Source organism: Janthinobacterium lividum (assembly GCF_011601275.1).
In the GTDB taxonomy this organism is placed as follows: Bacteria; Pseudomonadota; Gammaproteobacteria; order Burkholderiales; family Burkholderiaceae_D; genus Janthinobacterium; species Janthinobacterium lividum_E.
Map to the genome: position 1 here is coordinate 56369 of NZ_JAAOLY010000004.1, position 56620 is coordinate 112988.

Sequence of the window (56620 nt, forward strand, 5' to 3'; positions counted from 1 at the left end):
TGGCCACGGCCACGTCGAGCAGGCTGTTCAGGTAGACGAGGGGCTTGCCCTTGGCTACGCCGCCAAACGTGTGCTCGAATGGGGCCGTGACCTTGGCTACTTGCTTGCCCTTGTGCAGGATGCGCACTTGCAGTGGATCGTGCAGTTTTACCTGCAATTCATCGAGCAGGGATTTCGGGATATTCGTCCACACATTGCCGTATTTCACGTCCAGCACGGGCACGATGCCGCGGATGGTATTGCCGTCGCGTACAGGTTTCTGATACGCGATTTTCACCACAGATTCGCTCGGCAATTGCGGGCCCACCTGTTCATAGCTGATGGCGCCCGACGCCAGGCGCGCACCGACATAGGCGTACACGTCGCGGCCATGGAAAGTGTACGACTCGGCGGAGCCTGCCAGGCGGTTGACTTTTTCATCGATTTCGCGCAGTTCGGCTACGCCGTCGCGCTCGGCGATCAGGGTAAATAGGCCATTGTCCGGTCCCACGAAGTAGCGTCCGCCCTTGGTTTTCAGCACCACCGACTTGCGGTTGGTCCCCACGCCCGGGTCGATGACGGACACAAAGACTGTGCCTTGCGGCCAGTAATTGGCCGTCTGGTACAAACGGTAGGCGCCCAGCCAGATATCGTAGTCGGGAATCTGGTGCGTCAGGTCCGAAATGGTCAGCTGGGGATCGACGCCATAGGCCACGCCATGCATGGCGGACACGGCGCCATCGGCCGTGCCGAAGTCCGTCATCAGCACCAGCGGCGCGGCAGCCTGGGCGGCGGACAGCATGAGGGCGCTCAGGCAGGCGCTGGCGACGAGGTGGGAGATTTTCTTCATGATCATGGGTTCTTTCCGTGGCGTTAGAAGGTGTAGTTCAGCTTGGCGTAAAAGTACGCGCCGTTGACGCCGATGGGGTTGATGAAATTGTAGGGCAGGGCGCCGCCATACGTGGCGTTATTCGTTTCCCGCACGCGCTGCGGATAGCGGTCGAGGATGTTGTTGCCGCCCACGCTCAAGGTCAGTTGCTTGTTCAGCTTTAACTGGCCTTCCAGGTCCAGCGACCAGACGGCGCCGAAGCGCTGCGCGGGGATGCCGTCGATCAGGGGCGCATCGCTGTCGTACGAAAAATCCTTCAGCTCGCCAAAGCGCGTGGCGCGCGCCTGCACGCCCCAGCCGGCCGCCTGCCAGTCGGCGCCGAGTATCAATTTGCTGTTGGGGGACGCATGTTTGATGCGGAACAAACTCGTCTCCGTCAGCAGGGTCAGACTCGGATCGATATTGGCCAGCGCAGTGGAAGTTTGATGCACCTTGTCGAGGCTGGTTTTGTTCAGGTTTAGCGCCGCGTTCAGGTTCAGCTTGCCTGACGTGAACGCCAGGTCATGGTTCAGCACCACATCCAGGCCGCAGGTAGTGGTGTCGAGCAAATTGGCCAGGTAGGCCACGGACTGGATGTCGCCACGGCCATTCGCGGCCAGGTAGGCCGTGACGGCGTCGCTTTGCAAGTCGCTCGAGCGCGTGATGCGGTCGCGGATGCGGATCACGTAGGCGTCCACCGTCACGCTGGTGGCGGCGGCCGCTTTCCAGGCCAGGCCCAGTGACACGTTGGTCGATTTTTCAGGTTTGAGCTGTTGCGCGCCGAAACTGCGCGCCAGCGGATCGCTGGCCGGCAGCAGGGCCGCCGTTTGCAGGGCCGTGCCATCGGCGTTGAAGTTCAGTGTGGCGAAGCGGAAACCCGTCTGCACGAGAGCCGGCGCGCGGAAGCTGTTTGACAGCGAGCCGCGCACAAGGAAATTGTCCGTCAGTTTATAGCGCGTGGACAGCTTGCCCGTGCTGGCGCTGCCGAAATCGCTGTAATCGGAATAGCGGGCGGCGACGCCCACCAGCAGGCGCGGCGTGAGGTCGCTTTCCACGTCCGCATACACAGAGCGGATTTGCCGGCTGCCGTCGTAGGCGTCCGATGGACGCAAGCCCGGTCCCGCCTGCGCGCCCGGTGGCGCGTCCGTGAAGCTGCCGGCCGCATACGAAGCGGGGTCGCCGGCCGAGCTGGTGTAGGTTTCGCGCATCCATTCGGCGCCCACGGCCACGCTCAAGGGGGCGGGCAGGCCGATGTGCAGGCTGCGTGTGGCATCGAGGTTCAAGGCGTTCTGGCGGAAGTCGAAGCCGGCCAAGTCGAAACGCGTGGGGCTGGCCGCGCCCAGCGAGGCGTTGACGGAGCGGCTCACGCCGTAGTCGAAGCGGTCGCTGCCGTGGCGCGCGCTGGCGTCCCAGTTCCACTCGCCCAGACTGCCGCGCACGCCGGCCACGATGCTGAGGTCGCGCTTGTCGCCGTTGGTGACGGGGCGGTAGCCGTTCGGATATAGGGCCAGGACGTTCGACGGGTCGCCCGGATAGCGGAAGTAGGCGCTGCCGTCCGACTTGCGCTCGTTCAAGGTGGCAAATGAGTACAGGTCGAGGCCGTTGGCCAGGGTGAGCTGGGTGTTGTAGAACAAATAGTTGTTGCGCTGGCGCGAGTCGCCGGACTTGAACACGACCTTGCCGTCGAGCGCCTGGTCGGCCGACGTGAAGTTGTAGGACGTCCAGCCCGCGTCGCTGGGGCCGGCACGTTCCGTGGGCGAGCGGCGCCGTGTTTCCGCGCCGAAGCGGAAGAATCCCGCCTCACCCAGCGGCACGCCATAGTCGGCGTTGACGATGACGGTCTGGCCATCCGTCAGGGTCTGGTCGGTCGGGTCGAAATGCGTGTGGTTGGCGCCATAGCTGACGGACGCGGCGCCGCCCGTGCGGGCCTTTTTCAGCACGATGTTGATGACACCCGCCACGGCGTCGCTGCCGTACTGGGCGCCGGCGCCGTCGCGCAGGATTTCGATGTGGTCGATGGCGTTGGGCGGAATGGCGTTGATGTCGACCGGCACGGTGCCGGCAAAGCTGCTTTCCGTGTCGAGCACGGCGCTCGTGTGGCGGCGCTTGCCGTTGATCAGCACCAGCACCTGGTCGGGCGCCAGTCCCCGCAACTGGATGCCGCGCACGGAGTCCGACGCGCCGCTCGACTCGATACGTGGGAAGTTGATCGAGGGCGACAGGTTTTGCAGGGCCGCGCCCACGTCGCCCGTCGACAGCGCATTGCTCACTTCGCGCGCGCCGAAGCGGTCGATGGGCACACTGCTGTCGAACACCGTGCGGTTGCGCGCGCGCGAACCGACGACGGTGACCTGGTCGATGCTGGCGCTGGCCGTTTCAGTGGCGTTGCCCGCCACGTCTTGCGCCCAGATGGATGGTGCGCCCAGCATGGCGCAGGCCAGCACGATGGCGCGCAGCGGCGTGGCGGGAAGGGATGGCGTGGCGGTTGAATGGCGCGGATACAAGGCGGTGTCCTTTGGGCTCGATTAGTGTTCGTATGGAAACAGTTGCAATGAGCTTAAGGGAGGCGCCCGCCAGCGCTAACGATTCTTTCTGGATATGCTTATGCTGTTGTTTTTATGCCGCCAGATTGCGCAGCAGCGCGGGAATCTCGGCCGGGATTTCGCGCGCCAGGTAGCCGAGGATGCCGAAGCGCAGAGCAAGCTGTTCGCCTGCCAGCGCATGCAGGGCGATGCCCCAGGCGCACGCCTGCTGCAACGGCGCGCCGCGCGCCGCCAGGCCCGTGATGATGCCGGCCAGGGTATCGCCGGAACCGGATATGGCCAGGCCGATATTGCCGCCTGCGTGCGTCCAGCTGGTGCCATCGGGCATGGCGATGACGGTCAGCGCGCCTTTCAGGGCGACGATGGCATTCCAGCGCCGCGCCGCGTCCATGGCGCAGGCATGCGGGTCGGCCAGCACGGCGTCCTTCGACAGGCCCATCAACTGGGCCAGCTCGCCCGCATGCGGCGTCAGCAGCACGGGCTGGTCGAAGCGGAAGTGCGCGGGCTTGCGCACCACTTGCATGGCGCAGGCGTCGAGGATCAAGCGGCTGTCGGCAAACAGGGGCAGCAAATGGCGCATCAGTTCGCAGCTGGCGGCCGTGTCGCACATGCCTGGCCCGACGAGCACGGCGTCCACCTTGCCGGCCAGCGGCGCCAGCTGGTGTTGCGCTTCGTGCCGGAAGCCGCCTTGCGCCGTTTCGTCCAGGCCGATGACCCGCGCTTCGGGCATGGCGATGGCTACTTGCGCCGCCACCGACGCGCCCGTCGCCAGGGTCAGCTTGCCCGCGCCCGCGCGCAGGGCGGCCGTGGCGGCCAGCAGGATCGCACCCGGCATTTCCGCCGAGCCGGCGACGATCAGCAAATGGCCGCGCACTTCCTTGTCGCCATCGGGCTGCGGCATGGGCAACGGCCAGGAACGCAGCAGGGTAGGGGTGATGTCGGTGGTGTCCATGCATGGCCTCCGAAAAAACTAGGATTTGGGCGCGGCCGGCATGTCGGGCTGGGCCGTGACAGGTGTGCCCGATTCGACCAAAGGCGCGACGAAGTTGCACAGGTCCAGCTGCAGCTTGCCGTGCTTGCCCAGGGCGGGATTGAAGGCGTACGAGGTGACGCCGCAGTTGGGCACGTCGGCCGCCTTGTCGATGGCCAGGATGGCTTGCTCGTCGCAGCGCTCGAGCAGGTAGCGGAAGCAATTGACGATGACCTGGTGGCCGACGATCAGCACCCGTTCTCCCCGGTATTCGCGGGTGATGGTATCGAGCACGCTGCGCAGGCGCAGGATCACGTCGCACCAGCTTTCACCGCCCGGCGGGCGGAAGTAAAACTTGCCCACGTGCTGGCGCTGCTCATGCAGTTCAGGGTATTTGCTGGCGATGCCGTGCACAGTCAGGCGGTCGAGGATGCCGAATTCCTTTTCGCGCAGGCGCTCGTCGGCCACCACGGAGTTCAAGCTGTCCTCATCGATGCGCGCCAGCACGGCTTGCGCCGTCTGCTGCGCCCGTACGTAAGGCGAGTACAGCACGACGGTCGGTCGTTGTTCAGCGGGGAGGGTGGCGAACCAGTCGCCCAGGGCTTGCGCCTGGCGGGTACCAAGCTCGGAGAGGGGGACGTCGACATCGCGCTCGGCGATGGCGATCAACAGCTGCTTTTCCGCTTCGGCGGCATCGCGCGCCACGTTGCCGGCACTTTGGCCGTGACGCACGATCCAGATTTGCTGCGGCCATTTCTGTTCCATCGCCTCGCGCCTTTCTCTGTATTTATGAGGAATAAATATAGACGAAAGCGGCAAGGCGCGGCGCGCAGCTCGATAGGCTCTTAAGCGGCGTGTTCGGCCTCGTCCAGGTCGGGGGCGTCGTCGCTGTTGTAGACGGCCAGGTCGGTCTGTCCCATGACCCGGCTGGTGACGGTGCCGGCCGTGATCGAGCCGCTCACGTTCAATGCTGTACGGCCCATGTCGATCAGCGGTTCGACGGAGATCAGCAAGCCGGCCAGCGCGACGGGCAAGTCCATCGCCGACAGCACGATCAGGGCGGCAAACGTGGCGCCGCCGCCCACGCCGGCTACGCCGACGGAACCGATGGTGATGATGGCCAGCAAGGGCAGCAGGAAGCTGATGGTGAAGGGATCGACGCCGACGGTCGGGGCGATCATGACGGCCAGCATGGCCGGATAGATGCCGGCGCAACCGTTCTGGCCGATGGTCGAGCCGAACGACGCGGCGAAGTTGGCGATGCCTTCCGGCGTGCCCAGGCGCTGGGTTTGCGTCTGCACGCTCATCGGGATCGAACCGGCGCTGGTGCGCGAGGTGAAGGCGAAGGCCAGTACGGGGAAGACTTTTTTCACGAAGCGCAGCGGGTTCAGCCCCACGCCGGCGATGATGGCCAAATGCACGAGGAACATCAATATCAGCGCGCTGTACGAGGCGACGACAAAGTTGATCAATTTCAAGATGTCTGTGTAGCTGGACGAGGCCACCACTTCAAACATCAGCGCGAACACGCCGTACGGCGTCAGGCGCAGCACCAGGGTGACCATGCGCATGACGATGGCGTGCGCCACTTTCATGAAGTGCTCGAAGGAGGTGAAGATTTCCGGCTTTTTCGTCGCGATGCCCGTGGCCGAGATGCCGATGAAGATCGAGAACACGACCACGGCGATGGTCGACGTCTTGCGCGCGCCCGTCATGTCGAGGAAGGGATTGGTCGGCACGAAGCTGACCAGCAGTTTCGGCAGGGACAGGGCTTTCGCCGTTTCCAGCGAGCCTTGCAGCTGTACGCCGCGCGCCACTTCGGCGGCGCTCGAGGTCAGGCCCACGGCCGTCAGGCCGAACAGCTTGGCCATCAAAATGCCCAGCGCGGCGGCGACCGTCGTGGTGATGAGCAGGGTACCGATGGTCAGCGCGCTGATCTTGCCCAGCGAGCTCGCGTCCTTGAGTTTCAGGATGGCGGAGATGATGGAGACCATGATCAGCGGCATGATGATCATTTGCAGCAGTTTGACGTAGCCGCTGCCGACGATGTCGATGTATTCATTGGTGCCCGCGATGATGGGCGAGCCGGCTCCATACAGCGCTTGCGCCGCCGCGCCCAGCAGCACGCCCAGGCCCAGGCCCGTGAAGACGCGCACGGTAAACGTCGCGTGCTTGCGTTGCTGATGGAACATGAAAGCGAAGACGAGCAACGCAACGAGCAGGTTCAGGATGATGTTAATTGCCATGAGGGGCCTTATCTTGGTTTTATTCGAGACTGCAGAGAGCACTTTACTACAAGTCATTGCTACCCCAGCCTGGGGCGAAAGGGCAAGCACTGTACAGTACTATGGGGGCGTTTTGCGCCATACCGCTGCGAATATTACGCTATATAAATATGCTCCACAGGCATAAGCCTTCCGTATGATTGTGAAAAGGTAGATTTCATGCCAGCATGGCACGTTTGGTGGTTTGCTCATCTGGCGCGTTATTTTTTAAGGAAAAAGATGAATGCTTTAACGGAAGTGCAGGTACTCGATGCGGAAGAGCGCTTGCGCCTGGCCATGATGGCCTCCGACGTGGCCGAGTTGAATGTCTTGCTGGCCGACGAGTTGCTGTTTACGAATCACCTGGGGCATCTGCTGAGCAAGCACGCGGACCTGGCCGCGCACGAGCAGCGCCTGCTGGCCATCACGGACCTGCGCGCGTCCGAGCGCCATGTGCGTATCAACGGCAACGTGGCCGTCGTCTCCGTGCGCATGCAGCTGACGGGCAGCTATCACGATGTGGAAACGCATGGCGACTTTCGTTTTACGCGCGTCTGGGCGCAGGATGCGGCCGGTGCGCTGCAAGTGATCGCCGCCCATTCCGGCGTCGTGGCTTGAGGAGTCTCAGTGGATCATCGTTCCAAAGGGCAGCTGTTTGAAGCTGTCATCGCCGCCGGCCCGGCCACCCTGGCCATCACGGCTGGCTATCCCGTGCTGCTGTACAACCTGGTGCGCACTTGGGCCGACGCTCCCGGCGCCAACGCCCTGGCCGCACTGCTGCTGACGGGCGGCGTGTGGGCCTTGCTGGAATTCTGGCGCATTGCGCTGGCGACCGTGGCGCGCAAGGCATACGCGTTCAACTGGCGCTTCTGGCTGGCCATCGCCAGCTTTCTTGCCTGCTTCGTGCGCTTCGTGCCGGACATGCCGGCCGGACTGATGCTGCTGTTGCTGGTGCTGCCGGCGCTGGCGTGGACGCATTTCATCTTGCTGCAGATTAAGCGCCCGCCCAACTTGTAAATTTTATTCTTCCTCTTCGGCTTCCACTTTCAGCCAGGCTATCCGCCCATTGCCCGCTTCATGCAGATGGGCAAGCAGGCCGGTGGCCGCCGCTTCCGCCAGGCTGAAGTCGAACAGCACGTGCTCGGCGTGTTCCACGTTCAGCAAGGTGGCGCAGGCGCCATCGAGTTCGCGGCGCAGCATGCCTTCCATTGCATACGGCACCTTGCAGCGCAGGGTTCGCTGGCGCACGATAGCCGTCTTTTCCGCCTGCAGCAACGCCTGCGCCACGCTGTCCGTGTAGGCGCGCACCAGGCCGCCCGCACCCAGCTTGATTCCGCCAAAGTAACGCACGACGGTCGCCAGCACGCCTTCCAGGTCCTGGTGGCGCAACACGTCGAGCATGGGGCGTCCGGCCGTGCCGCTCGGTTCGCCATCATCGACGGCCGCTGATTGCCCGCCCGCCAGCAGCGCCCAGCACACATGGCAGGCGCCCGGATGCTGTGCCTTCAAATCATTGACCACCTGCTGCGCGCTGGCGCGGTCCGTCATCGGCTGCACGCAACCGATGAAACGGCTTTTCTTGATGATCAATTCGCTGTGGACGGGGGCGGCAATGGTAAACGGCATGGCGGGTGCGAAGGCGGGCAAAGCAGCATGATAGAGGAAATGCGCGCCCGAGACGAGTCAGCCCCCCCCCTCATGCGGCGGCGCTGCCCACCAGTTCGCGCAGCGCCGCGTCGCGCACTTGCACAATGTCGAACAGCCCCAGCGCGTGCAGGGCGGGCAGGGCGTCGACAATGTCGCGCTCGGCAATGCTCCGTTCGGCGCTGCTGCGGGACTCGTCCAGCCATACCTTGGCATTGGACAGGAAGGCACCCACCGTTCCCTTGCGCACGGTGACGCCATTGAACTGGCCCTGGTTTTGTTGATCCGGCAGTACGTCTTCCGCGCGCATGGTGAACTCCTGAAAGGTGGAAAGACTTCACTGTATGATGACCGGATTGTCTTGCCTGCGCTGTTTATGTCATTCGATACGCCAAATCCGCCAATCTTGCCGCCATCGCCGTCTTCGCCAACGCCGCTGCGCGCCATGCGCATTGCCCAGCCGCAGGAACGGGTGACGGCGGCGCACCACCACGCCAGCGGCCAGTTGTTCGGCGCCGCGCGTGGCTTGCTCTCCGTTGCCGCCGACAGCGGACAGTGGGTAGTGCCGGCCAGCCACTGCGTGTGGATGCCGCCCCATCACGTCCATGGGCTGCGTTCGCATGGTCCGTTTGCGGGCTGGAGCGTGTATGTGGACGAGGCCAGTTGCGTCGGCTTGCCCGCCGCGCCCTGCGTGATGCGCGTCTCGGGCTTGCTGCGCGAGGCGGTGGGCCGCGCCAGCACTTGGGACGAGGGCGCGCTGGACGCGCGGCAAGTCCGGGTGGCGGGCGTGATCCTCGACGAGATCGCCGCCTCGCCGCACGAATCCTTCGGTTTGCCCCTGCCCACGGACCCGCGCCTGCTGCGCGTGGCGCGCGCCGTGCTTGACGACCTGGCCGATGAGCGGAGCGTGGAAGCGCTGGCCGCCTGGGCCGGCGTGTCGCCGCGCACCCTGGCCCGCCGTTTCACGCTCGAGACGGGCTTTAGCCCGTCCGCCTGGCGCCAGCGCGCCCGCATCCTGCGCGCCCTGGAACTATTGGCCGCCGGCCAGCCCGTCACGACGATTGCACTGGACCTGGGCTACGAGACCGTCAGCGCCTTCATCGCCATGTTCAAGCGGGTGATGGGCGTGACGCCGGGCAGGTATGGCGAGGCGATGGCATAACTGGCCCGGAAAACAAAAAAGCCAACCGCGAACGGTTGGCTTCTTCATAGTATTTGGTAGGCCGTGCGGGATTCGAACCTGCGACCAACGGATTAAAAGTCCGCTGCTCTACCAGCTGAGCTAACGACCCAAAACTTTTTACAACTGAACTACGGTAACGCTGTGCCGTATCAACATGCTTGCCATGATGACGACTGAATCTTGGTAGGCCGTGCGGGATTCGAACCTGCGACCAACGGATTAAAAGTCCGCTGCTCTACCAGCTGAGCTAACGACCCAAGGGCGGCTATTATGACGGCCAAAGCCGGTTTTGGGAAGGGTAGGGATGGAAAAAAGCCTTGCGCTGTGCCCAGATACGGCCTAATATAGGTAGGTAGCCTACCTATTCATATCCTTTCATGCCCGTTACTGAAGAACTTCCCATCCCCGAACGCGCGCTGGCGCTGTCCGATGAATTGCGCACGGCGTTCAAGCGCCTGCTGCGCTCCATGCAGCGCGAAGGGGGCGAGCTGGAAGGCAGCGTATCGATGATGCAATACATGCTGCTGGCCCTGATTCACGAACAGCCCGGTATCGGGGTGGCCGCGCTGGCGCGGCTGCAGAACGTACGTGGGCCGACCGTCAGCGCCCAGGTCAAGTCGCTGGAAGAAGCTGGGCTGGTCGAGCGCGGCGCGCCCGATCCGCAAGACCGGCGCCGCTCGGGGCTGCAGGTGTCCGCGCAAGGCCTGGCGATACTTGAAACCCTGCGTGCGCGCCGCCGCGATGCGCTGGCGCAGCGCATTGCCCGTCTGACGCCGCAGCAGATCGATGCGCTCGAAGCGGCCATACAGCCGCTGCTTGAGATCGGACAAACATGAGCGGCCACGATCACGCCGCAGGCGCAGAAAAAGACGCTGTAAAACCCGTCACCGAGCGCGAAGTGCGCGCCATCTACCTGGGCTTGATGGCCGTGCTGGGCCTCGGTGCGCTGGACCAGAGCATCGTTGCCACGGCCTTGCCGCGCATCGTCGACGACCTGGGCGGCATGGCGCATCTGTCGTGGGTGGTGACGGCGTATGTGCTGGCCTCGACGGCCACCATGCCCTTGTACGGCAAGCTGGCGGACCAGTATGGCCGCCGCCCCATGATCTTCACGGCCCTGCTGACCTTTTTGCTCGGGTCCGTGCTGTGCGGGCTGGCGCAGAACATGACGGAGCTGATCATTTTCCGCGCCATCCAGGGTCTCGGTGCGGGCGGCTTCATGCCGCTGGCGCAAATCATCATCGGCGACATCGTGCCGCCGGCCGAACGGGGCAAGCGCCAAGGCATGGTGCCCATCGTGTTCGCCGTCACCAGCGTGCTCGGTCCCGTGCTGGGCGGCGTCATCACGGATGCCTTGTCGTGGCACTGGATTTTCTATGTCAACCTGCCCATCGGCGCGGCTGCCTTTGTCATCATCGCGCGCGCCATGCGTAAACCGGCGCGCATGCATGCGCACAAGATCGACTATCTGGGCTCGGCCTTGCTGACGGGCGCCATCACGGCGGCCCTGCTGGTGCTGGCGCTGGGCGGCACCGAGTGGCCGTGGGATGCGCTGGCCATCAAGGTGTGCGGCGGCATTGCCGTGCTGCTGGGTATCTGGCTGGCCGTGCACGTGGGCAAGGTGGATGAACCCGTGCTGCCGCCCGACCTGTTCGAGAACCGCACTTTCAATATTGCCAGCCTGGTGATGGCCGTGACCTTCATGGGCCTGATGGGCGCCAGCGTCTTCTTTCCCCTGTTCTTCCAGCTGGTGATGGGCACCAGTCCGGCCGAATCGGGCGTGATGACAGTGGCCATGATGGTGGGACTGGTGGCGTCATCGATGTTCAACGGACGCGTGCTGTCCCGCTCGGGCAAGTACAAGATGGTGCAGGTGGCGGGGCTGGCGGTGGCGGTCGTGGCGTTTGCCGTGCTGGCCTGGGCCATGGCAACGTCGCAGGGCTACTGGATCATCGAGCCGGCCATCTTCCTGCTCGGCACGGGATTAGGGTTGGTGATGCCGAACATGACGATCGCCGTGCAGAATGCCTTGCCGCTGGCGCGCCGCGGCGTGGGCACGGCCATGCTGGCGTTTTTCCGCTCGCTGGGCGGCTTGCTGGGCGTGACGGCGTCTGGCGCCATTCTTGCGCACCAGCTGCACAAGCATGGCGTGGAAGCCGTCTCGGCGCTGGGCGCGCATGCGGCCGTGCAGACGGTGGAAGTGTACCGCCACGCGATCGCCAGCGTGTTTGGCGCCGGCGCCGTGCTGCTGCTATTGGGACTGGTCGCCTTGCTGTTCCTGCCGGAACTGCCCCTGGAGGGGCATCCGGCAGCGGTGAAGGCGAAGGACGATCAGTAGCGTTCGAGCCAGTGCGCGTACGGCGCCGGCAGTGTCCACGAGGCGCGCTCCACGCCGAGTTCCTTGGCAGCAAAATAGGCCCAGTGCGGATTGGCCAGGTGCGCCTTGCCGACCATCACCACGTCGAGCTGTTCGTCCTTGACGACTCGCTCTGCGATGGCTGGCGTGCCGAAGCCCCAGGCGGACGAGACAGGCACGCCCGCCTCCGTGCGCACGCGTTCGGCAATCGGGCCCATGAAGGCGGGGCCCCAGGGAATCGACACGTCGGGAATCGTGAAGCCCATGCTGACGCTAAGCATATCCATGCCGGCATCCTTGAACTGGCGCACGAGGCCGATGGATTCAAGCAGGGTTTGCTCGTCGCGGCCGTCGAATTCCAGCACGCCAAAGCGGATGGTCAGCGGCAAGTGCTCGGGCCACACTGCACGCACGGCTTTCAATGTTTCCAGCAGGAAGCGGCTGCGGTTTTCCAGGCTGCCGCCATAGATGTCGTTGCGCTGGTTTGAGTGGGCGGAAAAGAAGCTTTGCGACAGGTAGCCGTGGGCGAAGTGCAGTTCCAGCCACTCGAAGCCCACTTCACGGGCGCGCACGGCCGCGTCGACGAAGTTCTGTTGCACGCGGGCGATATCGTCGAGGTCCATGGCGCGCGGCACTTTCGGCAGGCCGCCGCCAAAGGCGATGGCCGATGGCGCGATGGTTTGCCAGCCGCGCGCGTCGCCCTCGACGATATGGTTGTCGCCTTCCCACGGGCGGTTGGCGCTGGCCTTGCGGCCCGCGTGGGCGATCTGGATGCCGGGCACGGAACCGGCCGCCTTGATGGCTTTCACCACAGGCACGAAGGCTTGCGCCAGGTCATCGTTCCAGATGCCCGTGCAGCCGGGCGTGATGCGGCCTTCCGGCGCCACGGCCGTCGCTTCGACGATCACCAGGCCGGCGCCACCACGGGCCATGCCCGCGTAGTGCGACAGATGCCAGTCGTTGGCCACGCCATCGACGGCCATGTACTGGCACATGGGCGGCACGGCGATGCGGTTGCGCAGGGTGATGTCTTTGAGGGTATAGGGCTGGAAGAGGGCGGACATGGTGGCCTTTGTGTTTGTTGGTGGTGTAGGGAAATGCTGATTCTGTAGTTCGTAAATATTCGAAGAATGGAATTAGTATAGCGCATGCTGTATGATTCTGCTCATGCGTCCACACAAACATCCTCCCGCCAGCGAATTCGTACTTGAACGCGTTCTGTACGCCTTGAGCGATTCCATACGCCTCGACATCGTGCGCCACCTGGCCAGGGTCGAGGCGGCCGCTTGCGGCGACCTGGACGGCGGACGGCCGAAGTCGACCGTTTCCCACCATTTCAAGGTCTTGCGCGAAGCGGGCCTCGTCTACACGGAAAACGCGGGCACGACGCACATGAACACCTTGCGCCGCGCCGATGTCGAGAGCCGCTTTCCCGGCTTGCTCGACGCCATCCTCGCGCAGCAGCCGCAAGCGAATCAGCCCTGAGCCAGTCCTGAATCTGCCGTAGAATGCCTGCAAGATTGCCGAATTTGCAGCATGGGCGGGCAGTCCTGACCTGAAGGGCTGACGACGCATGAAAATTTTCGCACGGTATCGCTGGTGCTGCGCCACCGCTTTCGTAGTGCTCACTGGCTGCTGGCCTTACACGGAGCCGGCCACGGGCGAATATGCCGCCTTGCTCCGGCGCGGCGAAAAGGTGACCAGGGCCGATACCTACGGGCGGTTTGCCGCCTTGTCGGTCGAGTACCGCCAGGGCGGCGGCTCCCTGATGTCCACCGAGAATCACTCCATGCGGCTGATACATAAGGACAAAATCGTCGTCAAGGCTACCGAAGGCATCGAACGCTGGACCGATTTCGCCCAGCCCGTGTATTTCGTCAAGCGGCAGGAAGACGACGGCATGCTGGCGCTGGTCCACGAGCAGGCGGGCAAGGCCGTGGTCGAGAAGATTACGGCGTCGGAATACGGCTACCGTGGTAACGAGACGTACATGCATGGCTTCCCCCTGTCTCCCGGCGTGCGCTATTTTCCCGTCGACCAGCGCCCCGGTTTCCTGTTGCGTGGCTTGCCGCTGAAAACCACCGTGCTGCCTAGTCCGCCAGAGGGTAGCGTCGATCTGCACGCCCAAGTCCTGGCGGCCATCTCTCCCGATGGGACATCATTTGCGTTTGTCGACAGCGAGTATGCGCCGTCCGTGGTGCTGGTTGTCGATGCGGACGGCAAGCGGCGCGACCCGATCCCGCTGCCGAGAATTTACCTGGCCGATGCGCCCACCTACCAATTCAATCCTTACGAGCGGCTATGGGCCTGGTCGCGCACGGCGCTGGCATGGCACAAGAACGGTGCGGGCAGCTGGGAGGTCAGGCCGGACGGTGTCGCGCCGGGGGCTGCCGGCGCGCACAATGTGGTCGAGCAATTGTTTATCAGCGATCAAACGGGCTACCGCACCTGTTTTGCCGCCGCGAATGCCGCTTGTCTGCCCGGCTGGCGCGGGGCGGACGCCGCCGAGCAGCGCAAGACTTTTGTATGGGGCGGCGACGCGCCGCCGTTTGCCTACGTGCCGGTAGCCCCTGCGGCCGCTTTTGGCGCCAGGGTCGGCTTGCTGTTGTTGTCCGGGGGATGCTGCCGTGTGCCGTCTTACCATCTGTATCTGGATGGCGCGCCGGCGGCGGTGGCCGCGCAATTGTCCGCGCGCTTGCGCGAGAGCAAGACGCCGTTCGTGCGCGTCGACGAGTGTCCGCGCCGCACTGGCAATGACGGCAAGTGCGAGGCGCAACTGGCGCAGCGGCTCAAGCGGCCGGAATCGCTGGGGCGCGAACTGGAGCAGTTGCTCGATACCTGGGACGAGCACGATGGCGTGCTGTTCGTCATGCCGTCCATGGCGGTCGCGGTGCGCGCGAACGAGCAGGGCGGCAGCGTGATCCAGACCCTGTTGCGTGCCGATTTGTCGCGCAGGGATTGATCTCGGTCGTCTGCCGCGCGTCACCGAAGTGCCAGGCTCGGCTATCATGTCGGCCTTTCGGTAAATCCTCGGCCGCGCGCCTGTTGCGCGCATGGCTGGCGAGACTACCTGGCACGGCAAGGATAGGGCATGACGGCAGCAGCAGTGGTATCACAGGCGGACCTGGCACATCGTCCGCAGTTTGGCTGGATCAATGGTTTGAAGGCGGGTGCGGCGCAGCTGATCGTGTTGCACCATCTGGCGTTTTACGGCCCCATGTCCGACTACGTGCAGCCCCTGTGGCCCGAGTTGCTGGGCTGGCTGGGCGGCAGCGCGCGCATTGCCGTGCAAGTATTCCTCGTCATCGGCGGCTTTCTCGTCGCCAAATCCCTCTCGCCCGCCGGCCACCCTGGCATCGCTACCCCGCTGCAGGCCATCTGGCGCCGCTATGCCAAGCTGGCGCCACCTTTCCTGGCCGCCACCTTGCTCGCGGCCATTATCGCGCCCGTGGCCGGCATCTGGATGCAACACGATTCCATGTCGGCCGCCGTCACCCTGGGCCAGTTGAGCGCCCACGCCTTGCTGCTGCACGGCGTGCTGGGTTATGAGTCGCTGTCTGCCGGCGCCTGGTACGTGGCCATCGATTTCCAGCTGTACCTGCTGACGGTATCGCTGCTGTGGCTGGGCGGGCGCCTGGCGGGCCAGCGGCGCCGGCAATGGCTGATGCCGCTGGCCGTCACCGTGGGCATCACCTTTTCCCTGCTGTATTTCAATCTCGATGCGGGCTGGGACAACTGGGCGCCGTATTTCTTCGGCAGCTATGGCCTGGGGCTCATGGCCTGGTGGGCCAGCGATCCGGCCCGCAAACCCGGTGCCATGACGATGCTCATGGCCATGGCCGCCGTGCCCGTCCTGCTGGCCCTGGCCGTCGACTACCGTAGCCGCATTGCGCTGGCCCTGATCGTTGCCTGCGCGCTGTTCCTGTTTGGCCGCGCCCGCACGCCGTCCCGGGGCCGCGCCTGGAGCGTCGTCAATGCCCTGGGGCGCATCTCGTATGCCGTCTTCCTCGTGCACTTTCCCGTCAGCCTGCTGGTGAATGCCTTATTTATTACTTATGTTCCATTGGCGCCGCAGTGGCAGGCGCTGGGCATGCTGACAGCCTGGGGCGCCAGCCTGGCGGCCGGTGCTGCGTTTTACCGCTGGGTGGAAGTGCCGCTGGGGCGGGTGGTGGGTAGCGTGGTGGCGCATCTGGCCGGACGGCCGGTGCTGGCGTCGCGTTAGGATCGAAGGCCTGGCGTGCCGATGGTACGCGCCTTCCGGGGATAACGCTGAGCGTTTCTATTGTGCAAAACAAAAAAGCCAACCGCGAACGGTTGGCTTCTCTGAAGTATTTGGTAGGCCGTGCGGGATTCGAACCTGCGACCAACGGATTAAAAGTCCGCTGCTCTACCAGCTGAGCTAACGACCCAAAAACTTTTTACAACAACTTCGGTAACACTGTGCCGTAAAAAAATGCTTGCTATAACAACTCGCAAGCAGATCAGTACTGCGTATTCGTGGTAGGCCGTGCGGGATTCGAACCTGCGACCAACGGATTAAAAGTCCGCTGCTCTACCAGCTGAGCTAACGACCCGAAGAAGAAAGATTATAGGGGGTGCCCGGGATTCTGTCAAACCTAACGGGCAACTTTTTCCCCGCTTTTACTTTTTGCCGCCCCGTTCCTTGGCAGCCTGGGCCGCACTGGAGTCCGGGTAGCGCGAGATCAGAGCGTTCAGCGTCTTGGTCGCGTTCGGCTTGTCTTTCAGCTCCGTATAGCAGCTGGCGATGTTGAGCATGGCGTCGGCCGCCTTCGGGCTGTCCGGGTAGTTTTTCAGCACTGCCTGCTGGGCCGTGATGGCGCTCTTGCAGTCGCGCTGGGCGTAATAGGCGTTGCCCAGCCAGTATTGCGCGTTGGCAGCGTAGGCCGATTCCGGATAGCGCTTGACGAAGCCGTCCAGGGCCGTGACGGCGCCCTTGTAGTCGCCCGACTTGAACAGGCCGAACGCGGATTCGTACGCGCTTTGCTCGGATACGCCCACGGCCGCTTCCTGGCCGTCGATGGTGACTTGGCGCGGCTCGAGCTTGCGCAGGCGCGCGTCGATGTCGGTATAGAAATCCTTCTGGCGCTTTTGCACGTTTGCCAGGTCGTTGCCCAGTACTTCGATCTGGCCGCGCAGGCGGGCGATCTCTTGCATGGTCTGGTCGTGCTGGTTGATCAGGCTCAGGGTGCTGGTCTTGTCCGCCTTGGTGTCGACGCGGCTGTTCAGGTCGCGCGCCATGGCGTCGACCTTGGCGCGCAGCTCGAGGATAGCCTTGCGCGCTTCGTCGTCATCGAACAGGGCGGCGTTGGCGTGCAGGGGCAGGTAGGCAAACGCGGCCATCAAGGCGGCGGCGACGCCGGCTTTCGAGAATGTCATCATGGGTCGGGCTTTCTAAGGTTACGCAAACATGCAAACGGGGCGCCGGGCGGTGAATCACCGCGCTGCGCCCCATTATTATGCCTATGACTGGCCAGTTAGGTAAGCGCCAATGCTGCCGCGCTCACCTGTCAACATCAATAAACGATGTCAGCGCGGCGGTTTTCTGCCCATGCTGCTTCGTTGCTGCCTTGTGCCTTAGGCTTTTCTTTGCCCAGCGACACGGCTTCCATTTGGCCTTCTGGCACGCCCAGGGCTGCCATCGACTTGCGCACGGCTTCAGCACGTTTCTGACCCAGGGCCAGATTGTACTCAGCGCCACCGCGTTCATCGGTGTTACCTTGGATCAGGATCTTGCGGCTAGGCGTTTTCACCAGGTAGCCAGCGTGGTTTTGCACGACTGGGGTGTCCGCTTCGCGCACGACGTATTTGTCGAAGTCGAAGTAGATGCTGCGGTTGGCCAGCACGCCTTTTGGATCGTCCAGTGGATCGACCGATGCGGTCGTTACTGGCTGAACTTGACGGGTGTCAACTGGAGCTGCGACTTTTTCAGGAGCGCGCTCAACCACTGGGGTCTCGGCTACTTTGACTGGGGTGCTGCAGGCGGACAGCAGAGCTGCGGTAGCGGCGATGAAAGCCAAACTTTTAAAGTTACTCATTTTTATTCTCCGGGTCATGGTTAAAGGTGAAACTGTACAGCATTTACTTCATAAAAGGACCCCATGTGGGCTCCTTGATATTGCCAGCTTGCGTAGTCAAACGCTGTTTGACGCGGCCATCCACCGATACCACTGCCAGCGACTTGCGTCGTCCGGATTCGGTCGCGTACATGATATATTTCCCGTTGGGCGAAAAGCTCGGTGATTCGTCGTTGGCGGTGTCCGACAGGCGCAGTTCCTGGCCACTAGCCAGGTCGAGCGCGTAGAGCTGGAAATTGCCGTCGCGACGGGAAATATAAGCAAGTGTCTTCCCGTCGGACGAGATCCGCGGGCTGATGTTGTAGGAGCCGCCAAACGTCACGCGCTTGGCTTCGCCGCCGCTGACCGACATGCGGTAGATTTGTGGTCCGCCGCTGCGATCGCTGGTGAAGTAGATGCTTTGGCCATCGGCCGAGAATTGGGGTTCCGTATCGATGCCGCTGCTGGTGCTGACGCGGCGCAAGCCGCTGCCGTCGGCATTGACGGTATAGACCTGGGTATGGCCATCGCGCGACAGGGCCACGGCCAGGCGCGAGCCGTCCGGGCTCCAGCTCGGCGCCGAATTGCTGCCTTTTTCATTCGATACGATGGTGCGCTGGCGCGTCACGAGGTTTTGCACGTAGACGATGGGCTTTTTCTTTTCAAACGACACATACGCGACCTTGGTGCCGTCCGGCGACCACGACGGCGAAATGATCGGCTCGTTCGAGCGCAGGGCGACCTGGATGCCTTCGCCATCGGCGTCGGCCACTTCCAGCCGGTATTCGCGGCCCGATTGCGTGACGTAGGCGATGCGCGTGGCGAACGCGCCCTTGACGCCCGTCAGCTTTTCATAGATGTCGTCGGCGATCTTGTGCGCCAGCAGGCGGTTGAACTGCGGCGCGGCCGCATTGTTCATGCTGGAAATCTGCGCGCCCTTGATGGTGTCGAACAGCTTGTAGCGCACGTCCAGGCGGCCATCGGCCATGCTTTGCACGGTGCCGGCCGCCAGCGCGTCGGCGCCGCGCGACTTCCACTGTTCATAGCTGACGGGTGCCGTTTCCGCTACGGGCGCATCGGCGTCGATCAGCTTGAACACGCCGCTGCGCGCCAGGTCGGCCTTGATAATGCCGGACAGCGATTGCGGCGCCGCCGATTCATTGACGAAGCTGGCGACAGCCACCGGGATCTGGTTGCTGCCGATCCCCGTAATCTCCACGCGCAGCTGCGCCTGGGCGCTGGACGCTCCCAGCACCAGGCTGGCGCAGAGCACGACATAGCTCATTTTTTTCATGGTCATCATTTAGGCAAATCCTTCATCTCGAATATGAGTTCAATCTCGCGTTCCACGGTGCCGTCTTTTTTCTTCGGCAGTGGCGACGATTTATTAATGGCGTTTTCCACCGAGCTGTCATACGCCGGCAGGCCGCTACTTTTAATCTTTCGGACCGAAATAATTTCCCCAGTTGGCAGTTGCTCGATCTTGAACACGGCGCGCGGGTTGCCCGGCACATCCGTGCTACCGCTGTACGCGATATTGCTCTTGATCTTGCTCGTCAGGGCAGCGACATAGCCGCTGTCCTTGCGTGGCGCGGTCGCTTTCGCGGCCGTTCCCGTCGTGCCGGCGCCCGCCGCACCCGTGATGCGGCTCATTTCCGCAGCGCGCGCCTTGTCGGCGGCTTTTTTCTCTTCCGCCGCTTTTTTCGCCTTGGCAGCCTTTTCAGCCGCCGCTTTTTTCTCGGACAGTTCTTTCTCGGCTTTTTCTTCCGCCGCTTTTTCTTTCTCTTTGGCCTGCTTGGCTTTCTCCAGCTTGTCGGCCTTTTCTTTTTCCAGCTTTTCAGCCTTGTCTTTTTCTTTCTGCTTCTGTTTTTCCAGTTCGCGCTTTTCTTCCTCGCGTTCCTTCAATTCCTGCTTGCGGCGCTCTTCCGCTGCCGCTTTCTCTTTTTCTTCCTTCAGCTTGGCCTTCTTGCGCTCAAGGGCGATTTCCGCCTCGCGCAGGTCGACCTTCGGCTCGGGCGCGGCCACCGGCGGCGGTGGCGGCGGAGCCGGCTGTTCCACTTGCGGTTCCGGCGGCGGGGCCGGTGTCGGCTCCGGTTCCGTCGCCACTTCGGGCGGCGGCGCGGCCGTCTGCACTTTCATGTCCCACACTTCCGCTTCGACGGCGACAGGTTCCGTATTTTGCCAGTGTACGCCCACCCACAGGAAAAACAGCAGGCCAAGATGCATCGCCAGCGCCAGGCCCAGCGAGGGCCAGCGGCTGCGTTCGCGCGGCACGCTGTAGGGCTTGCCGAGTACATGGTCGATTTGTTTGTTCTGCAAAGTCTAGTCTATCTAAAAACGGTCAAGTCTGGAAACAGGATGCTGTGCTTATTTGGTGGCCAGGCCGACGCGGGTAATGCCCATCTTTTTCGCTTCCGAAATGAGCTGGATCACATCGTCGTACTTGCTTTCCTTGTCGCCCGCGATCATTACGGGATAGTCGGGATTGCTTTCATGTAAGCCGCGCAGCTTGCGCAGCAGGGCGTCGCGGTTCGGTTCCGTTTCCGGCGACAGCTGTTCCTTGCCGATGACGCCGATCGACAGCGAACCATTCGGTTTCAGCACGATCTGAATATAGTCATCGGGCGGTTTCGCTGTCTTTTCCGCGTTGGGCAAGTTCACCACGCTGGGATTGTTCGACGACGGCATCACCATGAAAATGATCAGCAGCACCAGCATCACGTCGATATACGGCACGACGTTGATTTCGGACTTGAACTTGCGGCCACGGCCGCCGCGCATGCCGCCGCTATTGAATGAGGAACCCATGGACGCTGCTCCCTCTTAGCGCGACTGGCGCTGCAAGATGTTGGAGAATTCTTCGACGAAGCTCTCGAAGCGGATCGCCAGGCGGTCGATGTCGTGCGAAAAACGGTTGTAGGCGACGACGGCGGGAATTGCCGCGAACAGACCGATGGCGGTGGCGATCAGCGCTTCGGCAATGCCGGGCGCGACGGCGGCCAGGGTGGCTTGCTGCACGTTGGCCAGGCCGCGGAAGGCGTTCATGATGCCCCAGACGGTACCGAGCAGGCCGATGTACGGCGAGACGGAACCGACGGAAGCGAGGAAGGCCAGGTGCGATTCGAGCACGTCCATTTCGCGCTGGAAGGCGGCGCGCATGGCGCGGCGTGCGCCGTCGAGCACGGCGCCGACGTCCAGCGCTTCGCGCGAACCGTAGGAAGCCTTGCCCTTGATGAATTCGCCCATGCCGGCGTCGAAGATGCGGGCCAGCGCGCCGCTCTGGTCGCGGTTGCCGCTGGCGTTCTGGTGCAGCGCATGCAGGTTGCCGCCGGCCCAGAAGCTGCGTTCGAATTCGATGGTTTGCTTGCGCGCCTGGCGCACGGCAAACATCTTGCGGAAAATGTAGGTCCAGCTGGTCAGGGAAATCAGCAGCAGCAGGGCCATGATCAGTTGCACGATCAGGTGGGCATTGGTGATGAGCGCGAGGAAAGAAAGATCTTGTGTAACGTTCATTGGCTGGCAGTCTGTTGGGTGAATTATCCGGGGTGGCGGGTGGGGTCAGGCGGCGCGCATGCGGGCCGCGACTGCATCAGGCACGGCGCGCGGACGCAGTGCCGAATCGACGCAGCCGATCTTGACGCGCGCCGTGTTGAGCAGGCGGTCGCCGCACCAGGCTTGTTGCAGGAAAACGATGGAGGCGCGCCCCATTTTTTCTATACTTAAGGTTAATCTTACCGTGTCATCGAGTCTGGCTGGCGCATGATAGTCGGCGTTGATGCTTTTGACAACGAACATCGCGTCATGCTGCTCCAGCAATTCCTGCTGGCCCACGTCGATGGCGCGCAGCCATTCGGTGCGCGCGCGCTCGAAGAATTTCAGGTAATTAGCGTAATAGACGATGCCGCCGGCGTCGGTGTCTTCATAGTAGACACGTACGTTCCAGGTAAAGACTGAAGGCATGTTTATTGCGCCAGTAGTGAGATTGAGCAACATTTTACGCGATTTTTCTTCTTGTGACTGTGGGCGCTTGCTGGAAAGCCATGCAAAAGCTGCATATAAGTTGCACCGCAGCATTGTAAAACGGAGGGCTGCAATGGCAAGCCCCGTAACATACGCTTACATGCATGAGCAAAGTTTACATCCAGCTTAAGATGCCGTACCGGCGCTGCCCGGGCGGCGATTATAGCGGCACGCTTGCATTCCTTGCTCAATTTGGACACTTAACTTACAATTTGCATTCCATTACGTCTCACGTGACTGGCGAAAAGTCGGGCGATCTCCACGAGTGGGGATCGGCAATCCGGCGAAAGGTGGGCACCCACCGGGAAACGTGAGATTTTTCATCAGCCGTTCGCCTGGGTAGCCACTATGGAAAAGCACGAAGAGGCTGCCTGTCCAATGTTGTTATTCACCTAACACCGGCTCCCCTCATTCGATCCAATCTGCCAGTACAAGCACCCTCATACTTGGAGTTTTTACATGTTTGCAAAAGATCATACCCTCGCCAACGTCGATCCTGAATTGTTCGCCGTCATTCAAAAAGAAAACACGCGCCAGCACGATCATATCGAACTGATCGCGTCGGAGAACTACACGTCGCCAGCCGTAATGGAAGCGCAAGGCTCGCAGCTGACGAACAAGTACGCCGAAGGCTATCCAGGCAAGCGCTACTACGGTGGCTGCGAGTACGTCGACGTGGCCGAGCAACTGGCCATCGACCGCGTGAAACAGCTGTTCGGCGCCGAATGCGCGAACGTGCAGCCGAACTCCGGCTCGCAAGCGAACCAGGGCGTGTTCTTCGCCATGCTGAAACCAGGCGACCTGATCATGGGTATGTCGCTGGCCGAAGGCGGCCACCTGACCCACGGCATGCCGCTGAACATGTCCGGCAAATGGTTTGACGTCGTCTCCTACGGTTTGACGGCGGAAGAGGACATCGACTACGAGGCAATGGAACGCCTGGCCCGCGAACGCAAGCCGAAGCTGATCATCGCCGGCGCCTCCGCGTTCTCGAAAAAGATCGATTTCGAACGCTTCGGCAAGATCGCCAAGGAAGTTGGCGCCTACTTCATGGTCGACATGGCCCACTACGCCGGTCTGATCGCCGCCGGCCTGTACCCGAACCCGGTGCCGTTCGCCGACTTCGTCACTTCGACCACGCACAAATCGTTGCGCGGCCCGCGCGGCGGCATCATCCTGATGAAGGCCGAACACGAAAAAGCCATCAATTCGGCCATCTTCCCTGGCATCCAGGGTGGCCCGCTGATGCACGTGATCGCCGGCAAGGCCGTTGCCTTCAAGGAAGCGCTGAGCCCTGAATTCGTTGAATATCAGAAGCAAGTGATCAAGAACGCGGACGTGCTGGCGAAAACCCTGATCAAGCGCGGCCTGCGCATCGTTTCCGGCGGCACCGAATCGCACGTCATGCTGGTCGACCTGCGCGCCAAGAACCTGACGGGCAAGGAAGCCGAAGCCATCCTCGGTTCCGCGCACATCACCTGTAACAAGAACGGCATCCCGAACGACCCGCAAAAACCATTCGTGACTTCGGGCATCCGCCTTGGCAGCCCGGCGATGACGACGCGCGGTTTCAAGGAAGCGCAAGCGGAAGAAGTGGGCAACCTGATCGCGGATGTGCTGGACAATCCGCATGACGCCGCCACCATCGAGCGCGTGAAGGCGGCCGTGAAAGTGCTGGCCGACGCGCACCCTGTGTACGCTGCATAATTATTTGTCCAGAATGTGTCATACAGAGTAAGATTCTGTATGACACATTCCTTCGTGCCCAAGGGCGCCCGGAGTGATTCGGGCGCCCTTTGTACAAGGACGGTGATTTCCCGTAATTATTACTATAAAGTTGTAGCCAGCCCATGAAATGTCCATTTTGCCAGCACGGCGACACCCAGGTTCTCGATACGCGCGTATCGGAGGAAGGGGATGCCATTCGGCGCCGCCGCCGCTGCGGCAAATGCGACAAGCGTTTTACGACTTACGAGCGCATTGAACTTATCATGCCGGCCGTCGTCAAAAAGAATGGCAGCCGGACGGAGTTCGCTGCGGATAAGTTGCGCGGCAGTTTGATGCTGGCCTTGCGCAAGCGTCCCGTCGCGGCCGCCTCCGTGGATACGGCCATCGCGTCCATCCAGGAAAAACTGCTGACCAGCGGCTTGCGCGAAGTCGATTCCGGCTATATCGGCGAACTCGTCATGCAGGAACTCAAGCGCCTCGACAAGATCGCCTACATCCGCTTCGCCTCCGTCTACAAGAATTTCGAAGACCTGGCCGAGTTCCAGGATGCCATCGCCGAAGTGGGGCAGGCGCGCAAGCCCTGACCTCACCTTCTTGAAGGCGGGTCTGCTTATGCGCCCCGTTTTCACCACGCCAAGGTTTGCCTGGCAAGCGGTCTGATCAATCCCAACGCTGTTCTTCTCGACTTATCGCCGTGCTGTTTGCGCCAGCGCAGACCCGGCTTTTTGTGCGCGCCTATCTTGTAGCTGGGCCGTGCGTCCGTGCGGCTCCAGTCCTGGTTTCATTCTGTCCGCAGGAGAAGCTCATGCACAGCGGCGCGCGTGGTCTCATGGATGGCAGCAGCCTCGTCGAGGTGCTCGTGTCGCTGCTGCTGTTGGCGCTGGGCCTGTTGGGCGCCAGCATCCTGCAACTGCACTCCCTGCGCGCGCGCCATGAGTCGGCGCTGTTGTCGGCGGGCGCGCAACTGGCGGCCGGCATGGCCGAGCGCATGCGCGCGAACAGCGTGCTCATGAATGGTCCCGATACGGGCAATCCCTACCTGAACGTGGAATATGCGGCGGCGGACGGCGCCGACACTGGCGGCGGCGCGCCGGACTGCTTTGGCACCAGCGCCTGCAGCGGGGCCGAACTGGCGCAATTCGATATCGCCGAGTGGAAACAGCAACTGCATGCGGCCTTGCCTGGCGCGCGCCTGCGCATCTGCCGCGACCTTGCTGTATGGGATACGGCCGCGCAAGGTTTGCACTGGACCTGCAGCGGCGGCAAGGGCGCGCCCATCGTAATCAAGCTGGGCTGGCGCGCCCGCTTGCCCGATGGCTCTCCCGCCGTGGATCCGGCAGGCGAGTCGCTGCCCAGGCTGGCATTCCAGCTGGGTGGAGGCGGCGCATGAACACTGCCTTGCACCGGCAGCGTGCCATGAGCCTGGTCGAATTGCTGGTGGCCCTGTCGCTCGGCGCGCTGCTGATGCTGGCCGCCAGTAGCGTGCTGCTGGCCGCCAGCGGCAGTTATGGCGACCAGTCCGCCAGCGCGCGCCTCGACGACAACGGCCGCTATGCACTCGACACCATCGCCCGCGCCGTGCGCCAGACCGCGTACGTGAACTGGGACAGCAGCGCCGCGCCCGTCGCCCATGCCGATGACGACAGCGCCAATGTGGCCGGGCTCGACGCGCGCAGCCTGGGCAAGAACAGCGAAGGCATCAGCGGCGCGCTGCCCGGCGCCCTGCATGGCAGCGACGTGCTGGCCCTGCGTTATTACGGCGCCGGCAAGGAAGAGGGCGGCGACGGTTCCGTGCTCAATTGCGCAGGCTTCGGCGTGGGCGCCGCGCAAACGCAGGCGCAGCGGGGCTGGAGTATTTTCTATGTGGCGCAGGGCGCCGATGGCGAGGGTGAATTGCGTTGCAAATACCGTGGCGCGAACGGATGGGGCGCGGACGCCGTCATTCGCGGCGTCGACGGTTTTCAGGTGCTGTATGGCCTCGACACGGATACGCCGTTTGACGGCGTGGCGAACCGCTACGTCAACGCCAGCGCGCTCGACGCCTACGATGCGGCGCTGGTACTGGAGGGCGTGGACGCGGCCGCGCGCCAGCGCGATCTGCACCGGCGCACGCACTGGAAACGTGTGGCCAGCGTGCGCGTGGCCCTGTTGCTGCATGGCGAGGCGGGCCAGGCGGACAAGCTGGCGGAACTGGGGCCGGCGCAGTTCGACCTGTTCGGCAAAGCGTATGCCGAGGCGCACGGCGCCGACGACACGGGTGCGCGCATCACGCGTGCGTCCTTGCCCGCCGCAACGCGTTCCAGGCTGCGGCAACTGGTGCAGACGAGCATCATGCTGCGCAACGGGCCTGCCTAGGCGGGCGGCGCGATGGCTGGCGCGGGCGTCAACTGTCGCAAACCGTGGTGTCTGCCTCGTGTACGCCATGGCGGCGCCACTCTGGTGTATGTGCTGTGCCTGCTGGTGATCATCTTGCTGCTGGGCGTATCGGCGGCGCAGATGGCCTTGCAGGGCGAAAAGGCGGCACGCGGCGAGCGTGACCGGCAGATCGCGTTTCAGGCGGCGGAGGAGGCATTGGTGGATGCGCAGAACGATATCGAAGGCTTGCCCGGCGTGCCCGGGCGCAGCAGTCTCTTCACGCCAGGCAGCGCGGCCGGGTTTGCGGACGGCTGCGGCGAAGGAGGCGCACTGGGCCTGTGCCTGCCTGCTGCCCCGGATGCGCCTGCGCTCTGGCTGAGTATGGACCTCGATGGCGCCGAAGGTGCCAGCCGTACCGTGCCATATGGCCAGTTTACGGGCGCCGTTATGCAGACGGGGCAGGGTTTCCTGCCGTCGCGCCGGCCCCGCTACCTGATCGAACTGCTGCCGTTTCACCCGCCCGGCGCGCAGGCCACGGCAGTGGCTGGCGGCCTGGCGACGGAAAGCTATATGTACCGCATCACGGCCATCGGTTTTGGCGCGCAGGAAAGCACGCAAGTCGTGCTGCAAAGTTATTACCGCAAGCAGGCGGCGGGAGCGGGGCCATGAGGGCTTTGTCGTTTGCCTGGCTGCTGCTCGGCTGGATTTTCCTGGCTTGCGGCGGCGCCATCGCTGCTCCGCTCCCGGTGGTGCTGGCGCGGGCCGACGCGGGTTTGCATGGCGCCAGGGTGCCGCCGAATCTGCTGATCAACCTGTCCCTCACGCATGCGGCCGCCGCTGCCGCGCATGGCGGCGACTATGCGCCGCAGCGCGAGTACGCAGGGTACTTTCATGCACGCATGTGCTACAGCTATCCGTATCGCAGCAAGGACGGCGTCATGCTGCCGGACTTGCGCGTAGCGACCGCTTACTTCTCCGTGCTGAAACCGGCCGATGCGCTGCACGGCTGCGGCGGCGACAGTTTCAGCGGTAACTTTCTCAACTGGGCCAGCACGAGCATGCTCGACATCGTCCGTTATGCCTTGACGGGCGGCGACCGCGTCATCGACGAGGTGCGCAAGACGGTGCTGCAGCGCGCTTATTTGCCCGATGCCGACAAGCCCATCGACTTCTTTGCCCACCCCGTCTTTTTCCCGCGCAAGGTCCTGCAGACAGGTGTGGCCGCGGCCACACCATTTGCGCTGGAGCAACTGGCCATCGTTTCCTGTCGCAACCGTCTGCTGTTCGGCGACGCCAGCCTGCTCCCGGGCGGCAGCTGCGACGCGCCCGGGGTTGCGGCCACGCACGGCGTGTTCCTCGCGCGCGTGCGCGTTTGCGACACGGAAGAAGGGCCGCTGCGCGACGACTTGTGCCTCGCGTATGGCAAGAACTACAAGCCGGTGGGCGCCGTGCAGCGCCATGGCGGCAGGGTGCGCGTGGGCGTGTTTGGCCACTTGAACGGCCAGCCCGCCAGCGCCGGCCCCGTGTATGGCGGCGTGCTGCGCGCGCCGCTGGCCCACGTGGGCAGGCAGCGCTGGTCAGTACCTGACTTTATGCCGCAAGACAATGCTGGCGAGGAATGGAGTCCCGCCACCGGTGTGTATGCGTTCCAGAGCGCAGGCCCTGGCGGCGGGGTGGCCGCTTACATCAATGGCCTGGGCCGCGGCAACGCCGGACATCCCGGCGCGTACGCCAGCGCGGCGCCATTGGCCGAATTGTTGTACGAATCGCTGCGCTATTTGCAGGGACGACAAGCGAGCGCCGTCGTGCCACCAGCTACGGCCCCGCCTGCCATCGACGATGGCTTGCCGGTCGTAAGCCCATGGAGCGACCCGCAAACGGCCAGTTGCCAGCGCCACGTCATCGTCAGCCTCGGCGATGCGGGCATGGCGGGCGACCGTTACGTGCCCGGTAATGTCCCGGCGACTCCCGCATCGAACGGCGACCGCGCCCGCGCCGCCGATGGCTTTGCGCCGCCGCCGTTTGATGCGATGGCCTGGACGCATGCGGTGGGCAGCCTGGAAAGTGGTGGGGCGCAAGGCAACCCCGCGCCACGGCCCGACCTGGCGGCACTGGAATTGCTGGCCGACGGGGCGGGCGGCGCCAGCTACCATGCGGCAGGCCTGGCCTACTGGTCGCACGTGCAGGCCTTGCGTCCTGGCGGCAAGAACGACGGCATTGCAAAAGTCGAGCACTATGCGGGCGACTTGCGCCAGGGCGACTCGGCCGCCACGCCTGTTTCTACGCCCTTGCTGTTGGCAGCCAAATATGGCGGCTTTGTCGATGCGAACGGTGACGCCAACCCATTCAAGAGCGCGACCGGCAGCGCGCTGGACGAGTGGAGCCTGGATGGCCGCTGGCCCGCCCATTACCTGCCCGGCAGCGACCCGGCCGCCCTGATCGCGGGATTGCGCGCAGCCTTTGCGGCCGCCGACAAGGCGACCTTGCCAGCGACGCTTGCCGGGCCGGCCCTGATGGCGCTGGCCAGCGGGACGGAAGAGGCATACTGGTTCCAGACGCAGATTCGCCTGGCCGATGGCGGCATGACCGTGTCGCGCGCCGCGTTTTCCGTGGGTGCCGATGGGACACTGCTTCCTGGCAAGCCATGGTGGCGCGCCGGTGGGCAGGAGACATCGGTGCCGGATGGACCGCCGCCGGCCTTGCGTCCCGTCTACACGCTCGACGCCAAGGGCGCCTTGATGCCGCTGGCCTGGACGCGGCTGGACGCAGAGCAGCGCGGCGCATTCGACGGCGGCGATGGCCGGGGGGAAGCGCGCCTGGCCTATCTGCTGGGCCAGCGCACATACGAGGTGGGCCAGCCAGGCGGTTTCCTGCGGCGCCGCTCAGGCAGCATGGGCGCGGCCGCGTATGGCGATCTCGTGTACGTGGGGGCGCCGGGGCTGGGCATGCCGGGGGCCGGCTATGGCGTGCACCGCACCGCGCTGCTGCAGCGGCGAAAAATGTTGTATCTGGGCGCTAACGATGGCTTGCTGCATGCCTTCGATGCGCGCACGGGCAGCGAATTGTTTGCCTATCTGCCGCAAGCCCTGCTGCACCTTGCGCCAGCCGCTGCGAGCACTCACTACAGCCCCGGCCCGCTGCTTGATGGCGCGGCGGCCACGGCGGAAGTACTGGCGCTGGGACATTGGAAGACGGTGCTGGTGTCGGGCATGGGCGGCGGGGCGCAAGGCGTGTTTGCGCTCGACATCACCGACCCGGCCCGCTTCGCGCAGGAGGGGGCGCTGTGGGAATTCACGGACCGCGACGACAAGCTGATGGGCAACGTGCGCGCACCGCCCGCCTTCGCTCGCATCAACATGGGCGGCAAGGAGGGCGCGCCTGCCTACCGCGATTTTGCCGTCGTCGCCAGCGGCTACAACAACCATGTCAACGACGGCAAGGACACGACGGCGCCCGCATCGGCGGCCGCCATCTTCTTGCTGGCGCTGGACAAGGTGCCCGGCATGCCTTGGGTGTTGGGAAGTAATTACTTCCGGCTCAAGGTGCCTGTGGCCAGCGGCGGCGGTGACGGTGGCCATGACAGCGATGCGGATGCCACACCCCAGGCGCTGGGCTCGCCCGCCGTGGTGCCGGGCGGCGACGGCGCGCTGGCTTTCCTGTATGCGGGCGATTTGCAGGGCAATATCTGGCGTCTCGACATGGCTGCCGGGCCGCCGTGGAAGGATGGCCAGGGGCGCAAGCTCCTCTTTGTTGCGCGCGATGCGCAGGGGCGGCGCCAGCCCGTGACGCAGCGGCTGAACGTGGCCTATGCGCCCGGCGGCGGCTATCTGCTGCTGTTTGGCACGGGCAAGCTGGTCGAAGCAGCCGATACCTGGCCTTCCGCCTTCCTGTCGCAGTCGTTTTACGCCGTGCACGACGATCTGCGGGCAAGCTCACCTACGCGCAGCCGGAGCGACCTGGAGCAGCGCAGCCTGGGCGAGACGGCAGGCGGCGTACGCGTGGACGGCGCCGAATTGCGCTACACGGGCAGCGATGCCATGCGCGGCTGGTACCTCGATTTTCTCGATACCGCGCAGACGGGCGAACGCAGCATCAACGGTGCCGTGCTGGCCGCCGGCAAAGTGCTGTTCAATACGGTCTTGCCCGGGCGCGATCCTTGCGCCAAGCCGGCCACGCGCCTGTACGTGCTCGATGTGCTGAGCGGCTTTGCCGCCGATGGCGCCGGTGTCGTGCAGGCGGGCGAGCAGACGGGACGCTTGTTCGATGGCATGGCGCGCGCACCGCCGCTGGCGCTGGAACTGAACAGCACGGTGGGCGCCGCGACGGCGGCGGGGCGGGCCGAGGAACGCAAGGAACTGGCCGTGCTGCAACCTGGCTTGCCCGGCGCGGCCAGCGGGGCGGGGCTCAAGGTCGTCAGCGCACCGCTGCCGGCCCGGCGCCTCAGCTGGCGCGAAGTGGCGAACTGGCGCGAATTGCACGAGGCGGCCAAGAAAAAGTAGGCTCTGGCAAGGCACTGCAGCATATCGGCTGGCGTTTTTTGGAGAGGGGGATCGCATGGGGACGCTGGCAAGGCGGAATGGACCTTCTGCAAACGGTGGCGCTCCCGCTGCCAACCCGCAGGGCTTCAGCCTGATCGAACTGCTGTCCGCGCTGGCGATCATGAGCCTGCTGCTGGCGCTGGCCGTGCCCGCTTATCATGGTCACGTCGTGCGCGCCAAGCGGGTGCAGGGGCAGGCGGCCCTGCTGCGGCTGATGCAACAGCAGGAGCGCTATTACTCGCAGAACAATCACTATCTGGCATTTTCCTCGGCGTCGCCGGCGGAGCAGGCGCAGCAGTTTCCATGGTGGTCCGGCGACGGGGGCGCGGCCGGCAGCGCGTATGAAATCGAGGCACTGGCCTGTCCCGGCCTGGCGATCGGGCAATGCGTGCTGTTGCGCGCCCTGCCGGGCACGTCCAAGGTCGATGCGCAGTTCCAGGATGCCGACTGCGGCATGCTGTCCTTGAGCAGCACGGGCCAGCGCGGCAGCAGCGGGCCAGCCAGCCATTGCTGGCCCTAGGCCATGGCCATGCGCAAGCGTCCACCGTGGACTGTACGCACCGTCGGGCACACCATGCTCGAATTGCTGGCCGTGCTGGCGATTGCCGCGCTGCTGGCGGCCGCCGCCATGCCCAGCTTGCAGCAGGTGCTGGCGCGCCAGCAAGTGCGCGCGGCGGCCACGGACTTGTTTTCGGCCATCGAACTGACGCGGGCGCAGGCGATGGCGCGGGGGCAGCGCGTGCTGCTGATGCCGGCCGGGCCCGGTGGCACGGATTGGCGCGCAGGCTGGCTGGTATTCATCGACCGCAATGCCAACCTGGCTTTCGATGGCGATGACGAATTGCTGTTCCGCCAGGGACCGCTGCCGGAGGGTATTACGGCCCAGTTTGCGTTTTCCTCGGCCACGTCGCCGTTTTATATCGCCTACAATGGCGCAGGACGCAGTTGCAGCGCGACTAATAGTTTGGCGGCGCGCTGGGGCACCTTGTCCCTGGCTTTGGGAAAGCAGGTACGGCATATTAAAATCAATATGCTGGGCAGGGTGCGCGTGTGCGATCCGCAGCAGCAAGCGGTCAATTGCAGCGGCGTGGCCGACAGTTCGTAGCAAGACTGACCAATATATTTACCTTCAAGCAAAGAAGCCCGTGGAAATACTCAACGATATCGATGGCATGCGCCTGGCGCTGGAATGGGCGGCGCGCGGTTTGTACACGACCTCGCCCAATCCCCGCATCGGCTGCGTGATCGTCAGGGATGGCCAGGTGATCGGCGCCGGCGTGACCCAGGCGGCAGGGCAGGATCATGCGGAAGTGCAAGCGCTGGCCAATGCGGCGGCGCGCGGCAACGACGTGCGCGGCGCCACCGCCTATGTCACCTTGGAACCGTGCAACCATCACGGCCGTACCCCGCCATGCTCCGATGCGCTCGTGCGCGCGGGGCTGGGCCGCGTCGTGGCCGCCATGACGGATCCGAACCCGCTGGTGGCGGGGCAGGGTCTGGCCAAGCTGCAAGCGGCCGGCATCGCCGTCACTACGGACGTGCTGGCCGACGAAGCCTATGAAATGAACATCGGCTTCTTTTCGCGCATGCAGCGCGGCAAGCCGTGGGTGCGCATGAAAACGGCTGCCAGCCTGGACGGCATGACGGCCTTGCACAATGGCCAGAGCCAGTGGATCACGGGGCCAGAGGCGCGCGCCGATGGCCACGCCTGGCGCGCGCGCGCCTGCGCCATCCTGACGGGTATCGGCACGGTCAAGGCGGACGACCCGCAATTGAATGTGCGCGCCGTCGAGACGCCGCGCCAGCCGCGCCGCATCGTCGTCGACAGCCGGCTCGACATCAGCCCCGATGCGCGCATTTTACAGGGCGGCGGCACGTGGATCGTGGCGGCCGTCGCCAATCCGGAAAAGGAAGCACAGTTGCGGGCGCTCGGCGCGGAAGTCATCCTGCTGCCGAACGCTGCCGGCAAGGTCGACCTGGCCGCGCTGATGCTGGAACTGGGACGCCGGCAAATCAATGAAGTCCACGTCGAGGCTGGCTCCAAACTGAACGGCTCGCTGATCCGCGAAGGCTGCGTCGACGAGCTGCTGGTCTACCTGGCGCCCACCTTGCTGGGCGACGCGCAAGGCATGTTTGCCTTGCCCGCCTTGACGGATATCAAGCAGCAGCGCACTTTGCAATTTCACCAGGTTCAGCAAGTGGGCGAAGATGTGCGTATCCTTGCAAGATTCGCCCAGCGCAATTAATACTTTCACATTTTTATAGGGTTAGTTCATGTTTACAGGAATTGTTGCCTCCATCGGCAAGATTGAAACCGTGCAGCCGCTCGACGGCGGCCTCGATGCCGGCGTGCGTCTGAACATCCACGCGGGCGGTTTGCCGCTGGCCGACGTGGCCCTGGGCGATTCGATCGCCATCAATGGCGCCTGCATGACGGTGGTGGAAAAGTCGGACACAGGCTTTGCCGTCGATGTCTCGCGCGAAAGCCTCAATTGCACGGTGGGCCTCGATACCACCACGGAAGTGAACCTGGAAAAAGCCCTGACCCTGGCCGAGCGCCTGGGCGGCCACCTGGTTTCCGGCCACGTCGACGGCCTGGGCATCGTGCGCAAATTCGAAGCCGTGGGCGAATCGTGGGAACTGGTGATCGAAGCGCCGCACGAACTGGCGAAATACCTGGCCTTCAAGGGTTCCGTCGTCGTCAATGGCGTCTCTCTGACAGTCAACCGCGTGGAAGACTTGGGCGCGGGCGCCGTCAACGGCTGCCGTTTCTCGATCAACCTGATCCCGCACACGATCGCCATGACGACCTTGAAACACTTGACGGTTGATGGCAAGGTCAACCTGGAAATCGACCTGATCGCCCGCTATGTCGAGCGCATGCTGTCCTTGGACAAGGCTGCCGCTTAACACACAGCTTGAAGCAGCACGCCAGCGGCCTTGCCAAGCGTGTGTTGCTTTTCCTTCAGACGCGCATACTATGAAGCTTTCCGCAGTGGAGGCTAGCCATGGACCCGATTTCGCGCGCAACCGTGCCCAACACCATCCCGGCCACGCCCCGCGTGGGTGCGACGGCGCCGCTGGCGCCCACGCTGCCCGTGCCGCCGTCCAGCGCGGCGGCGGCCCTTGCCATCCTGTCCTCGACCCAGGTCGACATTTCCCCGCTGGGCCAGTTCCTGTCCGGCGTGGCCTTGTCGCGCCGGCAACTGCTGGCCTTGCAGGGCGCCACGGAAGAGGCCCGGGCGGCCAATATCCCCGTGAATGTCAATGACGATTTGCTGGCGCTGGCGCGGCAGTTGACGGAATCGTTCGCCCAGCTGCAAACGAGCGGCATCGACGCCAGCCAGCTGGCGACAACAGGCGACACGCCGGGCAGTCTGGCGCAGCGCTATGATTTATTGTCGGGCGATGGTACGACGGATGCGGCCGCCGCGCTGGCGCAGGACGGCGGCTTGCTCACGCAAGCGCAGCTGGCCCGCATCGGCATCGATTTGCGCAATGAAGATGTCTATGCGCCAACGTTGCAGGCCGCCTATGCGGCCGACAGCAATGCCACCCTGGACGCTTTGCAACAAGGAACGGACGTGCTGGCGCAGGTGGGCGCAGTGCTGGCCCGGCAGCAGGGCGCGCCGCTGGCAACCAATGTCGAAGCGGATTTGACGGGCGAAGCACTGCCGCCCAGTGCGGTGCCGGCCGGGCAGGCGCAGGCCGCCGACGCGGCGCCGCGGCAAACGGCTGCCATTACGCAACGGCAACTGGAACTGCAGCAGCAACTGGAAGCGGACGAGCTGAACCTGGATTTGCAGGAGCCGCGGCCCCAGCCTTCTGCGCAAGCCGCCGCCGATGCAGCGGAACTACTGCAGACGCAGCGCACGGACAACCAGCGCGTCGATACCCGGCGTCTGGACGCCGAACGCCTGGATAACGAACGCATCAATACTGATCAGCAGACGCAGCAGCAGGAAGCGGAACGCGTGGACGAACTGCGCCAGGGGCAAGTGCAGCAGCAGGAATTACAGCAGCGGGCGCAAGCAGCGGCGGATGATGCGACGCGGGCGCAGCTGGCCGCCGACGACGCACAAATGGCGGCTCGGGCAGCCTCCGACCGAGCGCAGTCGCTGGCCCACGCTGCGCAGGCGCATACCGATGCGGGCCTGGCGACGGCGCAGGCCCAGCTGGCACAGCAAAATGCGCAGGCGCAGCAGCAAGCCGCGCAAGCGGCGGGCCAGGCCGTGCCGCTGCCCTCATCGCAAGACCCATCCGTGGCGGCGGCCATCGCCGCCTATAACCTGAACAATGCAGCCCTGAATCCCGGCTTGATGAACCGGCCATTGCCGGCCAGCGACTCGCGCCTGCCTCTGGTGGCGCCCGTCGCTGCCGTGGAACCTGTCAAGCCCGTGCCTAAAATCTAGGGCAGCAGGGTGGCGTCCAGGGTGATGTTGGCTTTCAGTAGCTTCGACACTGGGCAGCCAGCCTTGGCCTTGCCCGTCAATTCCTCGAATTTTGCCTGGTCGGCGCCGGGGATTTTCGCTTTCAGGATCAAATGGACGGCCGTGATGGCGAAGCCGTCGTCCACCTTGTCGAGGGTTACTTCGGCCGTCGTCTCCATCTTTTCCGCCGTCAGGCCCGCTTCGCCGAGGATCAGCGACAGGGCCATGGTGAAGCAGCCTGCGTGGGCGGCGCCGATCAATTCCTCGGGATTCGTGCCGGGCTTGCCTTCGAAGCGGCTGGCAAAACCGTAGGGATATTCCTGCAAGGCGCCGCTGCGCGTGCTGATGGCGCCCTTGCCGTCCTTGATGCCGCCTGACCAGATGGCCGATCCGTTGGTTTTCATGCTGCCGCTCCTGTGTGGGGTAATGCAAAACATAAGAAAGCGCCTGCCGCGGCGCAGGCCGCAGGGCGTCAAGGATGAGCCAGCGTGCTGGCGCGATAATCTTATGCGCTTTGCAAGGCTGGCGGCGCGCGCTTTGCCATCGCCGTGTGCGCGGGATCGGGAAAGCGGCGCTTTACGGGGCGGGCAGGGCAGGTGCTGCCACATCACTGTTGCCAGACTGTCTTATTTCAGGTCTGCAAGCGCTAAATCCTTTAAAATAGCAGGTTATATGAAAATTCCCGGAAATGCCGTGGAATATACAGAGCAGCTTTTTCAGTTTCGTTAAAGGATCAATGATGTCTATTTCAAGCACCGAAGAGATCGTCGCTGAATTGCGCGCCGGTCGCATGGTGATACTGGTCGATGAAGAAGACCGGGAAAATGAAGGCGATCTGGTGCTTGCCGCCGATTTCGTGACGCCTGAAGCCATCAATTTCATGATCACGCATGCGCGTGGTCTGGTCTGTCTGACCCTGACGGAAGAGCGTTGCGACGAGCTGAACCTGTCGATGATGACTTCGCGCAACGGCACCGCTTACGGCACCAATTTCACCGTCTCCATCGAGGCGGCCGAAGGCGTGACGACGGGCATTTCCGCCGCCGACCGCGCCAAGACCATCCAGGTGGCTGTTGCCAAGGGCACGCAGCCTAGCGATATCGTCCAGCCTGGCCATATCTTCCCGCTGAAAGCGCAAAAAGGCGGCGTGTTGATGCGTGCAGGCCATACGGAAGCCGGTTGCGACCTGACGGCCATGGCCGGCTTGACGCCCGCATCCGTGATTTGTGAAATCATGAAGGACGACGGCACCATGGCGCGCCTGCCGGACTTGCTGGTGTTTGCCGAGCAGCATGGCCTGAAGATCGGCACGATTGCCGACCTGATCCATTACCGCAGCCAGACGGAGTCCCTGGTCGAGCGCGTTGCCGAGCGCACCCTGCACACGGCGCATGGCGAATTCCGTTTGATCGCCTTCCGCGACAAGCCCAGCGCGTCGGCCCATCTGGCCCTCGTGCATGGCGACCTGGCCCCAGGCCTGGAAGCGCTGGTGCGCGTGCACCAGCCCGTTTCCCTGCTGGACGTGCTGGAAAGCGAAGCGACCACCCACTCGTGGACGGTGGCCGCCTCGATGGCTGCCATCAAGCAGGCCGAGCGTGGCGTGATGGTCTTGCTGAACTGCGGCGAGACGTCGAGCGAGCTGTTTGCCCAGTTCGCCGCCTTGGACACGCCGCAAGCCAAGCCGAAAGGCCGCGCCGCCAGCATGGACTTGCGCAGCTATGGCATCGGCGCACAGATCCTGCGCGACTTGGGCGTGAGCAAGATGCAATTGCTGGCCAGCCCCCGCAAGATGCCGTCGATGGTCGGTTTCGACCTGGAAGTGACAGGTTTTCAGTGCCATCCTGGCCAGCAGTAATTAAATAATTTCAGCGGCCTGGCACATGGCTGGCCGCTGATCACCTGATAAAGAGGCATATGATGACCGTAGGAGCATACGAAACCAATTTTGCCGGCGAAGGTTTGCGCGTCGGTATCGTCCAGGCACGATTCAATGAAATCGTCGGTGGTGGCTTGCTGTCGGCATGCCTGGAAGAGTTGAGCAAGCTGGGCGTGGCCGATGAAGATATCCTGCACGTGACCGTGCCGGGCGCCCTGGAAATCCCACTGATTCTGCAAAAAATGGCAGAAACCGAGCAATTCGACGCCCTGATCGCACTGGGCGCCGTGATTCGCGGTGAAACCTATCACTTCGAGCTGGTATCGAACGAATCGGGCGCGGGCATCACGCGCGTCGGTCTCGATTACGGCATCCCCATCGCCAACGCAGTGTTGACGACCGAAAACGACGAGCAGGCGGAAGTGCGCATGCTGGTCAAGGGAGCCGAAGCGGCACGCGTGGCAGTGGAAATGGCTAATTTAGCGCAAGCGCTGGAAGAGTTGCAAGACACAGACGAGGATTAATCGTGCTTGCGTCGCAGTGTGCTGCCTGGCAGCGCACCGCGGTATTCGTCACTATCTGCAGTAAATACGTATTTAAGAACAGGTAACAATCATGACTGAGAAAAATTTGCTCGCCAATCCCAGCAAAAACCGCACGCCGCGTCACCGCGCGCGCGAGTTTGCGCTGCAGGGCTTGTACCAGTGGCTGCTGAACAATGAAGACGCGACCACCGTCGTGAACAATATTCGCGCGGCTCACGGTTTCGACAAGGCCGATGGCGATCATTTCACGGTGCTGCTGTACGGCGCCATCAAGGATTCGCTGGCGCTGCGCGAAAGCATGGCTCCGTTGATCGACCGCAATATCGCGGAACTGTCCCCCATCGAACACGGCATCCTGCTGATCGGCGCATTTGAGCTGAAGAACAACATGGAAATCCCGTACCGCGTCGTCATCAACGAAGCGGTCGAGCTGGCCAAGTCGTTTGGCGGTATCGACGGCCACAAGTATGTGAACGGCGTGCTCGACAAGCTGGCAGTGAAATTCCGCGAGGAAGAAGTCAACGCCAACAAGCGCAAGTAATATATAGCGTAATCCCTGCGGCTGCTGCCGCAGGGTAATAAAAAAGCCACCGGCACTTGCATGCGGTGGCTTTTTTACTGGGTGCTACTTTTTGGATGCCCCTGTGAGGGCTTTTAAAGGGTCACAGGCCGGCGATCTCGTTGTGGGGCAGTACTTTGATGGTGATGCCGCTTTCTGCTGGCGGCGCCTTGGCTGGCGCTGGCGTGTTCGATGCCATCACCGGCGTCGTGGTCGGCACGCGCTGGCCTGCCGATACTTGTTTCAGGCGGCGGTATTCAGCCAGCACGCGCGAGCCGTAGCCCGAGTCGGTGGCGAAGTTGGCGGCACCCACGTAGGTTTTCAGGCCCGCTTCGACGGAACCGCCACGCGTGACGTAGTCTTTCAGGATCAGGGAGCCGACGCGAATGTTGGCGACAGGGTTCAGGGCTGCTTGCACGCCGCCCATTTCCTGGAAGCGCTCATGATGTACTTTCGACATGACTTGCATCAGGCCTTGCGCGCCGACGGGGCTTTCCGCGAACGGGTTCAAGCCCGATTCGATGGCCATCACGGCCAGGATCAGCAGCGGGTCAAGCTTGATTTCACGGGCCGTCAGGTACGCCGTCGACACGAGCATATTGGTCGCATCGTTGGCCACGCGGTAACGCTTGGAGAGCCAGTTGGTGACCCATTGCTGCTGCTTTTGCGTGCCCAGCAAGGCTTTTTCTTCCTTGCTCAGTGGTGCTTCGCTGGCGGCGGCCGTTTGCACGGAAGCAGGTGCTTCCATGAGTGCCGACAGGGCCGGCGCTTCAACGGCTTGCGCTTCCGCCATCGGCAGCGGGAACAGGCTGTGCGTCAGTTGCTTGCCCAGGTCAGGGCGGAACATCAGCAGGGCGATCAGTGCCAGGGCGGAAATGCCGAAGACTGTCAGTGTGTGTTGTGCCGTGGTCAAAACGCCACGTGCCGAAATGGCTTGTGCGCGGGCGCGCAAACGCGCCAACGCTGGCTGGCCAGCCACGGTTGAAGCAGGCAAGGCTGCTTCAGTGCTACGATGAGTCATAGAGTTCCCCGAAATGTCGCGTCAACAGGCAGTCCCTCCGCGGTGTCGCGGTGTTTTGGGTACTGCCAATGCCGTGCATCAGAAATATCATCGTTTCCGCCGCGTATGGATGCGTGCGAGAAACGCCGTCATTGCTTGCTTGAGCTGATCGGTCCCATGCTGGTATTGGATCAGTCGCAATACAACTTTTACCGGGGGTAAGGCAGACGCCTTTTGAAAACACTCCTTAAAATGTCATGTGGAGCCCCGACTCCGTGAATGAAAGAGAAACGCTAAAATCAAGCTCTGGGCCGGCGTGCTCTTTCAAGTTGGGCGAATTGTAGAAGCCGTTTTATATCAAGTCAATACTAACGAATCGTTTCTTTATTACTTTTATGTCTTACTTTTTGACTTGCATTGTGCCAAAAGCCAATAAAATCAATTACTTGGCATAGATCCTTCAGCAACGGCGTCCGACGTCAAAAAAAATTAAAAACACATGAAATATTCAGATTTGCGAGATTTTATTTCTCAACTGCAACAAATGGGTGAACTTAAGCCCATTTCAACCCCCATTTCACCGATTTTGGAGATGACGGAAGTCTGCGACCGCACCCTGCGCGCGGGCGGACCGGCCTTGCTGTTCAATAATCCGACGGGATACACCATGCCGGTGCTGGGCAACCTGTTCGGCACCACGCGCCGCGTGGCCTTGGGCATGGGCGCGGAAGACGTCAGCGAGTTGCGCAAAATCGGCCATGTGCTGGCGCGCCTGAAGGAGCCGGAGCCGCCGAAGGATTTCAAGGATTTGCTGGGCCTGGGCTCGCTGGTGAAATCCGTGTGGGACATGTCGCCGAAAGAGTTGCGCGGCGCGAAATGCCAGGAAATCGTCTGGGAAGGCAATGACGTCGACCTGGCGCGCCTGCCGATCCAGCATTGCTGGCCCGGCGACGTCGCCCCCCTGATCACCTGGGGCCTGGTGATCACCAAGGGCCCGAACAAGAAGCGGCAAAACCTGGGCATCTACCGCCAGCAGGTATTGGGACGCAACAAGGTCATCATGCGCTGGCTGGCGCACCGGGGCGGGGCGCTGGACTTCCGCGAACATGCGATCCAAAGCAAGGGCAAGCCGTATCCGATCGCCGTGGCGCTGGGCGCCGATCCCGCTACTATATTAGGGGCCGTCACGCCGGTGCCGGACAGCCTGTCCGAATACCAGTTTGCCGGCTTGCTGCGCGGCAGCCGCACGGAGCTGGTGAAAGCCATCGGCAGCGAGCTGCGCGTGCCAGCATCGGCCGAAATCGTGCTCGAAGGCCATATCTACCCGGACGAAAACCATCCGAGCGGCTACGAGCATGCGCTGGAAGGGCCGTATGGCGACCACACGGGCTACTATAATGAGCAGGACAGTTTCCCTGTGTTTACCATCGACCGCATCACCATGCGCCGCGACCCGATCTATCACTCCACATATACAGGCAAGCCGCCGGACGAGCCGGCCGTGCTGGGCCTGGCCCTGAACGAAGTGTTCGTGCCGCTGCTGCAAAAGCAGTTCAGCGAAATCACGGACTTCTACCTGCCGCCCGAAGGCTGCAGCTACCGCATGGCCGTGGTGCAGATCAAGAAACAGTACGCGGGCCACGCCAAGCGCGTGATGTTCGGCGTGTGGAGTTTCCTGCGCCAGTTCATGTATACCAAGTTCATCGTCGTGGTCGACGAAGACGTGAATATCCGCGACTGGAAAGAAGTCATCTGGGCCATCACGACGCGGGTCGACCCCATCCGCGACACAACCCTGGTCGACAACACGCCCATCGACTACCTGGACTTCGCCTCGCCGGTCAGCGGCCTGGGCAGCAAGATGGGCATCGATGCGACCAATAAGTGGCCGGGCGAAACGACGCGCGAGTGGGGCACGACGATTGCCATGACGCCGGAAGTGAAGGCGAAGGTGGATGGGATTTGGCAGGAGCTGGGTTTATAACAGGTAGGGCGGTAGGTCGGGTTAGCGCTTGTGCGTAACCCGATGTTGCGGTGCTTGCATGTTCGTGGTTTGCTTGCTCAGTAGCGTCGGCTTACGGCCTGCGCAGCATTGACACGGCAATTTCCCAATCTTGCGCAGGTCGGTTATAATTGTCCCCGGCGGGCCCCTGCGCATCGTGGCATGGCTAACCTGGTCAGGTCGGGAACGAAGCAGCCACGGCTATTAACCATGAGTGCCGCAGATCAGGCTCGCCTCCTTCGGGAATGTTTTATCAGGATCATCAATCAAGCTGCCATGGGCAGCTTTTTTGCTTTTACGGCCCCGTTTTCTTGCCGATCCGCAGCACTGCCGGGCTTGCCGTGTTTTCACTGTTTCTACGCGGCCATGTTATACAATTGCTGCTTTGCCGCGTTTGCCAGATTTAAGCTGGCCCGGCCATGAGGCTTGCGCCCGCCGCGCAGGATCACCCGCAAAATCGCATGGTAAAATCTCAGCATGTCCTATCAAGTCCTCGCCCGTAAATACCGCCCCAAGAATTTCGAGACGCTCGTCGGCCAGGAGCACGTCGTGCGCGCGCTCACGCATGCCTTGCACAGCGGCCGATTGCATCACGCCTACCTGTTCACGGGCACGCGCGGCGTCGGCAAGACGACCCTGTCGCGCATCCTGGCCAAGTCGCTCAATTGCATCGGCCCCGACGGCACGGGCGGCATCACCGCCCAGCCTTGCGGCGTGTGCGAAGCGTGCACGGCGATCGACGCGGGACGCTTTGTCGACTATATAGAGATGGATGCGGCGTCGAACCGCGGCGTCGATGAAATGGCGCAGCTGCTCGAGCAAGCGGTGTATGCGCCAAGCAATGCGCGCTTCAAGGTCTATATGATCGATGAGGTGCACATGCTGACGAACCACGCGTTCAATTCCATGCTGAAGACCCTGGAAGAACCGCCCGAGCACGTCAAGTTCATCCTGGCGACGACGGACCCGCAAAAGATTCCCGTGACCGTGCTGTCGCGCTGCCTGCAGTTCAACCTCAAGCAGATGCCGCCCGGCCACATCATCAGCCACCTGGACAATATCCTGGGACAGGAAGGCATTGCCTTCGAACAGCCGGCCTTGCGCCTGCTGGCCCAGGGCGCCCACGGTTCCATGCGCGACGCGCTGTCCTTGACGGACCAGGCCATCGCCTACGCGGCCGGTGCAGTGACGCTCGACGCCGTGCAAGGCATGCTGGGTGCGCTCGATCAGTCGTATCTGGTGCGCCTGCTCGACGCGCTGGCGCGGCAGGATGGCGCGGATCTGCTGGCCGTGGCCGACGAGATGGCCTCGCGCAGCCTGTCCTACAACGGTGCTCTGCAAGACCTGGGTACTTTATTGCACCGCATTGCGCTGGCGCAAACCGTGCCCGCCGCCTTGCCGCAGGATTTGCCTGAGTACGCGGACATCGTGCGTCTGGCTGCCGCGTTTGACGCGGAAGAAGTGCAGCTGTTTTACCAGATCGCCGTGCATGGCCGCAATGAACTGGGCCTGGCGCCCGACGAATATGCGGGCTTTACCATGACCTTGCTGCGCATGCTGGCCTTTCGGCCCGGCATAGGCGGCGCCGATGGCGTGCCGGCGGCACCAGCCTCCGTCCCGGGCAACCGTCCCGCCGCCGTGGCCGCCGCGCGCGCCGCCGCCGGCGCATCCGCACCGGCCGCCCGCGCCGCCACGAACAGCGTGGCCAGCCATGCAGCCGTGACGCCACCCGCCGTGGTAGCAGCCGCAGCCGCCAGCATGGCCCGCAGCGAAGCGCCACCGCCACGCGCCGCCGCACCGGCACCTGTAGCAGCCCCGGCGCCAGCACCGGCGGCGCCGCCGCCTGCCGCTCCTGTTCCTGCGGCGGCCCCGGCAGCATCGGGCGCCCCAATCAGTTCCGCCCGCGCAGCCATCAATGCGGCGCTGGAAGCGGCCCGTGCCGCCTCGAAAGGCCGTCCGGGCAGCGCGCCGTCGGCGCCATCGTCGGCGCCCAAGCCGGCTGCCCCCGCACCTGTAGCGGAAGCTGTCGCCGCGGCGCCAGTGGCACCGGCTGCACAGGTCCAGGCAGCACCGCCACCACCCGCCGCCGCGAAAGCGCCTGCGCCGTGGGACGATGCGCCACCCGTGGCCGTGATGGAGGCTCCCGTGGCCGCTACGGCGCCCGTGCAGCAGGCGCGTCCTGCCGCGCCGCCGCCACAGCAGGCGCCAGCCGACGACGACTTGCCGCCGTGGGTCACCGAATTTTCCGACGACAGCGCTTCGGCTGCCGTGTCGGCGCCCGCCGCGCAAAGCAGCGAGCAGCCGGCCGTCGCCATGCCGCAGCGCGCCGCCAAGCAAGCCGCGCCCAGCGGGCCGTATGTGATCACGCCCGTGCCGGGCCTGGACTGGGACGGCAACTGGCCGGCCGTCGCCGCCGTGCTGCCCCTGCGCGGCATCGCCCAGCAGCTGGCCGTGCAGGCCGAGCTGATCGAATGCCTGCACGACGGCCACAGCACCACGTTCCGCCTGCGCGTGCCGATCGACACGTGGCGCAGTCCGGCCAACGTGGAAAAACTGGCGGCCGTGCTCAGCGAGCGTTTCGGCCGCAAGGTCGGCGTCGACACGGAACTGGGCGCCGTCTGGTACACGGCCAGCGCGGAAGCGCAGGCCCACCGTGAGGCATGCCAGCTTGCTGCGGAAGAAACCATCGCCAGCGACCCCTTTGTGCTCGACATGAAGCGCGCATTCGACGCTTTTGTTGTGCCTGGCACGATTACCCCTGCACCGGCCGGCTCCGCCGCGCCGACCCTGCATTGATGATTAACACACTCACAAACTGAATTAACGGAGCATTCTTATGATGAAAAATCAACTGGCTGGCCTGATGAAGCAGGCGCAAGCAATGCAAGACAACATGAAAAAGGCCCAGGAGCAACTGGCGCTGGTGGAAGTGGAAGGCCAGTCCGGTGCCGGCCTCGTGAAAATCGTCATGACGTGCAAGAACGACGTCAAGCGCGTGTCGATCGACCCGTCGCTGCTGGCCGACGACAAGGACATGCTGGAAGACCTGGTGGCCGCCGCCTTCAACGACGCCGTGCGCAAGGCTGAAGCGACCTCCGCTGAAAAAATGGCAGGCTTGACTGGCGGCATGAACTTGCCAGCCGGCTTCAAAATGCCATTCTGATGCACTGCCGCATGCGCTCGATCGATGGCACGGGGCAAGGTTGATCCATGTCCAAGTCGCTTGAATTCTTGACCGAGGCGCTGCGGCGCCTGCCCGGCGTCGGCCCCAAGTCGGCGCAGCGGATGGCGTTTCATTTGTTGCAGCACGATAGGGAAGGCGCGGCCATGCTGTCGCGCGCCCTGTTCCAGGCCGTCGATGCCGTGCATCACTGCGGCCTGTGCAATACCTTTACCGAACATGAGGTGTGCGAGACCTGTCTCGACGAAGAGCGCGACAAGCGCTTGCTGTGCGTGGTGGAAACGCCCGCCGACCAGCTGATGATCGAGCAGACGCTGACCTACAAGGGCCTGTATTTCGTGCTCATGGGGCGGCTCTCTCCGCTCGATGGCATCGGCCCGAAAGATATTCATCTTGAAAAATTATTGAACCGCGCCAACGATGGCGTGGTCGGCGAAGTGGTGCTGGCCACCAATTTCACCAATGAAGGCGAAGCGACCGCCCACTACATCAGCGAAATGCTGAAGGCGCGGGGCTTGCGCGTGAGCCGCCTGGCCCGCGGCGTGCCCGTGGGCGGCGAACTGGAATACGTCGACGCGGGCACGATTGCCCGCGCGATGCTCGACCGCAGGGCAACCTGAACTGACCTCTATGACAGAATCTTCCGCGACCACTGGTCCACTGCAAGGCATTAAAGTGCTGGAATTGGGCACCCTGATCGCGGGCCCGTTCTGCGCCCGCATGCTGGCCGAATTCGGCGCCGACGTGATCAAGATCGAGTCGCCCGATGGCGGCGACCCCATCCGTACCTGGCGCGTGCTGAAAGACGGCACCTCGCTGTGGTGGTCGGTGCAGGCGCGCAACAAGAAAAGCGTCACCCTGAACCTGAAAGCGCCGGAAGGGCGCGCCATCGCCCGCCAGCTGGCCCTGGAAGCGGACATCATCATCGAGAACTACCGCCCCGGCGTGCTGGAAAAGTGGGATCTCGGCTACGAACAGCTCAAGCAGATCAAACCGTCCCTCATCATGGTGCGCCTGTCCGGCTTTGGCCAGACGGGGCCGATGAAGGATTTGCCCGGTTTCGGCGCCATCGGCGAATCGATGGGTGGCTTGCGTTATGTGTCCGGCTTTGCCGACCGCCCGCCCGTGCGCGTCGGCGTGTCGATCGGCGATTCGGTCGCGGCGCTGCACGGCGTGATCGGCGCCATGATGGCCTTGCGCCACCGCGACGTGACGGGCGGGGCGGCTGTCGGCGAAGGCCAGATGGTCGATGTGGCCCTGTATGAATCCGTCTTCAACCTGATGGAGTCCCTGGTGCCCGAGTACGACCAGGCGGGCGTGGTACGCGAACGCACGGGTGGCTCGCTCCCCGGCATCGTTCCCTCGAATACCTACACGACGGGCGATGGCGAAAACATCGTGATTGCCGGCAATGGCGACGCCATCTTCAAGCGCCTGATGCTGGCCATGGGCCGCATCGACATGGCGGGCGACCCGCAGCTGGCGCGCAACGATGGCAGGGTCGCGCGCACGCAGGAAATCGACGACGCCATCGGCGCCTGGTGCGCCACGCACACGATAGACTGCGCGCTGGCCGTGCTGAAGGCGGCTGACGTACCGGCCGGCAAAATCTACTCTGTACGCGACATGATGAGCGATCCGCAATTTCTCGCCCGCGACATGTTCGAACAGCATCAGTTCCCCGACGGCACGCCCGTCAGATTGCCCGCCATCAGCCCGAAACTGTCCGCCACGCCGGGCAAGACCCAGTGGCTGGGGCCGACCCTGGGCCAGCACAACGACGAGGTGCTGGCGTCGCTGGGGTTTGATGCTACCGCCATCGCGCGGCTGAAGGCCGATGGGGTGGTGTAGTGGGATGATGTTTGGAAGATAGGTCGGATTAGCGGCGGCACGCCGCGTAATCCGACGCCACCACCGGCCAAGTTAACAATGTTGTCGGCTTACGCGCTTCGCGCTAAGCCGACCTACGCAACTCATCTGATATCTATCATGCATCGTTTTTTTCACCGTGCGCTTGTCCTGGCATCCAGCACTATCCTCCTCTCCGCCTGTGCCAGCTTCCCGCACGATGCATCGATTACGGGCCTGCGCCTGATCGGCGAGCAGCGCATCGCGCTTAAATACGCGTTCCAGGGCACGACGGTGGGCGGCTTGTCCGGCATCGATTACGATGCGGCCAGCAAGAGCTGGGTGATGGAAAGCGATGACCGCTCGGAAATCAATCCGGCCCGCTTCTACCGGGCCGCCTTGAATTACGACAGCAAGGCCTTCTCCAGCGTGAGCCTGAGCAGCGTGCATTTCTTCACGCAGCCCGACGGCAGCCGCTATCCGAACCTGGCGCATGCCAAACTGGACCAGGGCGATCAGGTGGCCGACATCGAAACCATCCGCGTCGATCCGCAGGATGGCAGCTTGTGGTACGGCAGCGAAGGCAACCGCAAGGTGGGCTTGCACCCGTTCGTGCGCCACGCCGACAGCGGCGGCCGTTACCTGGCCACCTTGCCGACACCGGCCATGTTCAATGTCTCGAAGGAAGAAATCGGCTCGCGCAACAATATGACGTTTGAAGCGCTGTCGTTTGCCAGCGATGGCAAGAGCCTGTGGCTGGGCATGGAAGCGGCCCTGTACCAGGATGGCCCGCTGGCCACGCCCGATAAGGGCTCCGTCGTGCGCATCACGCGTCTGGACCGCGCGGGCAAGGTGCTGGGCCAGTATGCGTATGCTATCGAGCCCGTGGCGTCCCGGCCCGCGCCGGGGCGTGAAGCGGACAATGGCGTGTCGGAAATCCTCGCCGTCAACGATCGCCAGGTGCTGGTGGTGGAGCGGGCCGGCGTGGCCAACGCGGACGGCGTCTATAGAAACCATGTGCGTATCTACGAGATGGATACGGAGGGCGCCACCGATGTGCAGGCGCTGCCGGCCCTGGCGGGCGCGACCTACGTGCCGGCGCGCAAGCGATTGCTGCTGGACCTGGAAAAGATCGGCTTGGCACGGGTCGACAATATCGAAGGCATCAGCTGGGGGCCGCGCCTGGAAAACGGCCGCCGCAGCCTCGTATTGATTTCCGACGACAATTTTAATCCGCAGCAAGTCACGCAAATCCTTGCCTTCGAAGTGCTCTAGTTTCCACGCTGGCCAGCTGCTTCGTCTGCCTGGCCAGCATCGCCGTGATCGTATCGTGCGGCGAGGGGTGGCCCAGGAAATAGCCTTGCACCATGTCGCAGCCGTATTCTTCCAGCATCACCAGCTGCTCGTCCGTTTCCACGCCTTCGGCCACCACCACCATTTTCAAGCCATGCGCCATGGCGATGATGGCGCGCGTGATGGCCGCGTTTTCCGCATCCTGCGGCAAGCCGGCAATAAAACTCTTGTCGATCTTCAAGGCCCGCACGTCGAAGCGTTTCAGATAATTCATTGACGAATATCCCGTGCCGAAGTCGTCGATGGACAAATACACACCGATGCCGCGCAATTGCTCCAGGGTCACCATGGTGGCGCGCGCATCGTCCATCAAAGTGCCTTCCGTCAATTCCAGTTCCAGCAGGCGCGCATCGAGCCCCGTGTCGGCCAGGGCCGAGAGCACGATCTGCATCAGGTTTTCATCCTTGAATTGCTTGGCCGACAGGTTCACGGCCATGCGGATGGCACGCCCGCCATGGCTTTGCCATGCCTTGGCCTGGTTGCACGCCGTGCGCAGCACCCATTCGCCGATGGGCACGATGAGCCCCGTTTCCTCGGCCAGCGGGATGAATTCCGTGGGCGAGATGATGCCTCGTTCCGGATGGCGCCACCGGACCAGCGCTTCCACGCCGACGATCTGCGTGCTGGGCACGTCGATCTGCGGCTGGTACAGCAGGTACAGCTCGTTGTTCTGCAAGGCTTTCCTCAAGCCCACTTCCATCTTGACGTGGCTCATGATTTCCATGGTCAGTGAAGAGCTGTACAACTTGGCGTTGTTCTTGCCGCAATTCTTCGCGTGGTACATGGCCGTGTCCGCATATTTGAGCAGCGAGTTGCAATCCTCGCCATCTTCCGGATACAGCGAAATGCCGATGCTGGCCGTGACGAAAATCTCGTGCACCTCGATCATGAACGGGCGGCGCATGGCTTCCTTGACCCGGTGCGCCACGTTCAGCGCGTCTTCCACCCGCTCCAGGTCGGGTATCAATATCGTGAATTCGTCGCCGCCCAGGCGCGCCAGGTTGCTGCCGCCGGAGATGCCGTTGAGCTCGTATTCGGCGCGCAGCACCAGGTCGCTGGGGCGGATGGTTTCGCGCAGGCGCTCGGACACCACCTTGAGCAAATGGTCGCCCACGTCGTGGCCCAGGGTGTCGTTGATGCGCTTGAAGGCGTCGAGGTCCATGAACAGCACGGCGAATTTCTTGTCGTGCTCTTTCGAACGCACCAGTTCGCGTTCCAGCGTTTCCAGGAACGCTTGCCGGTTGGGAATGCCCGTCAGGCTGTCGCAATAGGCGAGGCGGCGGATCTGTTCTTCCGTGCGTTTGCGCTCGCTGATGTCGCGCACCAGGCCCAGCACTTCATCGGCCCCCGTCGCCACCAGGCGTGCTTCGAAATGGCGCGTGCTGTCTTCGTGCGTGAGCGTGTAGTCGACCGAGCCGATGTGTTGCGTGGCCAGCACCGCGTGCGCCTGGTCGAGCAGGCGCGCGGCGATTTCGGGCGGCAGCACGTCGCGGATATGGCTGCCCACGCAGTCGCTGAGGGAAAAGCCGGCGCTGGCGTCGTGCCCCTGTTCGTAGTCGAGATAAAAACCCTCGCGGTTGAGGCGAAAGAAAGTGTCGGGGATGGCGGCCAGCACGGCGCGGTTGTGCGCGTCGGCGATGCGCAGGCGGGCGATGGCGTCGCTGGCGCGCAGCACGTACAGCACGCGGTGCCCAAGGATGGGCCAGTTGATGGGCTTGGAAATGAAATCCGTCGCGCCCACCTCGTAGGCGCGCGTGACGGCTTCCAGTTCGTCGCCGCCCGTGACCATGATGATGGGCACCGTGCCGCCCACTTCCTGGTGGCGGATTTCTCGGCACACGGCAAAGCCGTCCATGGCCGGCATGTCGACGTCGAGCATGACGAGGTCCGGCCCGCTGTGCTTGTAGCTGGCCAACGCCTGCACGCCGTCTTCGGCCTCGATCACGTCCAGGCCCACCTGCGTGAGCATTTGCCGCATCAGCAAGCGCATCACGGGATCGTCGTCGGCCACCAGCACCAGGCCGCGGGGAGGGGAGAGGGGCGCTGTCATGTCAGTGTTCCTTCACGAGGATGGCGTTCAGCGATTCGCGTACGGTCAGGAAGGCTTGCTGCATCTGCTGCAGCAGGGCAGCGGCACCCTCTGTGCTGCCGGCGCGGCCCAGTTTTTCCATCTCCTTGCACAGCTGCGCCAGGCCATCGGCACCCACGTTGGCGCTGCCCGACTTGAGGCTGTGCGCCACCTTGCGCAGCGCTTCCGCATCCGCGCCGGCAATCGCTGCGCGCATGGCGCTCAACTGGCGCGGCGTCTCACTGGTAAAGGCGAGGATGACCCGCTCGAGCAGCGCATCGCCATCGGTGCCGGACAGGGCGCGGATGTTTTCCAGCGCCTGCCGGTTCAGCGGCTGGCCGGCGGGTGCGGTCTCGGGTGCGGCCTCGGGCGTGGGGGGCGGCACCGCTGGTGGCGTTTGCAGCTCCGGCAATTCGCTGTGGTGCACGGTGGCCGCGCGCGGCAGGGTGATCCAGCGGGCAATCGTGTGGCCCAGGTCCTGCTGCGTGAACGGCTTGCTCAGGTAGTCGTCCATGCCGGCCGCCAGGCACGCTTCGCGGTCGCCCTGCAGGGCATTGGCCGTGATGGCGACGATGGGCAGCACGCGCGCGTGGCCGCACTGCTGTTCGTGGCGGCGGATTTCCGCCGTGGCGGCAAAGCCATCCATCACGGGCATCTGGCAATCCATCAAGATCAAATCGAAATCCTCGGCCTGCGCCGCCTGCAAGGCCTGTTCGCCGTTGCGCGCGCAGACCACGTCCAGGCCCAGGCTGTCGAGCATGGCCAGCGCCACTTCCACGTTGACGGGATTGTCCTCGGCCAGCAGCACGCGGCGGCGCTGGCGCCGGCCGGGGGGGCGTACGGCATGGCGCCCCGTGTGCGGTGGAACGATGCGCAGGCTATCGCTGGCGCGCGGCGGCGTGACGATGCAGTCGAACAGGTCGCATTCGCGGGCCGGCTTGATCAGCTGGAAGGCCACGCCCGCCTCGCGCCGCTGCACCGGGTCGGCCGCCGCCGGTTCCGTGCTCAGCAGTAATAATTTGAGGTCGGCCAGCAGCGGGTCGCTCTTGATGGTGGCCGCCAGGGCCAGGCCGCTGGTGCGCGGCAATTCCATGTCGAGCAGGGCCACGCCATACGGGGTGCCCGCCTGGGCGGCTGCGTGCAGCTTGGCCAGGCAGTCGCTGGCCGTGCCGGTGCTGTCGCTGACGATGTGCCAGCTGGCCAGTTGCCGCTCCAGCACGGCGCGCGTGGCCGGTGTGTGGTCGACGATCAAGGCGCGTAACCCTCGCGTGGTTTTCAGGTTGAAGGACGGGTCGTCGCTGTCGACTCTCCGCTTATCGAAATTTACTTCGAACCAGAAGATCGATCCTTGCGTTAAAGCATTATCAACGCCGATAGTGCCGCCCATCAGCTCCACCAGCTGCTTCGAGATCGTCAGTCCCAGGCCCGTGCCGCCATGCTTGCGCGTGGTCGAACCGTCCGCCTGCGAGAACGATTCGAAGATGCGCGTCTGCGCCTCGTTCGACACGCCGATGCCCGTGTCGTGCACCTCGAAGCGCAAGCCCACGCTGGGCGCGTCTTCGCTGCAGACGGTCACTTTCACGGTGACCTTGCCCGTTTCCGTGAATTTGATGGCGTTGCCCAGCAGATTGACGATGATCTGGCGCAAGCGATTCGGGTCGCCGCAGATGGCGATGGGAATGTCAAACGCGATGTCGAATTCCAGGCTGATGCTTTTCGCTTGCGCCTGCGGTGCGAACACGTGTTCTATATCGTCGAGCAATTCGCGGAAATTGAAGCGGATGTATTCCACGCTCAGCTTGCCCGCCTCGATCTTGGAAAAGTCGAGGATGTCGTTGATGATCACCAGCAAATTCTGTCCCGAGCGCTGCACCATGCTCGTGTAATGGCGCTGCTGCGGGCTCAAAGGGCTGGCCAGCAGCAGTTCCGTCATGCCCAGCACGCCATTCATCGGTGTGCGGATTTCATGGCTCATGGTGGCGAGGAATGCGCTCTTCGCCTGGCTGGCCGCCTCGGCCGCGTCCTTGGCCTTTTCCAGCTGCGCCGTGCGCACGCCCACCTGGCGCTCAAGCTGGTCGCGGTAATTGGCCAGGGTGCTGTCGCGGCTGTCGATCTGCGCCAGCATGTCGTTGAAACTGTCGATCAGCACCCCCAGCTCGTCGCTGCGCTGGTGCGCGATGCGGTGGCTGTAGGTCTGGCTGCTCGACACTTTTTGCGCCGTATCGATCAGCTTGGTGATGGGTTCGGCAATCACGCTCTTGAAGCGTCGCGCGAGGAACACGGCGATCAGGAAGGACAGGACGGTGGCGCCGCCGATGGCGCCCACGTGGCGGCCGATGTCGCGCCACATGTGGTTCAGGTCGGCCTCGATCAGCACGGCGCCGATCAGCTGCCGCGGCTCGCCTGGCCGGTAGACGGGGCGGTACAGACGCATGGCGGGCGCCAGGGCCGTGCCCGTGCCTTGCGTAAAGGGCTGCACGGCGATGTCGGCCAGCAAGGCCGGCTCCAGGTCTTCCGGCGCCGCCAGGCCATCCGCATGCTGCTGCGCGCGGTACAGGGCGAACAGGCGCCCGTTCCGGTCGAACAGGGCCGCCTGGGCGATCTCGTCGCGCGCGGCCAGCGCGGCCAGCACCTGTTCCGCCTGCGGCTGTGCCGATTTGCCTGCCAGCAATGGCGCCGTGCCGGCCGCACCGATCACGCCCGCCATGGATAGCAACTGCTTGCCTTCATCGTCCTTGTGGCTGAGCACGGACGTCAGCGCAAACGCCACGAACACCAGCAGCAGCGCGCAGCCAGACGAGAGTACCGAAATCATGGTCAGCTTCTGGCTGATGCTGGAGCGTTGGAAATTGAACATGGTTGCGGCGCTTCTCCGGTCGGCCAGTTGACTGTTTTTTAATTTCCTATTGGAAAAATATAGACGCGAAGACACATCCCGATATTGATGTGGGTCTAATGGAGGAGAGGGGAGGGGAACTTATAAGAGAGGAAATGAATGGGGCGGCCCAACAAGACCGCCCTTCATACTGCGTCACAACACCGGACAAAACCGTCGCGAGCGGAAGGGAGAGACGGCTAAGAAGCGCAACCGTACTCTAGTACGGTGAGCATCGCAGGCCGCCTATACCGACGCGCAGCAGGTTTGGTCCGGTGTCCGCTAGCAACAGCCGCCACGTTTGCCGGCGCCACCATAGCGGGCTTCCTGCCGTTCGCGGAAGAACTCTTCATACGTCATCATCGGCTCGCCGGGATGGGTGACTTCCCGGTGGGCCACGTAGGTGTCGTACTCGGGCAAGCCGCACATGAGCCGCATGCTTTGCCCCAGATATCGTCCAGCCTTGATGATTTCGTCGATCATTATTGCACCGTGGGCAAGGCCTGGAACGGCGTTTCCTTGGTGCTCGGCTTGCTGTCGGCGCGCGCCTTCATGATGGTGCGGATACCGAAGAACAGCACGCTGACGACGACCACCACGAAGAAGGCGGCCAGGCCGGCGTCCAGGTAATCGTTGAAGATGATCTGCTGCATCTGCGCCACCGACTTGGCCGGCGCCAGCAGGGTGCCTTCATCGAGTGCCGCCGAATATTTCTTGGCGTGCGCGAGGAAGCCGACGCGAGGATTGGCGTCGAAAATCTTTTGCCAGCCCGCCGTCAGGGTGCACAGCAGCAGCCAGATCGTCGGCGTGATGGTGACCCATGCGTATTGGCCACGTTTCATCTTGAACAGCACGCAGGTGCCGAGGATCAGCGCAATCGCGGCCAGCATCTGGTTGGCGATGCCGAACAGCGGCCACAAGGTGTTGATGCCGCCCAGCGGATCGACCACGCCCTGGTACAGGAAGTAGCCCCAGGCCGCCACGCACAGGCCCGTGGCCAGCAGGTTGGCGATGACGTTTTCCGTCTGTTTCAGCGCTGGCACGAAGCTGCCCAGCAAGTCTTGCAGCATGAAGCGGCCGGCACGCGTGCCCGCATCGACGGCCGTCAGGATGAACAGCGCCTCGAACAGGATCGCGAAGTGGTACCAGAAGGCCATCATGGCCTTGCCGCCGATGGCGCCGGACAAAATCTGCGCCATGCCGACGGCCAGGGTCGGTGCGCCGCCGGCGCGCGAGATGATGCTGTGCTCGCCAACGTCCTTGGCCGTCTGCGTCAGCATCTCCGGCGTGACATAGAAGCCCCATTGCGAGATCGCCTGTGCGGCGGACTCTGCTGTGGTGCCGATCAGGGCGGCCGGGCTGTTCATGGCGAAATAGATGCCCGGCTCGATGGTCGAGGCGGCCACCAGGGCCATGATGGCAACGAACGATTCCATCAGCATGGCGCCATAGCCGATGAAGCGGGCGTGGCTTTCGTTTTCAATCATCTTCGGCGTGGTGCCAGAGGAAATCAGTGCGTGGAAGCCGGAGACGGCGCCGCAGGCAATCGTAATGAAGAGGAAGGGGAACAGATTGCCCGACCAGACGGGGCCGGAGCCGTCGATGAACTTGGTCATGGCCGGCATTTTCAGGTACGGCGCGACGACGATGATGCCGATGGCCAGGCCCAGGATGGTGCCGATCTTCAGGAAAGTGGACAGATAGTCGCGCGGCGCCAGCAGCAGCCACACGGGCAGGACCGAGGCGATGAAGCCGTAGCCGATCAGCATCCACGTCAGTTCCGTGCCCGTGAACGTGAACATCGGGCCCAGTACGGCGTGTTCTTGCACGTACTGGCCGCCGATGATGGCCAGCATCAGCAAGACGAAGCCGATGATGGAGATTTCGCCGATGCGGCCCACGCGGATGAAGCGCGAATACACGCCCATGAACAGGGCGATGGGAATCGTCGCCATCACGGTGAAGCTGCCCCATGGGGAACCGGTCAGCGCCTTGACGACGATCAATGCCAGCACGGCCAGGATGATGACCATGATCATGAAGCAGCCGAGCAAGGCGATCATGCCGGGAATTTCGCCCAGTTCAGCCTTGATCAGGTCGCCCAGGGAGCGGCCGTCGCGGCGCATGGAAATAAACAGCACGATGAAATCCTGCACGGCGCCCGCAAACACGACGCCCGCCAAAATCCACAGCATGCCGGGCAGATAGCCCATCTGCGCGGCCAGCACGGGGCCGACCAGGGGACCGGCGCCGGCAATCGCCGCGAAATGGTGGCCGAACAGTACATATTTGTTGGTCGGCACGTGGTCAAGGCCATCGTTGTGCTTGAAGGCCGGCGTCATGCGGCGTGCATCCAGCCCCAGAACCTTGTCGGCGATGAACAGGCTGTAGAAACGGTAGGCGATCAGATAGACGCAGACGGCGGCGATGACGATCCAGATCGCACTGATCGGTTCGCCACGTTGCAGGGCGACGACGCCCAGGGACCCGGCGCCTGCCAGCGCAAGCGCTGCCCAGCCGAGCTGTTTGAAAATGCGGTTCATGCTTCCTCCAGAAATGTGACGGGCGCTGTGCCGTGCGAAGATGTGTGCTGCCGAGCCTGGTCGTCGCCAGTTTGGTGTGAATCGGGTGTATCTGCAGCTTATGGCGAGTATTCAGGAATCGTATAATTGCCGCAAGCGCAGCACTACGCAGTAACGCTCAGTATTACTACGCAGACCGATTGCCGCGCCGCGACGTAAAATCACGCATTCCCACCAGCATCGACGCCGCCGGAGCGCGCAAGGACATGAAACTCAGACAGAAAGTCATCTTCCTGGCCCTCACGCCGCTCATCCTCGCCCTGTGCGCCATCGCGTTTGCCGTGCGGCACCAGGCGATTACCCTGGCGGAACAACAGCGCGCCACCATCCAGCAAGCGTATTTGGCCAGCAAGGAAGCGGAACTCAAACATTATGTGACCCTGGCCAGCCATTCCATCGCTTCCCTGTACCAGTCGGGGCGCAAGGATGACGCCACGCAAGAGGAGGCCAAGCGCATCCTGTCCGCCCTCAGCTATGGCGACGATGGCTATTTCTTCATCTATGATTTGCAGGGCAAGTCGCTGATGCATCCGCGCCAGCCCGAGCTGGTAGGGCAGAATCTGTGGCAATTGCGCGACGCCGAAGGCAATCTGACCATCCAGCGCCTGATGCAGCGGGCCAAGAGCGGCGGCGGTTTCGAGCGCTACAACTGGATCAAGCCGTCGACGAACAAGTCCGCGCCCAAGCTCGGCTATGTGATCCTGATGCCGGAATGGGGCTGGATGATGGGGACCGGCATTTATATGGATGACGTGGACCAGGCGCTGGCCAAGGTCGACGCCCAGCAATCGCGCAATATCCGCTCGACCATGGAGCTGATCGCCGCCATCGCCATCCTCGGTTCCCTGCTGGTGGCTGCCTGCGGCCTCGTGTTGAACCTGCGCGAATTGCGCGTGGCCGACGCCAAGCTGAAAGTGCTGGCGCAGCGCGTGGTCGAGTCGCAGGAAGAAGAGCGGGCGCGGCTGTCGCGCGACTTGCATGACGGCATCAGCCAGTGGCTCGTGTCCATCAAGCTGCAGATCGAGGCGGGCATCGCGCGTCTGGGCGGCAATGCGGAACAGAAAGACAAGGCGCCCGCCACCTTCGAGCGGGCCGCCGAGCAATTGAACAAGGTGCTGGGCGAGGTGCGGCGCATTTCGCACAACCTGCGCCCGGCCATTTTGGATGACCTGGGCCTGGCCGCCGCGCTCGACCACCTCGTGCATGAATTCAATGACAGCAGCAGCGCGCAAGCCAGCTTCACGGCCAGTCCCGCAGCGGCGGGCGAGGGCTTGCCCGATATGGTGAATACCGTGCTCTTCCGCATCGCCCAGGAAGCGCTGACCAATTGCGAGCGCCATGCCCATGCCCGCGGCGTGGAGGTGAGCTTGCGCGAGGCGGGCAAGGCCGTCGAATTGCGCATCGGGGATAATGGCGGCGGCTTCGATTTCGACGGCATCGCCCTGCATCCGCAGCGCGGCATCGGCTTGCGCAACATGACGGAACGCATGGAAGCCATCGGCGGCAGCCTGCACATCACTTCGTCTCCGGCCGGCACCGTGGTGCTGGCGCGGCTCGAGCTTTCCTCCACATTAAAATAGAGAACCATGACCGAGAAGATCAACATACTGCTGGTGGACGACCACCCCCTCGTGCGCGATGGCTTGCGCGCGCGCCTGGAAGCGGTGGCGCATTTCGACGTGGTGGCCGAGGCGGGCGGCGCCGACGAAGCGTTGAATCAGGCGCGCACGCACCAGGTGGACCTCGTGTTGATGGATATCAATATGCGCGGCACGAATG

The 56620-nt window shown here is 63.4% G+C and carries 51 protein-coding genes, 4 tRNA genes, 1 other RNA gene and 1 riboswitch (2 of these 57 cut by a window edge); of the genes, 31 read left to right on the forward strand and 25 right to left on the reverse strand.

Annotated features, from left to right (window positions below; translation table 11 throughout):
- The 5 genes from GYK42_RS07430 to GYK42_RS07450 form a co-directional block, all read right to left on the reverse strand.
- Nucleotides 1–829, reverse strand: partial view of an SAM hydrolase/SAM-dependent halogenase family protein gene (locus GYK42_RS07430; RefSeq protein ID WP_240943502.1) — the 5' portion only. Its footprint begins 89 nt before the window's first position; the window shows 829 of its 918 coding nt (coding positions 1–829); it begins with the start codon at nt 827–829; its stop codon lies beyond the left edge, outside the window.
- Between the two features lie 23 nt (nt 830–852).
- Nucleotides 853–3351, reverse strand: coding sequence for a TonB-dependent receptor plug domain-containing protein (locus GYK42_RS07435; RefSeq protein WP_240943503.1), 2499 nt, complete (start codon nt 3349–3351; stop codon nt 853–855).
- A 112-nt stretch (nt 3352–3463) separates the two neighbouring features.
- The gene (locus GYK42_RS07440; RefSeq protein WP_166446983.1) at nt 3464–4342 is read right to left on the reverse strand and encodes an NAD(P)H-hydrate dehydratase; all 879 of its coding nucleotides are present in this window, start codon (nt 4340–4342) and stop codon (nt 3464–3466) included.
- An 18-nt stretch (nt 4343–4360) separates the two neighbouring features.
- Entirely contained in the window at nt 4361–5125 is a 765-nt protein-coding gene (locus tag GYK42_RS07445) for a histidine phosphatase family protein (RefSeq protein ID WP_166446984.1), read from the reverse strand.
- A gap of 80 nt (nt 5126–5205) precedes the next feature.
- Complete coding sequence (locus tag GYK42_RS07450; RefSeq protein ID WP_166446985.1) at nt 5206–6606, reverse strand: L-cystine transporter; 1401 nt, start codon at nt 6604–6606, stop codon at nt 5206–5208.
- Nucleotides 6607–6864: 258 nt separating this feature from the next.
- Here GYK42_RS07450 and GYK42_RS07455 point away from each other — a divergent pair, with 258 nt between their 5' ends.
- A complete protein-coding gene (locus tag GYK42_RS07455; protein WP_166446986.1) occupies nt 6865–7242 on the forward strand; it encodes a nuclear transport factor 2 family protein in 378 nt (125 codons plus the stop codon).
- A 9-nt stretch (nt 7243–7251) separates the two neighbouring features.
- Complete coding sequence (locus GYK42_RS07460; protein ID WP_166446987.1) at nt 7252–7641, forward strand: hypothetical protein; 390 nt, start codon at nt 7252–7254, stop codon at nt 7639–7641.
- Nucleotides 7642–7644: 3 nt separating this feature from the next.
- On the opposite strand, the gene GYK42_RS07465 is transcribed toward GYK42_RS07460, so the two are convergent.
- The gene (locus GYK42_RS07465) at nt 7645–8250 is read right to left on the reverse strand and encodes an IMPACT family protein (RefSeq protein WP_166446988.1); all 606 of its coding nucleotides are present in this window, start codon (nt 8248–8250) and stop codon (nt 7645–7647) included.
- A 70-nt stretch (nt 8251–8320) separates the two neighbouring features.
- Nucleotides 8321–8578: a hypothetical protein gene (locus GYK42_RS07470; protein WP_166446989.1), complete on the reverse strand. Its 258-nt coding sequence runs from the start codon at nt 8576–8578 to the stop codon at nt 8321–8323.
- Nucleotides 8579–8644: 66 nt separating this feature from the next.
- Here GYK42_RS07470 and GYK42_RS07475 point away from each other — a divergent pair, with 66 nt between their 5' ends.
- Nucleotides 8645–9430: an AraC family transcriptional regulator gene (locus GYK42_RS07475; protein ID WP_166446990.1), complete on the forward strand. Its 786-nt coding sequence runs from the start codon at nt 8645–8647 to the stop codon at nt 9428–9430.
- Between the two features lie 54 nt (nt 9431–9484).
- On the opposite strand, the gene GYK42_RS07480 is transcribed toward GYK42_RS07475, so the two are convergent.
- Both GYK42_RS07480 and GYK42_RS07485 read right to left on the reverse strand, forming a co-directional pair.
- Nucleotides 9485–9560, reverse strand: a tRNA-Lys gene (locus tag GYK42_RS07480).
- Nucleotides 9561–9632: 72 nt separating this feature from the next.
- A tRNA-Lys gene (locus GYK42_RS07485) sits at nt 9633–9708 on the reverse strand.
- Between the two features lie 120 nt (nt 9709–9828).
- On the opposite strand from GYK42_RS07485, the gene GYK42_RS07490 reads away from it, so the two are divergent.
- Together GYK42_RS07490 and GYK42_RS07495 are read left to right on the forward strand one after the other, a co-directional pair.
- Nucleotides 9829–10287 carry a MarR family winged helix-turn-helix transcriptional regulator gene (locus GYK42_RS07490; RefSeq protein WP_166446991.1) on the forward strand — a complete coding sequence of 153 codons (459 nt, stop codon included), beginning with the start codon at nt 9829–9831 and terminating at the stop codon, nt 10285–10287.
- Nucleotides 10284–11789: an MDR family MFS transporter gene (locus GYK42_RS07495; RefSeq protein ID WP_240943504.1), complete on the forward strand. Its 1506-nt coding sequence runs from the start codon at nt 10284–10286 to the stop codon at nt 11787–11789. The genes GYK42_RS07490 and GYK42_RS07495 overlap by 4 nt, the downstream gene beginning before the upstream one ends.
- On the opposite strand, the gene GYK42_RS07500 is transcribed toward GYK42_RS07495, so the two are convergent.
- The gene (locus GYK42_RS07500) at nt 11783–12871 is read right to left on the reverse strand and encodes an NADH:flavin oxidoreductase/NADH oxidase (RefSeq protein ID WP_166446992.1); all 1089 of its coding nucleotides are present in this window, start codon (nt 12869–12871) and stop codon (nt 11783–11785) included. The two genes, GYK42_RS07495 and GYK42_RS07500, sit on opposite strands and share 7 nt — an antisense overlap.
- 103 nt (nt 12872–12974) lie before the next feature.
- Between GYK42_RS07500 and GYK42_RS07505 the strand changes: the two genes are divergently transcribed.
- From GYK42_RS07505 to GYK42_RS07515, 3 genes are all read left to right on the forward strand, one after another.
- Nucleotides 12975–13292 carry an ArsR/SmtB family transcription factor gene (locus GYK42_RS07505; protein ID WP_166446993.1) on the forward strand — a complete coding sequence of 106 codons (318 nt, stop codon included), beginning with the start codon at nt 12975–12977 and terminating at the stop codon, nt 13290–13292.
- An 88-nt stretch (nt 13293–13380) separates the two neighbouring features.
- Entirely contained in the window at nt 13381–14769 is a 1389-nt protein-coding gene (locus GYK42_RS07510) for a hypothetical protein (RefSeq protein WP_166446994.1), read from the forward strand.
- A 129-nt stretch (nt 14770–14898) separates the two neighbouring features.
- Nucleotides 14899–16029 carry an acyltransferase family protein gene (locus GYK42_RS07515; protein WP_166446995.1) on the forward strand — a complete coding sequence of 377 codons (1131 nt, stop codon included), beginning with the start codon at nt 14899–14901 and terminating at the stop codon, nt 16027–16029.
- A gap of 111 nt (nt 16030–16140) precedes the next feature.
- Here the strand turns inward: GYK42_RS07515 and GYK42_RS07520 are convergent.
- From GYK42_RS07520 to ybgC, 9 genes are all read right to left on the reverse strand, one after another.
- Nucleotides 16141–16216: transfer RNA gene (locus tag GYK42_RS07520), tRNA-Lys, on the reverse strand.
- A gap of 89 nt (nt 16217–16305) precedes the next feature.
- Nucleotides 16306–16381, reverse strand: a tRNA-Lys gene (locus tag GYK42_RS07525).
- A 67-nt stretch (nt 16382–16448) separates the two neighbouring features.
- Nucleotides 16449–17207 (reverse strand): tol-pal system protein YbgF, encoded by a 759-nt coding sequence (gene ybgF, locus GYK42_RS07530; protein WP_166446996.1) that lies wholly within the window; start codon nt 17205–17207, stop codon nt 16449–16451.
- Nucleotides 17208–17341: 134 nt separating this feature from the next.
- Entirely contained in the window at nt 17342–17863 is a 522-nt protein-coding gene (gene pal / locus GYK42_RS07535) for a peptidoglycan-associated lipoprotein Pal (protein ID WP_046682322.1), read from the reverse strand.
- A gap of 43 nt (nt 17864–17906) precedes the next feature.
- Entirely contained in the window at nt 17907–19175 is a 1269-nt protein-coding gene (gene tolB / locus GYK42_RS07540; protein ID WP_431190164.1) for a Tol-Pal system beta propeller repeat protein TolB, read from the reverse strand.
- Nucleotides 19176–19180: 5 nt separating this feature from the next.
- Nucleotides 19181–20200, reverse strand: a complete 1020-nt coding sequence (gene tolA / locus GYK42_RS07545) for a cell envelope integrity protein TolA (RefSeq protein WP_082127549.1) — start codon at nt 20198–20200, stop codon at nt 19181–19183.
- 48 nt (nt 20201–20248) lie between these two features.
- The gene (locus GYK42_RS07550) at nt 20249–20689 is read right to left on the reverse strand and encodes an ExbD/TolR family protein (RefSeq protein ID WP_082654644.1); all 441 of its coding nucleotides are present in this window, start codon (nt 20687–20689) and stop codon (nt 20249–20251) included.
- Nucleotides 20690–20704: 15 nt separating this feature from the next.
- Nucleotides 20705–21394 carry a protein TolQ gene (tolQ, locus tag GYK42_RS07555; RefSeq protein WP_046682323.1) on the reverse strand — a complete coding sequence of 230 codons (690 nt, stop codon included), beginning with the start codon at nt 21392–21394 and terminating at the stop codon, nt 20705–20707.
- A gap of 45 nt (nt 21395–21439) precedes the next feature.
- Nucleotides 21440–21841, reverse strand: coding sequence for a tol-pal system-associated acyl-CoA thioesterase (gene ybgC / locus GYK42_RS07560; RefSeq protein WP_166446998.1), 402 nt, complete (start codon nt 21839–21841; stop codon nt 21440–21442).
- A gap of 283 nt (nt 21842–22124) precedes the next feature.
- Nucleotides 22125–22249, forward strand: a riboswitch (ZMP/ZTP riboswitch).
- 111 nt (nt 22250–22360) lie between these two features.
- Here ybgC and glyA point away from each other — a divergent pair.
- The 11 genes from glyA (at nt 22361) to GYK42_RS07615 (ending at nt 34934) form a co-directional block, all read left to right on the forward strand.
- Nucleotides 22361–23608, forward strand: a complete 1248-nt coding sequence (glyA, locus tag GYK42_RS07565; RefSeq protein WP_058050318.1) for a serine hydroxymethyltransferase — start codon at nt 22361–22363, stop codon at nt 23606–23608.
- A 143-nt stretch (nt 23609–23751) separates the two neighbouring features.
- A complete protein-coding gene (gene nrdR, locus GYK42_RS07570) occupies nt 23752–24213 on the forward strand; it encodes a transcriptional regulator NrdR (protein WP_034759169.1) in 462 nt (153 codons plus the stop codon).
- A 221-nt stretch (nt 24214–24434) separates the two neighbouring features.
- Nucleotides 24435–25019 carry a type IV pilus modification protein PilV gene (pilV, locus tag GYK42_RS07575; RefSeq protein WP_166446999.1) on the forward strand — a complete coding sequence of 195 codons (585 nt, stop codon included), beginning with the start codon at nt 24435–24437 and terminating at the stop codon, nt 25017–25019.
- A complete protein-coding gene (locus GYK42_RS07580) occupies nt 25016–25984 on the forward strand; it encodes a PilW family protein (RefSeq protein ID WP_166447000.1) in 969 nt (322 codons plus the stop codon). The genes pilV and GYK42_RS07580 overlap by 4 nt, the downstream gene beginning before the upstream one ends.
- A 12-nt stretch (nt 25985–25996) precedes the next feature.
- A complete protein-coding gene (locus GYK42_RS07585; protein ID WP_240943505.1) occupies nt 25997–26653 on the forward strand; it encodes a pilus assembly PilX family protein in 657 nt (218 codons plus the stop codon).
- On the forward strand, nt 26650–30483 hold the full coding sequence (locus GYK42_RS07590) for a pilus assembly protein (RefSeq protein ID WP_166447001.1): 3834 nt from the start codon (nt 26650–26652) through the stop codon (nt 30481–30483). Before GYK42_RS07585 ends, GYK42_RS07590 begins: the two co-directional genes overlap by 4 nt.
- Nucleotides 30484–30538: 55 nt before the next feature.
- Nucleotides 30539–31042 carry a type IV pilin protein gene (locus GYK42_RS07595; RefSeq protein ID WP_166447002.1) on the forward strand — a complete coding sequence of 168 codons (504 nt, stop codon included), beginning with the start codon at nt 30539–30541 and terminating at the stop codon, nt 31040–31042.
- A 9-nt stretch (nt 31043–31051) separates the two neighbouring features.
- Nucleotides 31052–31627 (forward strand): GspH/FimT family protein, encoded by a 576-nt coding sequence (locus GYK42_RS07600; protein WP_240943506.1) that lies wholly within the window; start codon nt 31052–31054, stop codon nt 31625–31627.
- Between the two features lie 40 nt (nt 31628–31667).
- Nucleotides 31668–32768, forward strand: coding sequence for a bifunctional diaminohydroxyphosphoribosylaminopyrimidine deaminase/5-amino-6-(5-phosphoribosylamino)uracil reductase RibD (ribD, locus tag GYK42_RS07605; RefSeq protein ID WP_166447003.1), 1101 nt, complete (start codon nt 31668–31670; stop codon nt 32766–32768).
- A gap of 28 nt (nt 32769–32796) precedes the next feature.
- A complete protein-coding gene (locus GYK42_RS07610; protein ID WP_166447004.1) occupies nt 32797–33432 on the forward strand; it encodes a riboflavin synthase in 636 nt (211 codons plus the stop codon).
- Between the two features lie 98 nt (nt 33433–33530).
- Nucleotides 33531–34934, forward strand: coding sequence for a hypothetical protein (locus GYK42_RS07615; protein ID WP_166447005.1), 1404 nt, complete (start codon nt 33531–33533; stop codon nt 34932–34934).
- On the opposite strand, the gene GYK42_RS07620 is transcribed toward GYK42_RS07615, so the two are convergent.
- Nucleotides 34931–35356, reverse strand: a complete 426-nt coding sequence (locus GYK42_RS07620) for an OsmC family protein (protein ID WP_034759136.1) — start codon at nt 35354–35356, stop codon at nt 34931–34933. The two genes, GYK42_RS07615 and GYK42_RS07620, sit on opposite strands and share 4 nt — an antisense overlap.
- Before the next feature lie 335 nt (nt 35357–35691).
- Between GYK42_RS07620 and ribBA the strand changes: the two genes are divergently transcribed.
- From ribBA to nusB, 3 genes are all read left to right on the forward strand, one after another.
- A complete protein-coding gene (ribBA, locus tag GYK42_RS07625; RefSeq protein WP_046682331.1) occupies nt 35692–36807 on the forward strand; it encodes a bifunctional 3,4-dihydroxy-2-butanone-4-phosphate synthase/GTP cyclohydrolase II in 1116 nt (371 codons plus the stop codon).
- Nucleotides 36808–36869: 62 nt separating this feature from the next.
- The gene (gene ribH, locus GYK42_RS07630) at nt 36870–37352 is read left to right on the forward strand and encodes a 6,7-dimethyl-8-ribityllumazine synthase (protein WP_034759563.1); all 483 of its coding nucleotides are present in this window, start codon (nt 36870–36872) and stop codon (nt 37350–37352) included.
- A gap of 91 nt (nt 37353–37443) precedes the next feature.
- Complete coding sequence (gene nusB / locus GYK42_RS07635) at nt 37444–37914, forward strand: transcription antitermination factor NusB (protein WP_034759129.1); 471 nt, start codon at nt 37444–37446, stop codon at nt 37912–37914.
- 121 nt (nt 37915–38035) lie between these two features.
- Here the strand turns inward: nusB and GYK42_RS07640 are convergent, their stop codons facing one another.
- The gene (locus tag GYK42_RS07640; protein WP_205711317.1) at nt 38036–38953 is read right to left on the reverse strand and encodes a lytic transglycosylase domain-containing protein; all 918 of its coding nucleotides are present in this window, start codon (nt 38951–38953) and stop codon (nt 38036–38038) included.
- A gap of 478 nt (nt 38954–39431) precedes the next feature.
- On the opposite strand from GYK42_RS07640, the gene ubiD reads away from it, so the two are divergent.
- The 7 genes from ubiD (at nt 39432) to GYK42_RS07675 (ending at nt 47238) form a co-directional block, all read left to right on the forward strand.
- Entirely contained in the window at nt 39432–40916 is a 1485-nt protein-coding gene (ubiD, locus tag GYK42_RS07645) for a 4-hydroxy-3-polyprenylbenzoate decarboxylase (RefSeq protein ID WP_034759127.1), read from the forward strand.
- 157 nt (nt 40917–41073) lie between these two features.
- Nucleotides 41074–41172, forward strand: an RNA gene (gene ffs / locus GYK42_RS07650) — signal recognition particle sRNA small type.
- 239 nt (nt 41173–41411) lie between these two features.
- On the forward strand, nt 41412–43730 hold the full coding sequence (dnaX, locus tag GYK42_RS07655; RefSeq protein WP_166447006.1) for a DNA polymerase III subunit gamma/tau: 2319 nt from the start codon (nt 41412–41414) through the stop codon (nt 43728–43730).
- 40 nt (nt 43731–43770) lie between these two features.
- On the forward strand, nt 43771–44097 hold the full coding sequence (locus GYK42_RS07660) for a YbaB/EbfC family nucleoid-associated protein (protein ID WP_034759121.1): 327 nt from the start codon (nt 43771–43773) through the stop codon (nt 44095–44097).
- A gap of 47 nt (nt 44098–44144) precedes the next feature.
- Complete coding sequence (gene recR / locus GYK42_RS07665; RefSeq protein WP_034786598.1) at nt 44145–44735, forward strand: recombination mediator RecR; 591 nt, start codon at nt 44145–44147, stop codon at nt 44733–44735.
- A 10-nt stretch (nt 44736–44745) separates the two neighbouring features.
- Nucleotides 44746–45966 (forward strand): CaiB/BaiF CoA transferase family protein, encoded by a 1221-nt coding sequence (locus GYK42_RS07670; RefSeq protein WP_166447007.1) that lies wholly within the window; start codon nt 44746–44748, stop codon nt 45964–45966.
- 138 nt (nt 45967–46104) lie between these two features.
- Nucleotides 46105–47238: an esterase-like activity of phytase family protein gene (locus tag GYK42_RS07675; RefSeq protein WP_166447008.1), complete on the forward strand. Its 1134-nt coding sequence runs from the start codon at nt 46105–46107 to the stop codon at nt 47236–47238.
- On the opposite strand, the gene GYK42_RS07680 is transcribed toward GYK42_RS07675, so the two are convergent.
- The 4 genes from GYK42_RS07680 to GYK42_RS07695 form a co-directional block, all read right to left on the reverse strand.
- Nucleotides 47207–49366, reverse strand: a complete 2160-nt coding sequence (locus tag GYK42_RS07680) for a putative bifunctional diguanylate cyclase/phosphodiesterase (protein WP_166447009.1) — start codon at nt 49364–49366, stop codon at nt 47207–47209. The two genes, GYK42_RS07675 and GYK42_RS07680, sit on opposite strands and share 32 nt — an antisense overlap.
- Before the next feature lies 1 nt (nt 49367).
- Nucleotides 49368–52241, reverse strand: coding sequence for a hybrid sensor histidine kinase/response regulator (locus tag GYK42_RS07685; RefSeq protein WP_166447010.1), 2874 nt, complete (start codon nt 52239–52241; stop codon nt 49368–49370).
- A 300-nt stretch (nt 52242–52541) separates the two neighbouring features.
- Nucleotides 52542–52742, reverse strand: coding sequence for a YbdD/YjiX family protein (locus GYK42_RS07690; protein WP_010396213.1), 201 nt, complete (start codon nt 52740–52742; stop codon nt 52542–52544).
- Entirely contained in the window at nt 52742–54802 is a 2061-nt protein-coding gene (locus GYK42_RS07695) for a carbon starvation CstA family protein (RefSeq protein ID WP_046682339.1), read from the reverse strand. The genes GYK42_RS07690 and GYK42_RS07695 overlap by 1 nt, the downstream gene beginning before the upstream one ends.
- A 245-nt stretch (nt 54803–55047) precedes the next feature.
- Between GYK42_RS07695 and GYK42_RS07700 the strand changes: the two genes are divergently transcribed.
- Together GYK42_RS07700 and GYK42_RS07705 are read left to right on the forward strand one after the other, a co-directional pair.
- The gene (locus GYK42_RS07700; protein ID WP_166447011.1) at nt 55048–56421 is read left to right on the forward strand and encodes a cache domain-containing protein; all 1374 of its coding nucleotides are present in this window, start codon (nt 55048–55050) and stop codon (nt 56419–56421) included.
- Between the two features lie 6 nt (nt 56422–56427).
- Nucleotides 56428–56620, forward strand: the 5' end (the start) of a protein-coding gene (locus GYK42_RS07705; RefSeq protein ID WP_166447012.1) for a response regulator transcription factor. Its footprint extends 437 nt past the window's final position; only the first 193 of its 630 coding nucleotides appear in the window; its start codon is at nt 56428–56430; the stop codon falls past the right edge of the window.

Excerpts from the sequence above, each read along its gene's own strand:
- GYK42_RS07600 (WP_240943506.1), top strand. The coding sequence starts at position 31,052 with ATGCGCAAGCGTCCACCGTGGACTGTACGCACCGTCGGGCACACCATG.
- GYK42_RS07590 (WP_166447001.1), top strand. The coding sequence starts at position 26,650 with ATGAGGGCTTTGTCGTTTGCCTGGCTGCTGCTCGGCTGGATTTTCCTG.
- GYK42_RS07490 (WP_166446991.1), top strand. The coding sequence starts at position 9,829 with ATGCCCGTTACTGAAGAACTTCCCATCCCCGAACGCGCGCTGGCGCTG.
- tolB (WP_431190164.1), bottom strand. The coding sequence starts at position 19,175 with ATGAAAAAAATGAGCTATGTCGTGCTCTGCGCCAGCCTGGTGCTGGGA.
- ybgF (WP_166446996.1), bottom strand. The coding sequence starts at position 17,207 with ATGATGACATTCTCGAAAGCCGGCGTCGCCGCCGCCTTGATGGCCGCG.
- GYK42_RS07670 (WP_166447007.1), top strand. The coding sequence starts at position 44,746 with ATGACAGAATCTTCCGCGACCACTGGTCCACTGCAAGGCATTAAAGTG.
- GYK42_RS07515 (WP_166446995.1), top strand. The coding sequence starts at position 14,899 with ATGACGGCAGCAGCAGTGGTATCACAGGCGGACCTGGCACATCGTCCG.
- GYK42_RS07615 (WP_166447005.1), top strand. The coding sequence starts at position 33,531 with ATGGACCCGATTTCGCGCGCAACCGTGCCCAACACCATCCCGGCCACG.
- GYK42_RS07445 (WP_166446984.1), bottom strand. The coding sequence starts at position 5,125 with ATGGAACAGAAATGGCCGCAGCAAATCTGGATCGTGCGTCACGGCCAA.
- GYK42_RS07475 (WP_166446990.1), top strand. The coding sequence starts at position 8,645 with ATGTCATTCGATACGCCAAATCCGCCAATCTTGCCGCCATCGCCGTCT.
- ribBA (WP_046682331.1), top strand. The coding sequence starts at position 35,692 with ATGTCTATTTCAAGCACCGAAGAGATCGTCGCTGAATTGCGCGCCGGT.
- GYK42_RS07450 (WP_166446985.1), bottom strand. The coding sequence starts at position 6,606 with ATGGCAATTAACATCATCCTGAACCTGCTCGTTGCGTTGCTCGTCTTC.
- GYK42_RS07470 (WP_166446989.1), bottom strand. The coding sequence starts at position 8,578 with ATGCGCGCGGAAGACGTACTGCCGGATCAACAAAACCAGGGCCAGTTC.
- ribH (WP_034759563.1), top strand. The coding sequence starts at position 36,870 with ATGACCGTAGGAGCATACGAAACCAATTTTGCCGGCGAAGGTTTGCGC.
- GYK42_RS07550 (WP_082654644.1), bottom strand. The coding sequence starts at position 20,689 with ATGGGTTCCTCATTCAATAGCGGCGGCATGCGCGGCGGCCGTGGCCGC.
- GYK42_RS07440 (WP_166446983.1), bottom strand. The coding sequence starts at position 4,342 with ATGGACACCACCGACATCACCCCTACCCTGCTGCGTTCCTGGCCGTTG.
- glyA (WP_058050318.1), top strand. The coding sequence starts at position 22,361 with ATGTTTGCAAAAGATCATACCCTCGCCAACGTCGATCCTGAATTGTTC.
- GYK42_RS07595 (WP_166447002.1), top strand. The coding sequence starts at position 30,539 with ATGGGGACGCTGGCAAGGCGGAATGGACCTTCTGCAAACGGTGGCGCT.
- GYK42_RS07660 (WP_034759121.1), top strand. The coding sequence starts at position 43,771 with ATGATGAAAAATCAACTGGCTGGCCTGATGAAGCAGGCGCAAGCAATG.
- GYK42_RS07510 (WP_166446994.1), top strand. The coding sequence starts at position 13,381 with ATGAAAATTTTCGCACGGTATCGCTGGTGCTGCGCCACCGCTTTCGTA.
- dnaX (WP_166447006.1), top strand. The coding sequence starts at position 41,412 with ATGTCCTATCAAGTCCTCGCCCGTAAATACCGCCCCAAGAATTTCGAG.
- GYK42_RS07640 (WP_205711317.1), bottom strand. The coding sequence starts at position 38,953 with ATGACTCATCGTAGCACTGAAGCAGCCTTGCCTGCTTCAACCGTGGCT.
- GYK42_RS07695 (WP_046682339.1), bottom strand. The coding sequence starts at position 54,802 with ATGAACCGCATTTTCAAACAGCTCGGCTGGGCAGCGCTTGCGCTGGCA.
- GYK42_RS07455 (WP_166446986.1), top strand. The coding sequence starts at position 6,865 with ATGAATGCTTTAACGGAAGTGCAGGTACTCGATGCGGAAGAGCGCTTG.
- GYK42_RS07500 (WP_166446992.1), bottom strand. The coding sequence starts at position 12,871 with ATGTCCGCCCTCTTCCAGCCCTATACCCTCAAAGACATCACCCTGCGC.
- nusB (WP_034759129.1), top strand. The coding sequence starts at position 37,444 with ATGACTGAGAAAAATTTGCTCGCCAATCCCAGCAAAAACCGCACGCCG.
- GYK42_RS07680 (WP_166447009.1), bottom strand. The coding sequence starts at position 49,366 with ATGACAGCGCCCCTCTCCCCTCCCCGCGGCCTGGTGCTGGTGGCCGAC.
- GYK42_RS07675 (WP_166447008.1), top strand. The coding sequence starts at position 46,105 with ATGCATCGTTTTTTTCACCGTGCGCTTGTCCTGGCATCCAGCACTATC.
- GYK42_RS07620 (WP_034759136.1), bottom strand. The coding sequence starts at position 35,356 with ATGAAAACCAACGGATCGGCCATCTGGTCAGGCGGCATCAAGGACGGC.
- GYK42_RS07700 (WP_166447011.1), top strand. The coding sequence starts at position 55,048 with ATGAAACTCAGACAGAAAGTCATCTTCCTGGCCCTCACGCCGCTCATC.
- ubiD (WP_034759127.1), top strand. The coding sequence starts at position 39,432 with ATGAAATATTCAGATTTGCGAGATTTTATTTCTCAACTGCAACAAATG.
- GYK42_RS07690 (WP_010396213.1), bottom strand. The coding sequence starts at position 52,742 with ATGATCGACGAAATCATCAAGGCTGGACGATATCTGGGGCAAAGCATG.
- recR (WP_034786598.1), top strand. The coding sequence starts at position 44,145 with ATGTCCAAGTCGCTTGAATTCTTGACCGAGGCGCTGCGGCGCCTGCCC.
- GYK42_RS07585 (WP_240943505.1), top strand. The coding sequence starts at position 25,997 with ATGGCTGGCGCGGGCGTCAACTGTCGCAAACCGTGGTGTCTGCCTCGT.
- nrdR (WP_034759169.1), top strand. The coding sequence starts at position 23,752 with ATGAAATGTCCATTTTGCCAGCACGGCGACACCCAGGTTCTCGATACG.
- ybgC (WP_166446998.1), bottom strand. The coding sequence starts at position 21,841 with ATGCCTTCAGTCTTTACCTGGAACGTACGTGTCTACTATGAAGACACC.
- GYK42_RS07610 (WP_166447004.1), top strand. The coding sequence starts at position 32,797 with ATGTTTACAGGAATTGTTGCCTCCATCGGCAAGATTGAAACCGTGCAG.
- GYK42_RS07505 (WP_166446993.1), top strand. The coding sequence starts at position 12,975 with ATGCGTCCACACAAACATCCTCCCGCCAGCGAATTCGTACTTGAACGC.
- GYK42_RS07685 (WP_166447010.1), bottom strand. The coding sequence starts at position 52,241 with ATGTTCAATTTCCAACGCTCCAGCATCAGCCAGAAGCTGACCATGATT.
- pal (WP_046682322.1), bottom strand. The coding sequence starts at position 17,863 with ATGAGTAACTTTAAAAGTTTGGCTTTCATCGCCGCTACCGCAGCTCTG.
- pilV (WP_166446999.1), top strand. The coding sequence starts at position 24,435 with ATGCACAGCGGCGCGCGTGGTCTCATGGATGGCAGCAGCCTCGTCGAG.
- tolQ (WP_046682323.1), bottom strand. The coding sequence starts at position 21,394 with ATGAACGTTACACAAGATCTTTCTTTCCTCGCGCTCATCACCAATGCC.
- GYK42_RS07465 (WP_166446988.1), bottom strand. The coding sequence starts at position 8,250 with ATGCCGTTTACCATTGCCGCCCCCGTCCACAGCGAATTGATCATCAAG.
- GYK42_RS07495 (WP_240943504.1), top strand. The coding sequence starts at position 10,284 with ATGAGCGGCCACGATCACGCCGCAGGCGCAGAAAAAGACGCTGTAAAA.
- GYK42_RS07580 (WP_166447000.1), top strand. The coding sequence starts at position 25,016 with ATGAACACTGCCTTGCACCGGCAGCGTGCCATGAGCCTGGTCGAATTG.